General features: G+C 68.4%; 37 protein-coding genes and 1 pseudogene (1 of these 38 running past the window's edge). 25 read left to right on the top strand and 13 right to left on the bottom strand.

What is annotated here, in order from left to right; translation table 11 throughout:
* Positions 1-518, top strand: the 3' end of a protein-coding gene (locus ABW16_RS10530) for an MMPL/RND family transporter (RefSeq protein WP_047319129.1). Its footprint begins 2,392 nt before the window's first position; 518 of the gene's 2,910 nt are visible here — the last part of the coding sequence; its start codon lies beyond the left edge, outside the window; its stop codon occupies positions 516-518.
* Positions 519-524: 6 nt separating this feature from the next.
* On the opposite strand, the gene ABW16_RS10525 is transcribed toward ABW16_RS10530, so the two are convergent.
* Complete coding sequence (locus tag ABW16_RS10525; RefSeq protein ID WP_047319128.1) at positions 525-1,085, bottom strand: TetR/AcrR family transcriptional regulator; 561 nt, start codon at positions 1,083-1,085, stop codon at positions 525-527.
* Positions 1,086-1,152: 67 nt separating this feature from the next.
* Positions 1,153-1,626, bottom strand: coding sequence for a DUF2834 domain-containing protein (locus tag ABW16_RS10520; RefSeq protein ID WP_047319127.1), 474 nt, complete (start codon positions 1,624-1,626; stop codon positions 1,153-1,155).
* Between the two features lie 89 nt (positions 1,627-1,715).
* Here ABW16_RS10520 and ABW16_RS10515 point away from each other — a divergent pair, with 89 nt between their 5' ends.
* Together ABW16_RS10515 and ABW16_RS10510 are read left to right on the top strand one after the other, a co-directional pair.
* Positions 1,716-2,300 carry a TetR/AcrR family transcriptional regulator gene (locus ABW16_RS10515; RefSeq protein WP_047319126.1) on the top strand — a complete coding sequence of 195 codons (585 nt, stop codon included), beginning with the start codon at positions 1,716-1,718 and terminating at the stop codon, positions 2,298-2,300.
* Between the two features lie 67 nt (positions 2,301-2,367).
* The gene (locus ABW16_RS10510) at positions 2,368-3,924 is read left to right on the top strand and encodes a phytoene desaturase family protein (protein WP_047319125.1); all 1,557 of its coding nucleotides are present in this window, start codon (positions 2,368-2,370) and stop codon (positions 3,922-3,924) included.
* An 18-nt stretch (positions 3,925-3,942) separates the two neighbouring features.
* Here ABW16_RS10510 and ABW16_RS10505 read toward each other — a convergent pair whose 3' ends face one another.
* Together ABW16_RS10505 and ABW16_RS10500 are read right to left on the bottom strand one after the other, a co-directional pair.
* Positions 3,943-4,281, bottom strand: a complete 339-nt coding sequence (locus ABW16_RS10505; protein ID WP_047319124.1) for a hypothetical protein — start codon at positions 4,279-4,281, stop codon at positions 3,943-3,945.
* Entirely contained in the window at positions 4,278-5,837 is a 1,560-nt protein-coding gene (locus ABW16_RS10500; RefSeq protein WP_047319123.1) for an MBL fold metallo-hydrolase, read from the bottom strand. The genes ABW16_RS10505 and ABW16_RS10500 overlap by 4 nt, the downstream gene beginning before the upstream one ends.
* 83 nt (positions 5,838-5,920) lie before the next feature.
* On the opposite strand from ABW16_RS10500, the gene ABW16_RS10495 reads away from it, so the two are divergent.
* Genes ABW16_RS10495 through ABW16_RS10480 form a run of 4 tightly spaced genes read left to right on the top strand, consistent with a single transcriptional unit; the run spans position 5,921 to position 9,130 of the window.
* Positions 5,921-6,712, top strand: coding sequence for a lysophospholipid acyltransferase family protein (locus tag ABW16_RS10495; protein WP_047319122.1), 792 nt, complete (start codon positions 5,921-5,923; stop codon positions 6,710-6,712).
* Between the two features lie 7 nt (positions 6,713-6,719).
* Positions 6,720-7,493, top strand: a complete 774-nt coding sequence (locus ABW16_RS10490; RefSeq protein ID WP_047319121.1) for a lysophospholipid acyltransferase family protein — start codon at positions 6,720-6,722, stop codon at positions 7,491-7,493.
* A gap of 6 nt (positions 7,494-7,499) precedes the next feature.
* Positions 7,500-8,300, top strand: a complete 801-nt coding sequence (locus ABW16_RS10485) for a lysophospholipid acyltransferase family protein (RefSeq protein WP_047319120.1) — start codon at positions 7,500-7,502, stop codon at positions 8,298-8,300.
* The gene (locus ABW16_RS10480) at positions 8,300-9,130 is read left to right on the top strand and encodes a Cof-type HAD-IIB family hydrolase (protein ID WP_047319119.1); all 831 of its coding nucleotides are present in this window, start codon (positions 8,300-8,302) and stop codon (positions 9,128-9,130) included. Before ABW16_RS10485 ends, ABW16_RS10480 begins: the two co-directional genes overlap by 1 nt.
* A gap of 9 nt (positions 9,131-9,139) precedes the next feature.
* On the opposite strand, the gene ABW16_RS10475 is transcribed toward ABW16_RS10480, so the two are convergent.
* Together ABW16_RS10475 and ABW16_RS26765 are read right to left on the bottom strand one after the other, a co-directional pair.
* A complete protein-coding gene (locus tag ABW16_RS10475; RefSeq protein ID WP_047319118.1) occupies positions 9,140-10,897 on the bottom strand; it encodes an N-acetylmuramoyl-L-alanine amidase in 1,758 nt (585 codons plus the stop codon).
* A gap of 167 nt (positions 10,898-11,064) precedes the next feature.
* On the bottom strand, positions 11,065-11,955 hold the full coding sequence (locus ABW16_RS26765) for an exported repetitive protein Erp (RefSeq protein WP_047319117.1): 891 nt from the start codon (positions 11,953-11,955) through the stop codon (positions 11,065-11,067).
* Between the two features lie 290 nt (positions 11,956-12,245).
* Here ABW16_RS26765 and glf point away from each other — a divergent pair, with 290 nt between their 5' ends.
* From glf to ABW16_RS10405, 13 genes are all read left to right on the top strand, one after another.
* Entirely contained in the window at positions 12,246-13,448 is a 1,203-nt protein-coding gene (gene glf, locus ABW16_RS10465; protein WP_200900646.1) for a UDP-galactopyranose mutase, read from the top strand.
* Positions 13,445-15,340, top strand: a complete 1,896-nt coding sequence (locus ABW16_RS10460) for a glycosyltransferase (protein ID WP_047319115.1) — start codon at positions 13,445-13,447, stop codon at positions 15,338-15,340. Before glf ends, ABW16_RS10460 begins: the two co-directional genes overlap by 4 nt.
* Positions 15,337-15,903, top strand: coding sequence for a phosphatase PAP2 family protein (locus ABW16_RS10455; protein ID WP_082134051.1), 567 nt, complete (start codon positions 15,337-15,339; stop codon positions 15,901-15,903). Before ABW16_RS10460 ends, ABW16_RS10455 begins: the two co-directional genes overlap by 4 nt.
* On the top strand, positions 15,900-16,823 hold the full coding sequence (locus tag ABW16_RS10450) for a decaprenyl-phosphate phosphoribosyltransferase (protein WP_047319114.1): 924 nt from the start codon (positions 15,900-15,902) through the stop codon (positions 16,821-16,823). Before ABW16_RS10455 ends, ABW16_RS10450 begins: the two co-directional genes overlap by 4 nt.
* Positions 16,801-18,819 carry a flagellar motor control protein ZomB gene (gene zomB, locus ABW16_RS10445; protein ID WP_047319113.1) on the top strand — a complete coding sequence of 673 codons (2,019 nt, stop codon included), beginning with the start codon at positions 16,801-16,803 and terminating at the stop codon, positions 18,817-18,819. The genes ABW16_RS10450 and zomB overlap by 23 nt, the downstream gene beginning before the upstream one ends.
* A gap of 295 nt (positions 18,820-19,114) precedes the next feature.
* Positions 19,115-20,098: an esterase family protein gene (locus ABW16_RS10440; RefSeq protein WP_109519556.1), complete on the top strand. Its 984-nt coding sequence runs from the start codon at positions 19,115-19,117 to the stop codon at positions 20,096-20,098.
* A gap of 169 nt (positions 20,099-20,267) precedes the next feature.
* A complete protein-coding gene (locus ABW16_RS10435) occupies positions 20,268-21,161 on the top strand; it encodes an alpha/beta hydrolase-fold protein (protein WP_047319111.1) in 894 nt (297 codons plus the stop codon).
* Positions 21,162-21,264: 103 nt separating this feature from the next.
* Complete coding sequence (gene culp6 / locus ABW16_RS10430; RefSeq protein ID WP_082134050.1) at positions 21,265-22,335, top strand: carboxylesterase Culp6; 1,071 nt, start codon at positions 21,265-21,267, stop codon at positions 22,333-22,335.
* 361 nt (positions 22,336-22,696) lie between these two features.
* Positions 22,697-24,607 (top strand): long-chain-fatty-acid--AMP ligase FadD32, encoded by a 1,911-nt coding sequence (fadD32, locus tag ABW16_RS10425; protein ID WP_047319110.1) that lies wholly within the window; start codon positions 22,697-22,699, stop codon positions 24,605-24,607.
* A 6-nt stretch (positions 24,608-24,613) separates the two neighbouring features.
* Positions 24,614-29,938, top strand: coding sequence for a polyketide synthase Pks13 (gene pks13 / locus ABW16_RS10420; protein WP_047319109.1), 5,325 nt, complete (start codon positions 24,614-24,616; stop codon positions 29,936-29,938).
* Positions 29,935-31,512 carry an acyl-CoA carboxylase subunit beta gene (locus ABW16_RS10415; RefSeq protein WP_047319108.1) on the top strand — a complete coding sequence of 526 codons (1,578 nt, stop codon included), beginning with the start codon at positions 29,935-29,937 and terminating at the stop codon, positions 31,510-31,512. The genes pks13 and ABW16_RS10415 overlap by 4 nt, the downstream gene beginning before the upstream one ends.
* A gap of 212 nt (positions 31,513-31,724) precedes the next feature.
* On the top strand, positions 31,725-33,011 hold the full coding sequence (locus ABW16_RS10410; protein ID WP_082134048.1) for a PE-PPE domain-containing protein: 1,287 nt from the start codon (positions 31,725-31,727) through the stop codon (positions 33,009-33,011).
* A 263-nt stretch (positions 33,012-33,274) separates the two neighbouring features.
* Positions 33,275-34,792, top strand: coding sequence for an MFS transporter (locus ABW16_RS10405; RefSeq protein WP_082134047.1), 1,518 nt, complete (start codon positions 33,275-33,277; stop codon positions 34,790-34,792).
* On the opposite strand, the gene ABW16_RS10400 is transcribed toward ABW16_RS10405, so the two are convergent.
* From ABW16_RS10400 to ABW16_RS10370, 7 genes are all read right to left on the bottom strand, one after another.
* Complete coding sequence (locus ABW16_RS10400; RefSeq protein ID WP_047319107.1) at positions 34,763-37,942, bottom strand: arabinosyltransferase domain-containing protein; 3,180 nt, start codon at positions 37,940-37,942, stop codon at positions 34,763-34,765. The two genes, ABW16_RS10405 and ABW16_RS10400, sit on opposite strands and share 30 nt — an antisense overlap.
* The gene (locus ABW16_RS10395) at positions 37,939-41,193 is read right to left on the bottom strand and encodes an arabinosyltransferase domain-containing protein (RefSeq protein WP_047319106.1); all 3,255 of its coding nucleotides are present in this window, start codon (positions 41,191-41,193) and stop codon (positions 37,939-37,941) included. The genes ABW16_RS10400 and ABW16_RS10395 overlap by 4 nt, the downstream gene beginning before the upstream one ends.
* Before the next feature lie 80 nt (positions 41,194-41,273).
* Entirely contained in the window at positions 41,274-41,597 is a 324-nt protein-coding gene (locus tag ABW16_RS10390) for a hypothetical protein (RefSeq protein WP_047319105.1), read from the bottom strand.
* 135 nt (positions 41,598-41,732) lie between these two features.
* On the bottom strand, positions 41,733-44,942 hold the full coding sequence (locus ABW16_RS10385) for an arabinosyltransferase domain-containing protein (RefSeq protein ID WP_233424744.1): 3,210 nt from the start codon (positions 44,940-44,942) through the stop codon (positions 41,733-41,735).
* Positions 44,939-46,792, bottom strand: coding sequence for a galactan 5-O-arabinofuranosyltransferase (locus ABW16_RS10380; RefSeq protein WP_167344274.1), 1,854 nt, complete (start codon positions 46,790-46,792; stop codon positions 44,939-44,941). Before ABW16_RS10380 ends, ABW16_RS10385 begins: the two co-directional genes overlap by 4 nt.
* Positions 46,793-46,937: 145 nt before the next feature.
* Positions 46,938-47,702, bottom strand: coding sequence for a decaprenylphospho-beta-D-erythro-pentofuranosid-2-ulose 2-reductase (locus tag ABW16_RS10375; protein ID WP_047319103.1), 765 nt, complete (start codon positions 47,700-47,702; stop codon positions 46,938-46,940).
* Positions 47,703-49,085 (bottom strand): FAD-binding oxidoreductase, encoded by a 1,383-nt coding sequence (locus tag ABW16_RS10370; RefSeq protein ID WP_047319102.1) that lies wholly within the window; start codon positions 49,083-49,085, stop codon positions 47,703-47,705.
* Between the two features lie 77 nt (positions 49,086-49,162).
* Here ABW16_RS10370 and ABW16_RS10365 point away from each other — a divergent pair, with 77 nt between their 5' ends.
* The 5 genes and pseudogenes from ABW16_RS10365 to ABW16_RS27985 form a co-directional block, all read left to right on the top strand.
* On the top strand, positions 49,163-49,711 hold the full coding sequence (locus tag ABW16_RS10365) for a hypothetical protein (RefSeq protein ID WP_230987298.1): 549 nt from the start codon (positions 49,163-49,165) through the stop codon (positions 49,709-49,711).
* 49 nt (positions 49,712-49,760) lie between these two features.
* Complete coding sequence (locus tag ABW16_RS10360; protein WP_082134064.1) at positions 49,761-51,641, top strand: fatty acyl-AMP ligase; 1,881 nt, start codon at positions 49,761-49,763, stop codon at positions 51,639-51,641.
* Positions 51,642-52,193: 552 nt separating this feature from the next.
* On the top strand, positions 52,194-54,383 hold the full coding sequence (locus ABW16_RS10355; protein ID WP_047319100.1) for an autotransporter outer membrane beta-barrel domain-containing protein: 2,190 nt from the start codon (positions 52,194-52,196) through the stop codon (positions 54,381-54,383).
* Between the two features lie 35 nt (positions 54,384-54,418).
* Entirely contained in the window at positions 54,419-56,683 is a 2,265-nt protein-coding gene (locus ABW16_RS10350) for a hypothetical protein (RefSeq protein WP_047319099.1), read from the top strand.
* 52 nt (positions 56,684-56,735) lie between these two features.
* Positions 56,736-57,671, top strand: a pseudogene (locus ABW16_RS27985) (PGRS repeat-containing protein); the annotation flags it as partial.

Raw genomic sequence — 57,671 nt, 5'->3', positions numbered from 1 at the left:
TGGGCACCGTGGTGGTGTCGCTCGGCACGGCCTTCGGTATGTCGGTGCTGCTGTGGCAACACATCATCGGCCTGCCGGTGCACTGGATGGTGTTGGCCATGGCGGTGATCATCCTGCTGGCGGTGGGTGCCGACTACAACCTGCTGTTGGTGTCCCGCCTGCGGGAGGAGATCCACGCCGGACTGCACACCGGCATGATCCGGGCCATGGGCGGCAGTGGATCGGTGGTGACGGCAGCGGGGCTGGTGTTCGCCCTCACCATGATGACGATGGCGATCAGCGAACTGCGGGTGGTCGGCCAGGTGGGCACCACCATCGGGTTGGGTCTGCTGCTCGACACGCTGATCATCCGTTCCTTCATGACCCCGTCGATCGCCACCCTGCTCGGCAAGTGGTTCTGGTGGCCTCAGGTGCCGCGCGAGCGGCCGAAACCGGTACCGTGGCCGGCGCCGCTGCCGGAGAATCCGCGCGACGAGTTCGTCGGCTCCGGCGGCGGAGCGCACCGCGGAACTTGGTGAGGACCCTCAGGTCAGCGGTTCCATCACCCTGCGCGCGGTCGCCAGCAGGAGCTCGTGCAGTTCTTCGTCGGAGATGTCTTCGAGCTCCGGATCGGCTGCCGCGGTGAAGGTTCCCGCCATCAGCGCCGTGGTGATGACACGGGCTGTCGCGTCCGGCTCGGGCCCCTGCAGGATCGCCGCCACGTCTTGGCCCGCGGCCATGAAATCTTCGCGGGATCGCACGGCGTGCTCTACGGCACGGTCGTAGAACAGGAACGTGAGCCGGCGGTATCGGACGGCGAGCTCGACGACGCCGCTGACCGTCACGTCCCGCTTGCCCTGCTGGGACGGCATGGCCTGGGCGATCTTGATGACCCGCCCGATGTCGTCGAACATCGGCTCCACCAGCGCAACGACGATGTCGTCCCGGGACCGGAATTGGTAGTAGACGGCCGGCTTACTCACACCCAGCCGGTCGGCGATCATCTGCATGGACGTACCGCCCACGCTGTGCTCCACGAACAGGGCCAACGCCGCCTGCAGCACTCGCTCGCGCGCGGATCCGCGCGGCGCCACCGGCTTGGCCACGACATTCCTCCTGTCGACGCGGCCAGCCTATCGCGGTGCGTTTGGAGGTGGTCCTGCAACGACCCTGCTAGGCCGCGGCCTTAACGTGCCGGTGCTGGCGCTCGATGGTGGCGAAGTAGAAGGCGTAGGCGAACGCGCAGCTGGTGAACAGACTCGACACGAAGTACAGCCACGGGCGCCGCAACCCACGCCGGTAGCCGTCGACGATGGTGAACAGCGGCAGCAGAACGACATTGATGATCGTGTAGTCCTGGCTGGCCGAACCGGCAGCCGGATTGGTGAACATCAGCTGGATGTACTGCGTCCAGCTGCCCGGCCCCCAGATCGGATTGTGGTTGGGGCCGTGCGCGTATTCCTGAACGAAGCGAATGTTGAAGTACCAGCCCAGCACAATCGAGGCGATACCGATCAGGTAGTACACGACCTCCAGGGGTGAGAACGCTCCGCCCCCAGCGGGTTTCGCAAAGACCGCTCGGTTGGATGCCACGATCCACCAGATGGTCGCCAGGCCCAGCACTGCATGCACGATGAGCGAGATCATGCGGCCAGTCTCATCACGCGCCGCAAGTTTTGTCAATAATGACATTTTCGGCGCGCGTGGAGCTGAGGCACTGGGGTACGTTTACCGGCATGCCCCGAGCGCCACAGACCGCGCGCAGCGAACGGACCCGCGAAGCATTGCGCCAGGCCGCGCTGGTCCGATTCCTAGCGCAGGGTGTGGAGGACACCTCCGCCGAGCAGATCGCCGCCGACGCCGGAGTGTCGCTGCGGACCTTCTACCGGCACTTCACCTCTAAGCACGATCTGCTGTTCGCCGATTACGACGCCGGACTGCAGTGGTTCCGCAGTGCCCTGGCCGCCCGTCCACCGGCTGAGCCGATGATCGAGGCCGTCCAGGCGGCGATCTTCGCGTTCCCCTACGACGTCGAGGCAGTGACCCGTATCGCCGCGCTGCGCGCCGAGGAACTCGACCCGGAGCGCATCGTTCGCCACATCCGGCAGGTGGAGGCCGATTTCGCCGATGCGGTGGCCGAGCGGCTGCGGGACACCGCATCGCACGAACCCGCTGACCCGCTGCGAGTCGCCGTGACGGCGCGCTGTATCGCAGCGGCGGTGTTCGCGGCGATGGAGGTCTGGATGCTGGGTGCGGACCGCTCGCTGGCCGAGCTGGCCCGAATGTGCCGTACCGCGCTGGACTCGCTGAGCAACCTTTAGTTACGTCAATATTGACAAAACAATCCACGCGTGCCAGCGTTCCCGGAAAGCGGGAAGGGGCGCGTGGATGACCGATTACGACGCGATTGTCATAGGCGCCGGACACAACGGCCTGGCCGCGGCGCTCATCCTGCAGCGCGCCGGACTACGCACGCTGTGCCTGGAGGCCGGGCGCTACGCCGGGGGGATGGCCTCCACGGTGGAACTGTTCGACGGCTACCGGTTCGAGATCGCCGGCTCGGTGCAGTTCCCGACGTCGGCCGCGGTCAGCGCCGAGCTGGGCCTCGACGGTCTGGAGAGCATCGACCTCGAGGTCATGTCGGTGGCGATGCGTGGTGTCGGTGATGACCCGCTGATCCAGTACACCGACCCGATGAAGCTGTTCACCCACCTCAGCGAGGTGCACGGCGCCGAGGCGGTCAACGGCATGGCCGGGCTGCTGGGCTGGAGTCAGGCCCCCACCCGGGCGTTGGGCCGCTTCGAGGCGGGCCGGCCGCCGAAGTCACTCGACGAGATGTATGCCTGCGCCACAAACGAATTCGAACGGTCAGCTATCGACGACATGCTGTTCGGTTCGGTCACCGACGTGCTGGACCGCTACCTGCCCGACCGGGAGAAGCACGCGGCGTTGCGTGGCTCCTTCACCGTGCTGGCCGTCAACACCCTCTACCGCGGACCGTCCACCCCCGGCAGCGCCGCGGCGCTGGCCTACGGCCTGGGGGTGCCCGACGAGAACACCGTGCTGATGAAGAAGCTGCGCGGTGGAATCGGCGCGCTCACCGGGCATCTGCGCGATACGTTCACCGGGCTCGGTGGCGAGTTGCGGCTGCGCACCACGGTGAGCGAGATCGTGGTGGCCGACGGCCGGGTCTCGGGGGTGCGTACGGAATCCGGCGACACCGTGAGCGCACCGGTGGTGGTGTCGGCCATCGCCCCCGACGTCACCGTCACCGGACTGCTCGACCCGGCTTCGGTCCCAGACGACGTGCGCGCCCGCTACGCCCGCACCGACCATCGCGGCAGCTATCTACAGATGCATTTCGCGCTGGAGGAGGCGCCGGAGTTCGCCGCGCCGTACGAGGCGCTGAACGACCCCGCCATGCAGGCCTCCGTCGGGATCTTCTGCACGCCCGAGGAGGTTCAGCAGCAGTGGGAGGATGCGCGCCACGGCATCGTTCCGGCCGACCCGACCGTGGTGCTGCAGATCCCGTCGCTGCACGATCCCGAGCTGGCCCCACCCGGCAAGCACGCCGCGTCGGCATTCGCACTGTGGTTCCCCATCGAGGGCGACGGCAACTACGGCGAGATGAAGGTCGAGATGGGGCAGCGGGTGATCGACAAGATCACCAGGCTGGCACCGAATTTCGAGCGCAGCATCACCCGGCACACCACCTTCACCCCGCGTCATATGGGCACTATGTTCGGTGCGCCCGGCGGCGACTACTGCCACGGCCTGCTCAACCCGGATCGGATCGGCCCCAACCGGCCCGGGCCGCGGGGCTTCCTCGGCCAGCCGTTACCGGTGGCAGGGCTGTATCTGGGCAGCGCGGGTTGTCACGGCGGACCCGGGATCACGTTCATCCCGGGCTACAACGCCGCCCATCAAGTCTTGGCCGACCGCTGAGCGCACACCGGGCGGCAATTACCGCTGGGCTGCCAACAGCTCGTCGAGCAGCACCCGGAACGTGTCCGGGTCCGCCGGGGTGAACGCCGGATGCGGCCACGGGTCGCCGTGCAGCTCCAGGGTGATCAGGGTGGAGCGCATCGGCCGGCTGATATCCAGCGGCAGCCAGCGCCGCAGATCCGAGCTGCCCCAGATCCGGAATCGGTGTGTCAGCATGCCCAGCGGCTCGGCGCGGTAGCCGCGGACTGCCGACAGCGGGATCACCTTCGCGGTACCGGAGGGGAAATGGTAGCGGCGCAACGTGATCGCCTCGCGATCCAGGACGACCAATCCGTCGTCGTAGGAGTCGTCGGTCACAGCTTCTCGCAGCGCAGTTCGTGGCCTTTGGCGGTCAGGCAGCGACCGGTCTTGAGATCCCATTCCCAGCCGTGCTGGTTGCAGGTCAGCGTGTCGCCCTCGACCACTCCGAACTTGGACAGGTCGGCCTTCATGTGGGGGCAGCGACGCTGAATCTGCCAGTCGGCCAGTGTGATGGTCGCCGAGTCGTCATGGCTCTCGCCGAACCAGCCTTCGGCGTAGATGATCCGGTCCTCGGTGAGGCACTTGAAGAAGGTGTAGAGGTACTCGTTGTAACCGCCGACCCGCCACGCGGTGAACCGGGTGGACAAGAAGATGGTGTTGACCCAGTCCGGTTCTCCGTCGCGCAGCACGGTCCGCACCAGCTCGGGCGGAATGCCGAAGCCGTAACGGAACTTCTCACCGGGAATCGGCTGCCGCACCATGCGTTTGGGGAAGTCCAGCACCACCGTCTCGGTGTGCGCCGGCCCGTCCAACACCAGCTCGACCGGATAGCCGATGCCGTCGCAGATCTCGTTGCTGCGGGCCATGATCGGCTCGAACAGTGCGCGCAGCGGTTCGAGCATCGCCGGCCCGGCCGCCGCCGCCCAGGATGCCTTCTCGGCGGCCAGCACCGGCGCCATCCGATCGGCGTAAGCGGCGATGTAGTCCGCCTTGCCGGTGGTGAAGATGGCCTCGACGTCGGCGTCGTCCAGCGGGTGGGTGAGCGAATCCAGCTGTGCTCCAGTGAAACTCGCGGTGCTTCCGGGAATCATCAGCAACCCGCCGTGGTGGCCGTTGCGGCGTAGCTGGTCCAAGAACACCATCTCGTCGGGGAAGATGTTGGCCGGATCGCCGTGATCGTCGTTGAGGTAACGCAGCTCGGAATCCAGAAAGCACGGCGGACCCGCGGACGGCACCACCCACGGTGCCCCGACGTGGGCGACGTACTGGCGGGCGCGGTCCATCTGCCGCTGGCGTTTCTGGGTGCCGAATGCCTCCTTGGCCCGGGCCGGCATGTCGTAGACCATCGGGTACCAGATCGCCCCGGAGTACTGCAGCAGGTGCACGTCGATCGAATCGAAGGCTTTCAGCACGTCCAGGTCGATCGGACGGGAGTCGTTCATATTGAAAAGGGTCGTCACACCGTCGGAGACCACCAGCCCGGAGTCGCCGATCGGGCCGTCGGCCGGGGCGCGCAGCGCGATGATCATCACGTCCAGATCGCCCTTGGGGCCGGACACGGTGTGCCGCTGCGAATCGGCGGTCTCAAAGAACCGGTGAAAACCCAGCGCCTCGAGCTCACGGCGCAGGTCGGGCACCGGATAATCGGGCAGCAGCACCACCGCGTCCTTGTTGACGTGAGCCGCCAGATGCCGCGGGTCGAAATGGTCGTGGTGCAGGTGCGAGATGTAGAGGTAGTCGCAGTCGCCGAGAGCATCCCAGTTCAGCGACGAATTGTCCGGGAACGGGAACCACGACGCGAAGTAGGCCGGATTCACCCACGGGTCGCACAGGATGCTGCCCGCGGTGGTCTCGATCCGGAAGCCGGCGTGCCCGACACTGGTGACCTGCACGTGTACCTTCTCCCGACGCTGAACGAGCTCCCATCCGAGCTTACCGGCGGCGCGCCCGGCCGCATCGCCTAGGCTTGAGCGCTGTGGAGGCTTGGTACGGCGGTGTCGCTGCCGCTGCGCGAACGCTGTGGCGCTATGAGGGCTTGAAGATCATCGTCACCGGCCGGGAGCACATTCCCGCCACCGGTGGCGCGGTGGTCGCGATCAACCACACCGGCTACTTCGACTTCCTGTTCGCCGGAGTGGCCTCCTACGACGCGAAACCACGGCGCTGGGTGCGCTTCATGGCCAAGAAGGAGACGTTCGACAACCGGTTCACCGGGCCGATCATGCGCGGCTGCAAGCACATCGCGGTGGATCGCAGCCAGGGCGCGGAGTCCTATGCCGCCGCGGTCTCCAACCTGAAGGCCGGGGAACTGGTCGGGGTCTACCCGGAGGCGACCATCAGCCGCAGCTTCGAGCTCAAGGAATTCAAGAGCGGCGCCGCGCGGATGGCGGTCGAGGCCCAGGTGCCGATCATCCCGCACATCGTGTGGGGCGCCCAGCGGCTCTGGACCAAGGACCACCCAAAGCGGCTGGGCCGGACCAAAGTGCCGGTCACGGTGACGATCGGCGAGCCGATACCGCCCACGCTTCCGGTCGAGGAATTGCGTGCCCTGCTGCAGACCCGGATGCAGCACCTGCTCGAGCAGGCGCAGGACTCCTATCCCGACGACCACCCCGCCGGCGCCTTCTGGGTGCCGCGGAGCCTGGGCGGAAGCGCCCCCACCCCCGCCGAGGCGCTTGAGCTCGACGCCGCCGAAGCGGCCCGCAAGGCCGAGGAGCGGGCAGCCCGTCAGAAGCAGCCGCCGAGCCCGACGGGCACCGCGGAGTAGGGCTGGCATGCAGCCGGTTTTCCGAGCGTTGGAGCTCACGGCGCTGAGCGCGGTGAAGATCGCCGGCGCCCGGATCGACTACCTCGGCCTGGAACGCATCCCGACCGACGGTGGTGCGGTGATCGCGATCAATCACACCGGTTACGTGGACTTTCTGCCCGCGGCGCTGGCGGTATACCGGCGGGGCCGCCGGATGCGGTTCATGATCAAAGCCGAAATGCAGCAGGTGCGGGTGGTGAACTTTCTGATCCGCCACACCGGCACCATCCCGGTGGACCGCGGCGACGGGGCCGACGCCTACCGGAACGCGGTGGACGCACTGCGTTCGGGTGAGGTGGTGGGCGTCTACCCGGAGGCCACCATCAGCCGCAGCTTCGAGCTCAAGGAATTCAAGTCCGGGGCGGCCCGGATGGCCCTCGATGCGCAGGTGCCGATTGTCCCGCTGATCGTCTGGGGGGCGCAGCGGCTGTGGACCAAAGACCATCCGAGAGGGAAGCTGATCCGCAGCAAGATTCCGATCACCGTCCTGGCGGGGGAACCGCTGGCCCCGTCCGGTGACGCCGCCGCGCTCAGCGCCCGGTTGCGCGAGCGCATGGCGCCGATGCTGGCTCAGGTGCAGCAGGACTATCCGCATCCCGCCGGCCAATTCTGGGTGCCCCGACGACTCGGCGGCGGCGCACCCACCCCCGACGAGGCTAGGGTTGCCGAAGAGCAGGAGCTGGCGGAACGGATGCGCAAAGGGGCGGGCCGGGGCCGACCGGATGCATCGAGCACGGAGTAGTAAACCATGGCCGAACCCTTCTTCCGGGCGCTGGAGATCGTGGTCCCGCGGCTGGTGAACGCCAACGGGCCGCAGGTGACCATCGACGGCCTGGAGAACATTCCCGAACGTGGCGGGGCGGTGCTCACCCTCAACCACACCAGCTACCTGGACTGGTATCCGGCCTCGCTGGCGGCCTTGCGCCGCCGCCGCCGGCTGCGGTTCATGATCAAGGCCGAAATGACCGAGGTCCCGGTGGTCAACTATGTGATCAAGCACGTCAAGTTGATCCCGGTCGATCGCTCCGCCGGAGCCGGCGCCTACGACGAGGCGGTGCAGCGGTTGCGGCAAGGCGAGTTGGTCGGCCTCAATCCCGAGGCCACCATCAGCCGCAGCTTCGAGCTGCGGGAGTTCAAGACGGGCGCGGCCCGGATGGCCCATGCCGCGGGTGTTCCGCTGATCCCGGTGATCGTCTGGGGAATCCACCGGGTCTGGACGAAGGACCATCCGAAGCATTTGTGGCGCAACAATATTCCGGTGCTGGCGAAGATCGGTCAGCCGATGGCTGCGTCCGCTGACGTGGCGGCGACCACCGCCGAGCTGAGGAACACGATGGCGGCGATGCTCGAAGAGGCGCAACTGGAGTACCCGCACCCGGCGGGGGCGCACTGGGTGCCGCGCCGGCTGGGCGGCGGCGCGCCCACCATGGCCGAAGCCTTGGAGATGCGCGCAGCCGAGTTGGCCGAGCGTGAGCGCAAACGTATGGAGCAGGCGCAGGCACAGGGCGGACGGTTGCGGCGGGCGCTGGCCGGGCGGAGTTCGCGCTGATGCAGCCGCACAGCGGACCTCCCGCGCTGATCGCCAGCGACGTCGACGGCACCCTGCTCGACGACACCGAGAACATCACCGCGCGAACCCGGGCCGCGGTGCACGCGGCCGTGGACTCCGGCGCGCGCTTCGTGCTGGCGACCGGACGTCCGCCGCGGTGGATCGCGCCGGTGGTCGACGCGCTCGGATTCGCCCCGATGGCGGTGTGTGCCAACGGGGCGGTGCTCTACGACCCGGCCACCGACCGAGTGATCTCGGCGCGGACGCTCTCGGCCGACAGTCTGGTCAAGTTGGCCGAGGTCGTCGGCCGCGTCATCCCGGGGGCGGGCCTGGCGGTGGAGCGCATCGGCGAGAGCGCGCACGACGCGGCCACCCCGCAGTTCGTCAGCTCACCGGGCTACGAGCACGCCTGGCTCAACCCGGACAACACCGAGGTGTCCCTCGAAGACCTGCTGTCCCAACCGGCGATCAAGCTGCTGATCCGCAAGACGGGGGCATCCAGCGCCGACATGGCGGCGCAGCTGCAGGCCCACATCGGAACCGCGGCCGAGCTCACCTACTCCACCAACCACGGGCTGATCGAGGTGGTGCCGGCGGGTATCACCAAGGCCAGCGGCATCGAGGAGCTGATCGCGCCGCTGGGGATCGGCATCGAGCAGGTGGTGGCGTTCGGGGATATGCCCAACGACCTGCCGATGCTGGTGCGTGCGGGACACGGCGTGGCGATGGGCAACGCCCACCCCGAGGTGCTGGCGGCGGCCGCCGAGATCACCACACCCAACACCGACGACGGCCTGGCGCGAGTGCTGGAGCGGATTTTTCTGCGTTGATTCTGCGGGCTAACCGACCGCGAACGGATCGATCACCCGCGAGAAGCGCTCGAGCTGCACCGGCGGGCCCTCCGGGGGCGGCGGGGGCAGCTCTTCGGCATTGCCGTCGACGACGCGGATCACCCTCGCGCTGGCCCGGTTGTAGTTCAGGGTGCCGTGCTGGAAGTTCTGGCCCACCCACTCCGGTTCGGCGAGTTCGGCGCTGGTCGGCAGCCCGAGCACGCCACGTTCGTAACCCAGCGACGCCCAGGCGTCGTAGATGGCCCCGGTGATCGGCTGCGCGCCGGTCTCCGGCGACCAGTACACCGCGCCGTGCTCGAAGGTGGCGTACTTGGTGGAACCCTCGCCGATCGCCTCCGGCGACGTGGGCGCGCCGAGCACGCCCTCCATGCCGCCCATTTCCAGCCAGCGGGTGTGGATGGCGCCGCCCTCCATCACCCGGGCGAGGTCTTCCGGCCCGGGCGGTTCGTTGAACCGGGAGGCGATCTCCCGAATCTCGTTGAGCGCGATATATCCCTGTTCGCCGGGGCACTCCGTCGCGTCGAGGTCGCGGTGGCCGATGATCGAGGGCAGCGTCAGCGACGCCCCGCGCGGAAAGTGGGTGAACGAGCCGCCGGCGGAGACCAGCTGCGTGGTACCGCGCGGATCGGTGCGGTCCAGCCCGAGTCGCCAGCCCAACAACCGGCCGACCGTCTCGAGCTGGATCGGCGGGGGAGGCGCGTCGTCGAAGGTGCCGATCATGGACACCCCCCAGGTGTTGCTGTTGAATCCGCCCGCGTGGCTGCCCATGATGCCCCGGGCGAGGCCGCCGGCCCGGCCCTCGAAAACCTGGCCGTACTTGTCCACCAGCGCGTTGTAGCCGATGTCGCACCAGCCCAGGGTGCGGGTGTGGTAGGCGTAAATCGCCCGGATGATCTCCGCGGAGTCTTCGGGGGCGTAGTCGTTGGAGCCCGCGGTGTGGTGCACCACGGCCGCGTGGACCGGGCCGCTCTCGACGGGTTTGCCGCACCGGCCGTAGGCGCCCGCGCCCCAGTGGCTGCGCGGGATGATGTTGGGTGCCTGACCCGGGCCCAGCACGGCCTTCGGCGGTTGCCACTGCGAATCGGCGGGAGCCTTCGGCGGTGTGATCAGCACCGCGGAGATGTTCTGGGCAAAGGGTTGCGCGGCGGTGGCCGGCAGGTAGCCGAGATCTCCCGGGGCGGACTTCTTCGGGGCCGCCTCCGGCTTGGCCGGGCCTTTCGTCGTGGCCGGCCCGTCGGCCCTGGGCTTGCCCTTGGATTTGGCCGGGGTTTTGGGCTGAGCCGGGTTGCCGGGAGCGTTCGGAGCGGTCCTGGTCACCGCGATCTGCACGGCCGTGGTTCGGCCGACGAACACCGGCTCGGTCCCGTCCGGCCCGGGAGCCGGCGCATCGGCCGGCCGGGGAGCCGGGGTCTGCTGCTTGGACTCGTGCGCGGTCGCATACCACGGGCCCCAGGACCCGTCGGCGCGCTTGGCGCGGATCCGTGCCGACGTGCCGCTCAGGTCGGCGCCGGTGAGCGCAACCATGGTGAACGGTTCGTCCTGGCTGATCTCGCGGACGGTGTCGCCCGGTTCCAGATCCGGCAGCGGCTGCTGGTTCAGCTTGGTCGCGGCGGCGTTGGGCGTTGCCTCCGAAATGCCGGCCGACTTGGGGCCCGCCCCGGAGTTCAACGCCCACGGCAGGATCAGCAGGGTCGCGAGAGACGCGGTCAGCTTGATCGTCGGCGGGGGACGACGACGGGTTGGCACGTGCTGATGTTACGTATGTGTCACGTGTTGTTGGTGATGCGACACGCGCCCGCCGGCGTCGGTCGGGACCAGGACATTGTTAACGGCACCGCAGAGTCTTCCGGTGCCCGCCGGTGCGGGCTGACTCTGCGGTGCCGTTGGGCGGAACAGCTCCGCTGTTTGTCCTGTTACGGCAACGGCGGGGCCGGGGCGGCGACCGCCGGTCCGGCGCCCTGCGCGGCCTGCGCGATGGACGGGATCACCACACCCTTGAGCAGGTCGATGGCCTGCCCGGCGCCCAGCTGGTTGGCGGCGCTCATCAGGTCGCTGACCAGCCCACCCTTCTCCTCCGGCATGCCCAGGGATGGGTCGCCGAGGATCGGGTAGGTGCCGTCCAGGCCGGGGTCCAGGCCCACCGGCGAGGTGAGCGGCAGACCGTCAGACCCGAGCAGCCCGGTGTCCGGACTGGTCAAGCCGGGGCTGGTCAATCCCGGGCTGGTGAGGCCGGGACTGGTCAGGCCAGGGCTGGTCAACCCGGGACTGGTCAACCCGGGACTCGTCAGCGACGAGTCGGTCAACGGCGGCGTGGTCAGGCCGGGCGTGGTGAGGCCGGACGTGGTGGACACACCGGGCGTGCCCAGCGGCGGCGTCGACAGCGACGGCGTGGTCAGCGACGGGTCGGTGAGCCCCGGCGTGCCCAGCCCGGGCGAGGTGAGCCCCGGTGTACCCAGCCCGGGCGAGGTGAGGCCCGGCGTGCCCAGGGACGGGTCGGTGAGGCCGGGGGTGCCCAGGCCCGGTGACGTCAGGCCGGGGTACGCCCCGGTCGAGGCGGATCCGCTGCCGAAGCCCGGCACCGGCGGAAGGTTCACCCCGAACTGGGACAGACCCTGCGTGAGGGCGGTGATCAGTTCACCGGGGAGATCAGCCACGGACGAAGCCGCGACGAAGTCGTGGTGCTGCGGGGCGCTGTTGTGGGCGACCAGCTCGGATACTGCGACAACTGCGAACGGACTCGCGACCGCCAGGGCGGCGACTGCGCTCATGGTTGTCGAGAGCCTGCGTCGACGTCGGTTCGGCACGGAAGTCTCCTCAATATGTTTTGCCGTCCGGCCCCGCTTTCTTCGGGGCCATCGTGGCGCTTACTGCACTTGCATCTGACCTACGTGACCGACGGTACGCGTGTGACTTGTGTGAAAAGAGTGACGAGATCGAATCGTGAGGAAACTGCTACCAACCCTTCCTCGGCGCGTGACGACGGCCCCGACGCCCCTGACAATTGCCCAGGTGCCCGGAATCGGCGGGCGATAGTGAACGTGCAAGCGAGGGCGGCGGGGCGCCGACGATGCGGGCGAGCGCTGGTCGGCTACCCTTGGCGCCGATGACCGCTCGTTTTGACCTCTTTGTCGTGGGTTCCGGATTCTTCGGCCTGACCATCGCCGAGCGCGTAGCCACGCAGCTCGGCAAGCGCGTTCTCGTCGTCGAGAAGCGCCCGCACATCGGCGGCAACGCCTACTCCGAGGCGGAACCGCAGACCGGCATCGAGGTCCACAAATACGGCGCGCACCTGTTCCATACCTCTAATAAGAGGGTCTGGGACTACGTGCGACAGTTCACCGAGTTCACCGGCTACCAGCACCGGGTGTTCGCCATGCACGACGGGCAGGCCTACCAGTTCCCGATGGGCCTGGGCCTGGTGTCGCAGTTCTTCGGCCGCTACTTCACCCCCGACGAAGCCCGGGCGCTGATCGCCGAACAGGCTGCCGAGATCGACACCGCCGACGCGCAGAACCTCGAGGAGAAGGCGATCAGCCTGATCGGCCGCCCGCTGTACGAGGCGTTCGTCAAGGACTACACCGCCAAGCAGTGGCAGACCGACCCCAAGGAACTCCCCGCGGCCAACATCACCCGGCTGCCGGTGCGCTACACCTTCGACAACCGCTACTTCAACGACACCTACGAAGGCCTGCCGGTCGACGGCTACACCGCGTGGCTGGAGAACATGGCGGCCGACGAGCGCATCGAGGTGCGGCTCGACACCGACTGGTTCGACGTTCGCGACAAACTCCGGGCGGCCAGCCCCGACGCGCCGGTGGTCTATACCGGGCCGCTGGACCGCTACTTCGACTACGCCGAAGGCAAGCTCGGCTGGCGGACCCTGGACTTCGAGCTCGAAGTGCTGCCCACCGGCGACTTCCAGGGCACGCCGGTGATGAACTACAACGACGGCGACGTGCCCTACACCCGCATCCACGAGTTCCGGCACTTCCACCCGGAGCGGGACTACCCGGCCGACAAGACGGTGATCATGCGGGAGTACTCGCGTTTCGCCGACGACGCCGACGAGCCCTACTACCCGATCAACACCGAGGCGGACCGGGCGGTGCTGACGTCCTACCGGGCGCGCGCGAAGGCCGAGATGGAGTCGGCGAAGGTGATCTTCGGTGGGCGGCTGGGCACCTACCAATATCTGGACATGCACATGGCGATCGCCAGTGCGTTGAACATGTACGACAACATCCTGGCGCCGCACCTGGCCGACGGGGTGGCGCTGGGGGAGGGCAGTAAGGCATGACTGACAGTTCGCGAGCGGTGAGCCGGCTTTCGCGGATCATCTTGCCGCGCCAGGGTGAGCCGCTGGATGTGCGCAAGCTCTACATCGAGGAGTCCGAGACCAACAGCCGGCGGGCGCACCCGCTCACCCGCACCAGCCTGGAGATCGGCGAGGAATCCGAAGTCTCGTTCGCCACGTACTTCAATGCCTTCCCGGCGTCTTACTGGCGTCGCTGGTCGATCCTCGAATCGGTGGTGTTGCGTCTGGAGCTGACCGGATCCGGGCGAGTCGACGTCTACCGCTCCAAGGCGACCGGTGCGCGTATCGCGGTGGACGGCAAGCCTTTCGGGTCTGTCGAGAACAGTGACACCCCGACGGTGGTCGAATTCGAGGTCGGTCTGCAGCCGTTCGAGGACGGTGGCTGGATCTGGTTCGACATCACCACCGACACCGCGGTCACGCTGGCCCACGGCGGTTGGTACGCCCCGATCGAGGCCCCCGGCCGGGCCGACATCGCGGTCGGCATCCCGACCTTCAACCGGCCCGACGACTGTGTCAACGCGCTGCTCGCACTGACCTCCGACCCCGATGCCGACGAAGTCATCAGCGCGGTGATCGTCCCCGACCAGGGCACCCGCAAGGTGCGCGACCACCCCGGCTTCGCCGCCGCGGCAGCCGGACTCGGAGACCGGCTGTCGATGCACGACCAGCCCAACCTCGGCGGGTCCGGGGGCTACAGCCGGGTCATGTATGAGGCGCTGAAGAACACCGGCTGCGAACAGATCCTGTTCATGGACGACGACATCCGCATCGAGCCGGACTCGATCCTGCGGGCGCTGGCACTGAACCGGTTCGCCAAGACGCCCACCCTGGTCGGCGGGCACATGCTCAACCTGCAGGAGCCCTCGCACCTGCACATCATGGGTGAGGTCGTCGACTCGGGCGTCTTCATGTGGACCAACGCCCCGCACACCGAGTACGACCACAACTTCGCCACCGACGCGCTGGCCGAGTCCCCGGATCTGCACCGGCGCATCGACGTCGACTTCAACGGCTGGTGGATGTGCATGATCCCGCGCGCGGTCGCCGAGGAGATCGGTCAGCCGGTGCCGTCGTTCATCAAGTGGGACGACGCCGAGTACGGGCTGCGCGCCGGTGAACACGGCTATCCGACCGTCACGCTGCCGGGGGCGGCGATCTGGCACATGGCCTGGAGCGACAAAGACGACGCGATCGACTGGCAGGCGTACTTCCACCTGCGTAACCGGTTGATGGTGGCAGCCCTGCACTGGAACGGCAACATCTCCGGGCTGATCCGCAGCCACCTCAAGGCCACCCTGAAACACCTTGCCTGCCTGGAATATTCGACCGTCGCCGTGCAGAACAAGGCGCTGGACGACTTCATGGCCGGCCCCGACCACATCTTCTCGATTCTGGAGTCGGCGCTGCCGGACATTCACGCGCTGCGCAAGACCTATCCCGATGCCGTGGTGCTGCCGGCGGCCAGTGAGCTGCCCGCCCCCTCGCAGCGCCGCAAGCCGATGCGGCCCCCGGTGCAGCCGCTGTCCATCGGCTATCGGCTGGCCCGCGGCATTCTGCACAACCTCAAGGCCACCGAGCCGGAGCACCATCGGCGCCCGCAGCTCAACGTCCCCACCCAGGACGCCCGCTGGTTCCTGCTGTGCACCCAGGACGGCGTCACCGTCACCACCGCCGACGGGCGCGGTGTGGTCTACCGGCAGCGCGACCGGGAGAAGATGTTCTCGCTGCTGCGCGAGTCCCTGCGGCGGCAGTATCAGCTGGCGCGCCGGTTCGACGCCCTGCGCCGGACCTACCGCCGGGCACTGCCCACGCTGGCGAGCAAGCAGCAGTGGGAGACGGTGCTGCTTCCCGACGGTGCCACGTCGTCATGACCGAATTCGACCCGGACCCCATGAATCTGGATGACTCGGTACCCCCGCACGGCGAGGACGCTGTGCTGGTCGCGGTGCAGTCGGCACTGACCGGCCGCTCCGGCGTGCTGCCGGTGGCCCGGGCGATGTCGCATTTCGGTGAGCACAGCTTGGGCTGGCTGGCGGTAGCGGCGCTCGGCGCCCTGATCCAGCCGCAGCGCCGCCGGAGCTGGCTGGTGGCCGGCGCCGGAACGCTGGCCGCACACGCCGCGGCGGTCGTCATCAAGCGCATCGTGCGCCGCAAACGCCCGAACCATCCGGCGATCGCGGTCAATGTGGGCACTCCCAGTGCCTTGAGCTTCCCCTCGGCACACGCCACCTCCACCGCGGCGGCGGCCATCCTGCTGGGTCGCGCCGCCGGGCTGCGGCGCGGAGCACTGCCTGCGGCGCTGGTACCGCCGATGGCACTGTCGCGCATGGTGCTCGGGGTGCACTATCCCAGCGACGTGGCCGCCGGCGCGCTGATTGGAGCCGCGGTCGCTGCCGCCGCGATCCGCCTGGACAACTCTGGAGACTCGGGATGAGCGCAGAAACGCACGATCGAACGTCGGAGCTCGGCCCGCCGGCCAACCTGCTCTCCGGGGTGATCAAGGCCATGCGGCCCCGCCAGTGGGTGAAGAACGTCCTGGTGCTGGCCGCCCCGATGGCCGCGCTCGGCGGAGACGTGCAGTACGACTACGCCGATGTCGGCCGTAAGGCGCTGATCGCGTTCGTGGTGTTCTCGCTGGCGGCCTCGTCGATCTACCTGGTCAATGACTCCCGTGACGTCGAGGCTGACCGGGCGCATCCCACCAAGCGATTCCGGCCGATCGCCGCCGGCGTGGTGCCGGTCGGGCTGGCCTACGCCCTGGCGGCGCTGCTCGGCGCGCTCGCGCTGGGCGTCTCCTGGTGGCTGACCCCGAACCTGGCCCTGGTGATCGCCATCTATCTTGCCATGCAGCTGGCGTACTGCTTCGGGCTCAAACACCAAGCGGTGCTGGACATCTGCGTCGTGTCGTCGGCGTATCTGCTGCGGGCGATCGCCGGCGGCGTAGCGGCGAACATCCCGCTGTCGCAGTGGTTCCTGCTGGTGATGGCGTTCGGTTCGCTGTTCATGGTGGCCGGCAAGCGCTACGCCGAGAAACAGCTGGCCGAACAGACCGGTGCCAAAATCCGCAAGTCGCTGGAGAGCTACACCGGCACCTACCTGCGGTTCGTGTGGACGATGTCGGCCACCGCGATGCTGGTCTGCTACAGCCTGTTCGCGTTCGAGCGCGACAACGGCACGGGTTCTTGGTACGCGGTGTCGATCGTCCCGATCGTCGTCGGGATCCTGCGTTACGCGGTCGACGTCGACGGGGGCATGGCGGGCGAAGCCGAGGACATCCTGCGACGTGACCGGGTGCTGCAGCTGATGGCGCTGGCCTGGATCGGAACCATCGGTGCTGCCGTCGCTTTCGGCTAGCTCGGCCCGGGGGAACAGAGCGCCAGACCCTCGGGTCCGGCCGCTGGGCTGGCCCGCGGTCTCCTACAGCCCGTCGGTGCGGCTGAGCTCGTGGGCCGGGGTGGCGGTGGTGCTGTTGATGTTCGGCATCGGCGCGTGGCGGCGGCGCTGGATCTCCGACGACGGACTGATCGTGCTGCGCACCGTGCGCAACCTGCTGGCCGGCAACGGCCCGGTGTTCAACGTCGGCGAACGCGTGGAGGCCAATACCTCCACGGCCTGGACGTACCTGATGTATCTCGGCAGCTGGCTCGGTGGGCCGGTGCGCATGGAGTACGTGGCGCTGGTCTTCGCACTGGTGCTGAGCCTGGCCGGGGTGGCGATGCTGATGCTGGGTGCCGCCCGGCTCTATGCGCCGAGCCTGCAGGGTCGCCGCGCGCTGCTGCTGCCGGCCGGTGCGCTGGTCTACATCGCGCTGCCCCCGGCGCGGGACTTCGCCACCTCCGGCTTGGAGGCCGGTCTGGTGCTGGCCTACCTGGGCCTGCTGTGGTGGATGCTGGTCTGCTGGTCGCAGGCGCTGCGGATGCCCCGATCCCGTGCTCGCGGAGCCCTTTTCACCGCATGCCTGGCGTTCATTGCCGGCTGCAGTGTGCTGGTCCGTCCCGAGTTGGCGCTGATCGGCGGCGGTGCGCTGGTGATGCTGCTGATCGCCGCGCCCCGGGAATGGCGGCCCCGGGTGCTGATCCTGGTGGCGGGCGGCGCGCTGCCGGTGGCGTATCAGATCTTCCGGATGGGCTACTACGGCCTGCTGGTGCCGGGGACCGCGCTGGCCAAAGACGCGGCCGGCGACAAGTGGTCGCAGGGAATGATCTATCTGGCCAACTTCAACGCCCCCTACGCGCTGTGGGTGCCCGGGGTGCTGCTGGTGGCGCTGGGTGCGGCGCTGTGGGTGGGCTCCGCCGTGCGCTACCGGCCGCGCCGTCCGGTACCGCCCGGCGTCGGCCCGTGGGCCCGACTGGTGCAGAGCCCCGGTGCGGTGGTCTGCTTCTTCGTGTTCAGCGGGCTGCTGCAGGCGGCCTACTGGGTGCGCCAGGGCGGCGACTTCATGCACGGGCGGGTGCTGCTGGCGCCGCTGTTCTGCATGCTGGCCCCGGTGGCGGTCATTCCGGTGCTGCTGCCCGACGGCGCGCGTTATCGCCGGGAGGCCGGCTACCCGCTCAGCGGCGCCGTCGGACTGCTGTGGCTGGCGGTGGCCGGCTGGGCGCTGTGGGCGGCCAACTCGCACGGGATGGGCGATGACGCCACCCGTGTCACCTACTCCGGGATCGTCGACGAGCGTCGGTTCTACTCCCAGGCGACCGGCAACGCCCACCCGCTGACCGCCGCGGACTACCTCGGTTATCCGCGGATGCGCGCGGTGTTGACCACGATCGCCGCCACCCCCGACGGGGCGTTGCTGCTGCCGTCGGGCAACTACGACCAGTGGGACGTGGTGCCGGTCATCCTGCCGGTGCCCCCGGGGGTCGGCGTTCCCGCCGAACCCGACCCGGGCGGAACCGGACCGCACACTGTCTTCTTCACCAACATGGGCATGCTGGGCATGAACACCGGCCTGGACGTCCGGGTGCTGGACCAGATCGGGCTGATCAATCCGATCGCGGCGCACACCGAACGGCTGGAGCACGGACGGATCGGCCATGACAAGGATCTGTTCCGGGACTGGGTGGTGGCTGACGGCCCCTGGGTCAAGTGGTACCCGCTGATCCCGGGGTACCTGGACCAGGACTGGATCGCCCAGGCGGAGGCGGCCCTGCGCTGCCCCGACACCGCGGCGGTGCTGGGCTCGGTGCGCGCGCCGATGGGCCCGCGCCGGTTCCTGTCCAACGTGTTGCACTCGCCGGGCTTCACCCGATACCGGATCGAACGGGTCCCGCGCGACGAATTGATCCGCTGCGGACTGGCTGTGCCCGAACCGACCCGCCCGCTCTACACCGGGATGCCGCCGGAGGTTCCCTGACTGTCCGGTACGGGACGAGGGAAAAATTGTGACGGACGTCATTCCCCGACCCGCGCAGCTACCGACCGCGTCCGGTCTCACCGGCTGGAATGCTCTTGTGAGCGCAGCGCGGCAAATGCAGAAAATTCCGGTAACGGGCCGGTTCGCGGACCGGGAGGCAGAACCCCGAGGTTCTCGATTCCCGGCGTTCTGTGGTTGACTACACCGGCACTGTTGCGTTGGTACGCACAGATCGGGTCCGAGTCGGGCCACGCTATGAGCAAAGTACGGCAACGAACGAATGAGGATGCCAAGGATGAAGTTGCTTGACAGGTTGATGGTCGCCGCCGGTGGCGCGGCCCTGCTGGCGGGACTGGTCGGTGTCGTCGGCGGTACCCCGGAGGCGAGCGCGTTCTCCCGGCCCGGTCTGCCGGTCGAGTACCTGCAGGTGCCTTCGGCGGGTATGGGCCGTGACATCAAGGTCCAGTTCCAGAGCGGTGGTTCGGACTCCCCGGGCCTCTACCTGCTCGACGGCATGCGGGCCCAGGACGACTTCAACGGCTGGGACATCAACACCCCGGCGTTCGAGTGGTACCTGAACTCGGGCATCTCGGTGATCATGCCGGTCGGTGGCCAGTCCAGCTTCTACAGCGACTGGTACAAGCCGGCTTGCGGCAAGGTCGGCTGCCAGACCTACAAGTGGGAGACCTTCCTCACCAGCGAGCTGCCGGCCTACCTGGCCTCGGAGTACGGCGTGAGCCAGAGCCGCAACGCCGCGGTCGGTCTGTCGATGGCCGGTTCTTCGGCGATGACGCTGGCGATCTACCACCCCAACCAGTTCACCTACGCGGGCTCGCTGTCGGGTTACCTGAACCCGTCCACCGGCAAGGGCTGGATCGGCCTGTCGATGGGTGACGCCGGCGGCTACAAGAAGAACGACATGTGGGGCGACGACAACGACCCGGCGTGGTTGCGCAACGACCCGACGGTCAACGTCGACAAGCTGGTGGCCAACAACACCCGGCTGTGGGTCTTCTGCGGCAACGGCAAGGCCAACGAGCTGGGCGGCGACAACATCCCGGCCGTGTTCCTCGAGCAGAACTTCATGATCGGTGCGAACAAGAAGTTCCAGGAGCTCTACACCGCGGCCGGTGGCAACAACGCGATCTTCAACTTCCCGGAGTACGGCACGCACAGCTGGGAGTACTGGGGTCAGCAGCTGCAGGCCATGAAGCCGGACCTGCAGGCCCACCTGGGCGCCACGCCGGGTGGCGGCGCGAGCACCAGCTCGGGCGAGTAGTCCCAGAGCAGTAGAGATGTACCGCCGACGGCGGCGACCTTCGGGTCGTCGCCGTCGGCCGTTTCCTGCCCTGCCCGCGAGTGCCGTGTGATTGACTACCTCCCGGAGTCTGGGCGCGCGACCAGCGGGTGGAAACACCGGAGAATCTGTGCCGACGAGCGAGGTGGATATGAGCGGACTGTCGAAGTTGCTGCGGGCGCTGTGCGTGGCCGTGCTGATGCTGGGGTTGTGGGGCGGGGGCACGATCGTCAGCCCAGGCGCGCACGCGGCACAGTTCGAGAACCTGATGGTCCCGTCGCCGTCGATGGGCCGCGACATCCCGGTGGCGTTCCTCAACCAGGGACCGCACGCGGTGTACCTGCTCGACGCGTTCGACGCCCACCCCGAGCTGAGTAACTGGGTGACCGCGGGCAACGCGATGAACACGCTGGCCGGCAAGGGTGTCTCGGTCGTGGCCCCGGCCGGCGGCGCCTACAGCATGTACACCAACTGGGAGCAGGACGGCAGCAAGCAGTGGGACACCTTCCTGTCCAGCGAGCTGCCGGACTGGCTGGCGGCCAATCGAGGGCTGGCGCCGGGCGGTCACGCCGTGGTCGGCGCGGCCCAGGGCGGCTACGGGGCGATGGCGCTGGCCACGTTCCACCCCGACCGGTTCGGCTTCGCCGGCTCGATGTCGGGCTTCCTGGGGCCGGCCAACACCACCGAGAGCGGTGTCATCAGCGCCGGCCTGCAGAACTTCGGCGGCGTGGACCCGTACGGCATGTGGGGGGCACCCCAGCTGGGCCGCTGGAAGTGGCACGACCCCACCGTGCACGCCACCCTGCTGGCGCAGAACAACACCCGGGTGTGGGTCTACAACCCGATGGGCGGCGCCTCCAACCCGGCCGCGATGATCGGCGACCCGTCCGAGGCGACCGGCAGCGGCCGGTACTTCAACATGCAGTACCGCCAGGTGCGCGGCAAGAACGGTCACTTCGACTTCTCCCCCGGCGACAACGGCTGGGGGTCGTGGTCGTCGCAACTGGGCGCGATGGTCGGCGAGATCGTCGGCGCGATTAGGTAACTCTTGCGTTGGCTCTGCGTCCACGGCGGGAAAGTTCGAGTAAGGGCCGCCGTGGACGCAGAGTCAGTGTGTGCCGTCGCCGATCTGTACCGTGAAAGGCGATATGGCCAAGAAGAAGACATCCAGCTCCCCGCGAAAATCCCCCCGGAAGTCGCCCCGCAAGTCGCCGGCCAACCGCCGGCGCGTCCTCGCCTGGATCGCCGCCGGCGCGATGGCCTTGGTGGTGGCGCTGGTGCTCGTGGCGGTGGTGATCTGGATCCGTCATCCGGCCACGCGGCCGATCGCCGAGCAGCCGGGCCAAGGCGTCCCCCCGACCAGCTCGGTGCCGTCGCGGACCAAGAAGCCGCGCCCGGCCTTTCAGGACGCCAGCTGCCCGGACGTGCAACTGGTGTCGGTGCCCGGCACCTGGGAGACGTCGCCCAGCGACGACCCGCTGAACCCCACTCAGTTCCCGATAGCGCTGCTGCTCACCGTCACCCGCCCGATCGCCGAGCAGTTCGACCCGTCCCGCGTGCAGACCTACACCGTGCCCTACACCGCGCAGTTCCATAACCCACTGTCGGCCGACAAGCAGATGAGCTACAACGACAGCCGGGCCGAGGGGACCCGCGCCACCATCAAGGCGCTGACCGAGATGAACGACCGGTGCCCGCTGACCAGTTACGTGCTGGTGGGCTTCTCGCAGGGCGCGGTGATCGCCGGCGACGTCGCCAGCGACATCGGCAACGGGCGCGGCCCGGTCGACGAGGACCTGGTGCTGGGCGTGACCCTGATCGCCGACGGCCGCCGCCAGGTCGGGCCGGGCAGCGGCATCGACGTGCCGCCGACCCCGCCGGGGCAGGGCGCCGAAGTCACCCTGCATGAACTGCCCATCCTGTCCGGGATGGGACTGACCATGACCGGTGCGCGCGACGGCGGTTTCGGCGACCTCGCCCAGCGCACCAACGAGATCTGCGCCCGTGGTGACCTGATCTGCGCCGCGCCGCGAGAGGCGTTCAGCGTCGGCAAATTGCCCGCCACCCTGGAGACGCTGGCCGGCGGCGCCGGTCAGCCAGTGCACGCGATGTACGCCACCACCGACTTCTGGAATCAGGACGGACAGTCCGCCACCCAGTGGACGCTGAACTGGGCGCGCAACCTCGTCGACAACGCGCCGCATCCGCCGCACGGCTGAACCCGCCTCGTGACCCCGGCGGTTCAGCGAGGCTCGACGAAGGAGAGGCGAAGCTGGGACCGCCTCGTGACCCCGGCGGTTCAGCGAGGCTCGACGAAGGAGAGGCGAAGCTGGGACCGCCTCGTGACCCCGAGACCGGCGTCACACGCGGTACCGTTTGATTTGGCATGGGCCGCACCGACCTCTAACATTAAGAGCAATTTAAGAGCGGCGGCTCGTGGCCGCAGGGCAGCAGCGCGTCGTCGGGTTTCGGAAACCCATTACCATCTGGGAGGTCCCGGGCCCGCGCGATGTAACGCACCAGTGTTACCCGACGCGCCCGGCAGCCGATGAGAACGTATGTTCGCGACAGGAGATTTTGATGGCCCCGGCAACACAGGCCGCCTACCACAACCCCTTCATCAAGGACGGCAAGATCCGGTTCCCGGAGAACGCCAACCTGGTGAAGACCGTCGAGCGCTGGGCCGCCTTGCGAGGCGAGAAGCTGGCGTACCGGTTCCTGGACTACTCCACCGAGCGTGACGGCCTGGCCCGCGACATCTCCTGGGCGGACTTCGGGGCCCGCAACCGCGCCGTCGGCGCCCGGCTGCAGCAGGTCACCGAGCCCGGGGACCGGGTGGCGATCCTGTGCCCGCAGAACCTGGACTACCTGGTGTCGTTCTTCGGGATCATGTACTCCGGCCGCATCGCGGTGCCGCTGTTCGACCCGGGCGAGCCGGGCCACGTGGGCCGGCTGCACGCGGTGCTCGACGACTGCACCCCGTCGGCGGTGCTGACCACCAGCGACTCGGCCGAGGGAGTCCGCAAGTTCTTCCGCAGCCGCCCGGCCAACGCCCGGCCGCGCGTCATCGCCGTCGACGCGGTGCCCGCCGAGGTCGGCTCGACCTGGGTGATGCCGGAAGTCGACCGCAACTCGGTGGCCTACCTGCAGTACACCTCCGGTTCCACCCGGACCCCGACCGGCGTGAAGATCACCCACCTGAACCTGCCCACCAACGTCGTGCAGCTGCTGGACGCGCTCAAGGGCCGCGAAGGCGACCGTGGCGTCACCTGGCTGCCGTTCTTCCACGACATGGGCCTGGTCACCATTCTGCTGTCGTGCGTGATGGGCCAGCAGTTCACCTTCATGACGCCGGCGGCGTTCGTGCGCCGGCCCTATCGCTGGATCAAGGAGATGTCGCGCAAGGAGGGGGAGACCGGGGAGTGCTTCTCGGTGGCCCCGAACTTCGCCTTCGAGCACGCCGCGGCCCGCGGCCTGCCCAAGGAGGGCGACCCGCCGCTGGACCTGAGCAACGTCCGGGCGATCCTCAACGGCAGCGAGCCGGTGTCGGCGGCGTCGGTGCGCAAGTTCAACGAGGCCTTCGGCCCGTACGGGTTCCGCGAAGAGGCGATCAAGCCGTCCTACGGGCTGGCCGAAGCCACCCTGTTCGTGTCCACCACCCCGCCCGACGAAGGACCGCGCGTGGTCTACGTCGACCGCGAGGAGCTCAACAACGGCGGCCGGTTCATCGAGGTGCCCGCTGATGCCCCCAACGCGGTCAGCCAGGCCTCGGCCGGCCGGGTGGGCGTGGACCAGTGGGCGGTGATCGTCGACTACGAGACCGGCGCCGAGCTGCCCGACGGCCAGATCGGCGAGATCTGGCTGCAGGGCAACAACATGGGTGTCGGCTACTGGAACCGCGAGAAGGAGACGGCTGACACGTTCCAGAACGTGCTCAAGTCGCGCACCAGCCCGTCCCGCGCCGAGGGCGCCGACGAGAACGGCTTGTGGGTGCGCACCGGCGACTACGGCGCCTACTACAAGGACGACCTCTACATCACCGGCCGGGTCAAGGACCTGGTGATCGTGGACGGCCGCAACCACTACCCGCAGGACTTGGAGTACTCCGCGCAGGAGGCCAGCCGGGCGCTGCGCGCCGGCTACATCGCGGCGTTCTCGGTGCCGGCCAACCAGCTGCCGCAGTCGGCCTTCGACAACCCGCACTCCGGGCTGAAGTACGACCCCGAGGACAGCTCCGAGCAGCTGGTGATCGTGGCCGAGCGCGCCCCGGGCGCCCACAAGCTGGACTACCAGCCGATCGCCGACGACATCCGGGCGGCCATCGCGGTGCGCCACGGCGTGACCGTGCGTGACGTGCTGTTGGTGTCGGCCGGCACGGTGCCGCGTACCTCCAGCGGCAAGATCGGTCGCCGCGCCTGCCGGGCCGCCTACCTGGACGGCAGCCTGCGCGGCGGCACCACCGGCCCGAACGCCTACCCCGACGAGGTTTAACCCCATATGAGTGAGGCTCCGCAATTGAGCGACGGCGACGACGCAATCCTGCGCGGCACCAGCCGCACCGACCTGACCGTCGCCGACATGCGGGCCTGGCTGCGCAACTGGGTGGCCAACGCCACCGCACAGTCGCCGGACAAGATCAACGAGACCGCCCCGCTGATCGAACTCGGCCTGTCTTCGCGTGATGCGGTGGCCATGGCCTCCGACATCGAGGACTTCACCGGGGTGACGCTGTCGGCGACGGTGGCGTTCCGCCACCCGACGATCGAGGCGCTGGCCACCGTGATCGTCGAGGGCGAGCCGGTGCTGGAGGACGACGCGGCCGGCGAGGACTGGTCGCGGGACGCCGACGTCGCCGACATCGCGGTCGTCGGCCTGGCCACCCGCTTCCCGGGTGACATGAACTCACCCGAGGACACCTGGGAAAAGCTGCTGGCGGGATTCGACGCCATCACCGACCTGCCCGAGGGCCGCTGGTCGGAGTTCTTGGAGGAGCCCCGGGTTGCCGAGCGCGTCAAAAAGGCGCGCACCCGCGGTGGCTACCTGTCCGACATCAAAGGCTTCGACGCGGAGTTCTTCGCGCTGTCGAAGATGGAAGCCGACAACGTCGACCCGCAGCAGCGGATGGCGCTCGAGCTGACCTGGGAGGCGCTGGAACACGCCCGCATCCCGGCCTCGAGCCTGCGCGGCGAAGCGGTCGCGGTTTATATGGGCTCGTCGAACGGCGACTACCAGAACCTGGCGCTGTCCGACCCGAGCATCACCCACCCGTATGCCATCACCGGCAACTCGAGCTCGATCATCGCCAACCGGGTGAGCTACTTCTACGACTTCCGCGGCCCGTCGGTGACCGTCGACACCGCATGCTCGTCGTCACTGGTCGCCGCGCACGCCGGTGTGCAGGCACTGCGCAACGGCGAGGCCGACGTGGCGGTGGTGGGCGGCGTCAACGCGCTGATCACCCCGCTGGTGACGGTCGGTTTCGACGAGGTCGGCGGGGTGCTGTCGCCCGATGGCCGGATCAAGTCGTTCTCGTCCGACGCCGACGGCTACTCCCGTGCCGAGGGCGGCGGCGTGCTGGTGCTCAAGCGTGTCGACGACGCGCGCCGCGACGGCGACCAGATCCTCGCGGTGATCGCCGGCTCCGCGGTCAACCACGACGGCCGGTCCAACGGCCTGCTGGCGCCCAACCCGGACGCTCAGGCCGCCGTGCTGCGCAAGGCCTACAAGAACGCCGGTATCGACCCGCGCACCGTCGACTACATCGAGGCGCACGGCACCGGCACCATCCTGGGCGACCCGATCGAGGCCGAGGCGCTGGGCCGGGTGGTCGGCCGGGGCCGCGCCGCCGACAAGCCCGCGCTGCTGGGCGCGGTGAAATCCAACGTGGGACACCTGGAGTCGGCGGCCGGTGCGGCCAGCCTGGCCAAGATCGTGCTCGCCCTACAGCACGACAAGATCCCACCGTCGATCAACTACGCCGGACCGAACCCCTACATCGACTTCGCCGGCACCCACTTGAAGGTCGCCGACACCGCCACCGACTGGCCGCGCTACGGCGGCTATGCGGTTGCCGGGGTGTCCGGCTTCGGATTCGGTGGGGCTAACGCTCACCTGGTGGTGCGCGAGGTGCTGCCGCGCGATGTGATCGAGCGCGAGCCGCAGCCTGAAGAGCCTGTCGCGGCCTCCGAGACCGCCGAGCCCGAGATCGAGCACGAGGCGCCCCGCTTCGACGAGTACGGCGAGTTCATTCAGCCTGAGGGTTCGCATGGCTACGGCGACGAGCCCGAGTACGAGCTGCCCGGCCTGACCGATGAGGCGTTGCGGCTGCGGGATGAGGCACTGGCCGAGCTTGCTGCCGAGGAGCCGGTGAAACCCCTGATCCCGCTGGCGATCTCGGCGTTTCTGACTTCCCGCAAGAAAGCCGCCGCCGCCGAGCTGGCGGACTGGATCGACAGCGAAGAGGGCCGGGCCACCCCGCTGACGTCGATCGGCCGGTCGCTGTCCCGGCGCAATCACGGCCGTTCCCGCGCCGTGGTGCTGGCCCACGACCACGACGAGGCGGTCGCCGGCCTGCGGGCGGTCGCCGAGGGCAAGCAGAAGCCCAACGTCTACTCCGCCGACGGCCCGGTCACCAACGGACCGGTCTGGGTGATGGCCGGCTTCGGCGCCCAGCACCGCAAGATGGGCAAGAACCTCTACCTGCGCGACCCGATCTTCGCCGAGTGGATCGAGAAGGTCGACGCCCACGTCCAGGACGAGCGCGGCTACTCGGTACTGGAGCTGATCCTCGACGACTCGCACGACTACGGCATCGAGACGTCCAACATCGCGATCTTCGCCATCCAGATCGCGCTCGGCGAGGTGCTCAAGCATCACGGAGCGCGTCCGACCGCCGTCATCGGCCAGTCGCTGGGCGAGCCGGCATCGGCCTACTTCTCCGGGGGTCTGTCCCTGGCCGACGCCACCCGGGTGATCTGCTCACGCGCGCACCTGATGGGTGAGGGCGAAGCGATGCTGTTCGGCGAGTACATCCGGTTCATGGCGCTCGTCGAGTACTCCGCCGAGGAACTCAAGACGGTGTTCGCCGACTTCCCCGGCCTGGAGGTGTGTGTCTACGCCGCCCCGAGCCAGACCGTGATCGGCGGCCCGCCCGAGCAGATCGACGAGATCGTGGCGCGCGCCGAATCCGAGGGCCGCTTCGCCCGCAAGCTGCAGACCAAGGGTGCCGGCCACACCTCGCAGATGGACCCGCTGCTGGGCGAATTCTCCGCGGAGCTGCAGGGCATCGAGCCGCACACGCCGAGCATCGGCATCTTCTCGACCGTGCACGAGGGCAGCTACGTCAAGCCCGGGGGCGAGCCGATCCACGATGTGGACTACTGGAAGAAGGGGATGCGGCACAGCGTCTACTTCACCCACGGGGTCCGCAACGCCGTCGACAACGGCTACACCACCTTCCTGGAGCTGGCGCCGAACCCGGTCGCGCTCATGCAGGTGGGGCTGACCACGGCCAGCGCTGGGCTGCACGATGCCCAACTGATCGCCACGTTGGCCCGCAAGACCGACGATGTCGACGCCATGACGATGGCGATGGCCCAGCTCTACGTCTACGGTCACGACCTGGACTTCCGCACGTTGTTCCCGCGTGAGGTCCAAGGGCCGGTCAGCCCGGCGGAGTTCGCCAACATTCCGCCGACGCGCTTCAAGCGCAAGCCGCACTGGCTCGACGCCCGGTTCTCCGGGGACGCCACCGGTGTCATGCCCGGCTCGCACGTCGCGTTGCCGGACGGCCGGCACGTCTTCGAGTACGCCGGTCGCGGTGAGACGGATTTGGCCGCCTTGGTGAAAGCCGCTGCCGCTGCGGTCATTCCGGACTCGACTCTGGTGGCCTCCGAGCAGCGGGCGGTGCCGGGGGAGGGTTCTCGGCTGGTGACGACGCTGACCCGGCACCCGGGCGGCGCTGCTGTTCAGGTGCACTCGCGCATCGGCGAGTCGTTCACGCTGGTCTACGACGCACTGGTGAGTCGCAGTGGGGCCGAAGGGGTTTCGCTGCCGGTCGCGGTCGGCGCCGGCACCGCGGTGGCGTCTTCATCGGTTGCGGCACCCGTTACGCAGCCCGAGGAGCCGGTTGACGACGCCGAGATCCTGCACGACAACCTGACCGCCGGCGCCGGCCTGGCCGCCGGGTTCGCCAAGTGGTCCCCGGAATCCGGGGAGACTGTCGCCGATCGGCTGGGCGCGATCGTCGGTGGCGCCATGGGCTACGAGCCCGAGGACCTGCCGTGGGAAGTGCCGCTGATCGAGCTGGGTCTGGACTCGCTGATGGCGGTGCGGATCAAGAACCGGGTCGAATACGACTTCGACATACCGCCGATCCAGCTGACCGCGGTCCGCGACGCGAACCTCTACAACATCGAAGAGATGCTCCGCTACGCAGTCGAGCACCGCGACGAGGTCGAGGCACTGCACGAGCATCAGCAGACCCAGACGCCCGAGGAGATCGCCGCCGAGCAGGCCGCGATCCTCGCCGCGGCCAAGGCAGCCGAGGCGGCGGACGCCGCACCAGCGGCCGAGCCCGCTGCAGCGCCGCCCCCGTCGGACATCCCGATCCCGCCGCCGCCGACCAACCCGGCAGGGCCCGCGGTTCCGCCCCCGCCGACCGATCCCTCCGGACCGTCCGGCGTGAGTTCCAAGACCGCCGCCGCGGCGGCCGCCAAGGTGCTCACCCAGGAAGCGGTGACCGAGGCGCTGGGCGCCGACGTGCCACCGCGCGACGCCGCCGAGCGGGTCACGTTCGCCACCTGGGCGATCGTCACCGGGAAGTCGCCGGGTGGCATCTTCAACGAGCTGCCCGCTCTCGACGACGACACCGCGACCAAGATGGCCGAGCGGCTGTCGGAGCGGGCCGAGGGCATCATCACCGTCGACGACGTTAAGTCGGCGACCACCATCGAGGCGCTGGCGACCATCGTCCGCGATCAGCTCGAGGACGGTGTGGTGGACGGATTCGTCCGCACTCTGCGCGCCAAACCCGAAGGCTCGAACAAGGTTCCGCTGTTCGTGTTCCACCCGGCCGGTGGCTCGACGGTGGTCTACGAGCCGCTGATGAAGCGGCTGCCCGCCGACACCCCGGTCTACGGCATCGAGCGGGTGGAGGGCTCCATCGAGGAGCGCGCCGCCGAGTACGTGCCCAAGCTGCTGGAACTGCACGACGGGCCGTTCGTGCTGGCCGGGTGGTCGCTGGGCGGGGCGATGGCCTACGCGTGTGCGATCGGGCTGAAGCAGGCCGGGGCCGACGTGCGTTACGTCGGGCTGATCGACGCGGTGATGCCCGGTGAGCCGATCGACCAGAGCAAGGAAGGCATGCGTGCCCGTTGGGACCGCTATGCGCGGTTCGCCGAGCGCACCTTCAACGTCGAGGTTCCCGAGATCCCCTACGAGGAGCTGGAAAAGCTCGACGATGAGGGCCAGGTTCGCTTCGTGATGGACGTCGTGGCCCAGAGCGGGGTGCAGATCCCGGGCGGCATCATCGAGCACCAGCGCACGTCGTACCTGGACAACCGGGCCCTGGACACCGCCGAATACCAGCCCTACGACGGCTATGTGGCGCTGTACATGGCTGACCGCTACCACGATGACGCCATCGTGTTCGAGCCCGCCTACGCCACCCGCAAGCCCGACGGCGGCTGGGGTGAATACGTCAGCGACCTGGAGATCGTGCCGATCGGGGGCGAGCACGTTCAGGTCATCGATGAGCCGTACATTGCCAAGGTAGGCGCCCACATGAGCGAGGCGATCAACCGGATCCAGGGAGAGCAGTGACCACCGAGTTCCCACCCGCCCACCCGCCAAAGACCACTGCGCAATTGCTGTCCGAACTCCGCGAAAAGCTGGAGCTGGCCAAGGAACCCGGCGGTGAGGCGGCCGTCGCCAAGCGGGCGAAGAAGGGCATCCCCAGTGCCCGCGACCGCATTCATGCGCTGCTGGACCCGGGCAGCTTCTTGGAGATCGGTGCGCTGTGCAAGACCCCCGGTGACCCGAACGCGCTCTACGGCGACGGCGTGGTCACCGGTCACGGCCGGATCAACGGCCGACCCGTCGGGGTGTTCAGCCACGACCAGACCGTGTTCCAGGGCTCGGTCGGGGAGATGTTCGGCCGCAAGGTGGCCAAGCTGATGGAGTGGGTGGCCATGGTCGGCTGCCCGATCATCGGCATCAACGACTCGGCGGGCGCGCGGATCCAGGACGCGGTGACATCGCTGGCCTGGTACGCCGAGCTGGGACGGCGCCACGAAATGCTGCGCGGCCTGGTTCCGGAGATCTCGATCATCTTGGGTAAATGTGCTGGGGGAGCGGTGTATTCGCCGATCCAGACGGACCTGTTGGTGGCCGTACGTGATCAGGGCTACATGTTCATCACCGGACCGGACGTGATCAAGGACGTCACCGGCGAGGACGTCAGCTTCGACGAGCTCGGCGGCGCCGACGCGCAGGCGCAGCGCGGCAACATCCACAAGGTGGTCGACGACGAGGCGGCGGCGTTCCAGTACGTGCGTGACTACTTGTCGTTCCTGCCGTCCAACCACTTCGACGACGCGCCGATCGTCAACCCCGGCCTGGAGCCGGAGATCACCCCGCACGACCTGGAGCTGGACTCGATCGTTCCGGACGCCGACAACGTCGCCTACGACATGCACGAGATCCTGCTGCGGATCTTCGACGACGGCGACGTCTTCGAGATCTCCGAACAGCGCGGGAAGGCGATGATCACCGCGTTCGCCCGGGTGGACGGGCATCCGGTCGGGGTGATCGCCAACCAGCCGATGTTCATGTCCGGGGCGGTCGACACCGAGGCATCCGACAAGGCGGCCAGTTTCATCCGATTCTGCGACTCCTACAACCTCCCGTTGGTTTTCGTCGTCGACACCCCCGGCGCCATGCCCGGGGTGTCGGAGGAGAAGAACGGGATCATCAAGCGCGGTGGCCGGTTCTTCAACGCCATCGTCGAGGCCGACGTGCCCAAGGTGACCGTGATCATCCGCAAGGCCTACGGCGGTGGCTACGCGGTGATGGGCTCCAAGCAGCTGTCCGCGGATCTGAACTTCGCCTGGCCGACGGCCCGCATCGCGGTGATCGGCGCCGACGGCGCGGCCCAGCTGCTGGTGAAGCGCTTCCCGGACCCGACCGCGCCCGAGGTGCAGAAGATCAAGCAGGATTTCATCGACGGCTACAACGAGAACATGGCGATCCCTTGGACTGCCGCCGAGCGCGGCTACATCGACGCCGTGATCCAGCCGCACGAGACCCGGTTGTTGCTGCGTAAGTCGCTGCGCCTGCTGCGGGACAAGCAGAACTTCCCGAAGGTGCAGCGTAAGCACGGTCTGCTGCCCATCTAGCCGGCGCTTCCACTTCGCCGCTAAGTCCTGGCTCAGATTGCGGGAACATTAGGTGGCCTGCGTTCTCAGGGTACGTGCCGTTTTTTCCTGGTGAGGGCGCGTTTCCAGGATAGTGAACCTGAATTTGACATAACAGAGTGTGATTGAAATCATCCAGGTTCGGCAACGCCCCACTGATGTGGCGGCCTCGAGAATCTGGCGAGGAATCCTGGATGTTTGATGCAGTCGCGGCACGGTCCACCCACTGCGAGCCCGGCCTGCGAGCTGCACTGGCCGCCACCGCGCTGGTTGTCGGTATCGCCGGTGCTCCCCAGATCGCTTCGCTGACCTCGGCTCCCGGCCATACCGGGGTGCTGCTGTCCGCCGCCGAGGTCGGCTCCCTCGCCGACTCCGGCATCGCGCTGATCATGGGCCCCAGCATGATCCCCACGCCGAGCCAGCAGTTCGCCGACACGGTCAATGAACTGTTCCTGCAGCCGCGCGGCTTCGCCGGTGAACTCGAGGTGCTGACCACACCCGAGGAGGCTTACGTTCTGGACAAGTCCTTGGCCAGGGGGGCGGAGATTCTGGCCGACAGGGTGCAGGCTCTGATCGCAGATGGCCAGGTCGACGCCGATCACCCGGTGACGGTCTTCGGCTACTCGCAGAGCGCTGCTCTCACGACTTTGGCAATGCAGCAGCTCGACGACGCCGGCGTGCCGAGTTCTGCGGTGCACTTCGTGTTGATCGGCAATTCGGCCAACCCCAACGGCGGGATGCTGGTCGGCTTCGAAAACATGCCCCAGATCGTCGAGGCCATGGGGCAGAGCGAGGTCACCCTCGGCAACCCGACGCCCCACGATCTGTACCCCACCAGCATCTACACCCTGGAGTACGACGGCTACGCGGACTTCCCGCGGTACGTCAGCAACATCTTCGCCGATCTCAACGCCGTTATGGGTATGGCCATCCAGCACATCGCCTACCTCGGCCTGACTCCCGAGCAGATCGAGGGCGCGATTCTGCTGGATTCAGACCCCGACAGCCTGGTCAGCTCTTACATGATCCAGAGCGAGTACCTGCCGCTGCTGTATCCGCTGCTGTTCGTTCCGGTGACTGGAAAGCCGTTGTACGACTTGATGGAACCAAGCATGCGGATCCTGGTGAATCTGGGCTACGGCAGCATCGAGAACGGGTGGAACGAGGGCTCTCCCGACCAGCCGACGATGTTCACGATGGATCAGCCGAACATCGACTGGACCGAGGTCAACGCTGCGCTGGCGGTGGCGGCGCAGACCGGCTGGAGCGCCTTCGTTGCCGACATCTTCGACCCGGCTACCTATGAGGTGGTCGACATGCTCGACAACCCTGCGCTGGCGCCACTGTTGGCAGCAGGGGATGGCGTGGGCCTGGCCGAAGGCGCGGATGCGCAGGACATGCTCAACAGCTTGACGAACCTGATGTGGGAATCGCTGGTCGGTCAGTACCTGGACCCGTCCTACTGGGAAGCTCAGGCCTAGCGGCCCTCGCCGCCGTGCCCGGAACGCCGGCCGGCGGTCTCAGGCGGGTAAGTGTTGCGTAACGCTTCAGCAACACCAGTCACTTCTGTTGCAAACCAATTATCGTTTACCCCAGGCGATCCCATGATGGGCTAGCCGCCGAGGTTCCAATTGTACGGGGCCGGAACGTGTTTCCGGCTGCCCGGATCGCCGTGCGAATCGTCGGAGGCTGACGAGGGGGCCGACGTGTGTACTGGCAGCGTGTGCCCTAGCGGCGAGACGCGATGAGTCTACTGCTGCCGGCGAGGCCGTCGGCGCCGGTCATGCCGAAACCGCGGAGCGCTCCAGATGAACATAAACGCCTGCTGCGCAAGGCAATTACAGCTTCGGCTATCGGTAACGCAACCGAATGGTATGACTACGGCGTTTACGCCGTCGTGGCCACCTATCTGACCGAAGCGTTCTTTCCGGACACGCTGGGCAACCTCGGAACGATGCTCGGGTTCGCGGTCTCTTTCGTGCTGCGGCCGCTGGGCGGCATGATCTGGGGCCCGATCGGGGACCGGTTCGGGCGCAAGTCGGTACTGGTGGCGACGATTCTGCTGATCGCGGTGGCGACGACATTGATCGGCGTCTTGCCCACCTACGCCGCAGCGGGCTGGTGGGCGCCAGGCCTGCTGATCGCCCTGCGGGTGGTGCAGGGCTTCTCCACCGGCGGCGAATATGGCGGCGCCGCAACATTTATGGCCGAAAGCGCACCCGATGACAAACGCGGGACCTACGGCAGCTTCCTGGAGTTCGGCGCCGTCGGCGGCTTCGTTCTCGGCAGTGCCGTGGTGTTGGCGCTGGAGGCGATGCTCAGCCACGAGCAGATGGCGGCCTGGGGCTGGCGTATCCCGTTCCTGTTGGCCCTGCCGCTGGGGGTGCTGGGGCTGATCCTGCGCAGTCGGATGCCGGAGACGCCGGTGTTCGCCGAGTGCGTCGCCTGCGACGCGATCAAGGGATCGGCCTGGGACCGACTGGTCGACCTGCTGACCAACTACACCCGACCGATCGTGGTCACCTTCGCGCTGCTGGTCGCGCTGAACATCATCGACTACACCCTGGTGACCTACCAACCGACCTACTTGCACGCCTCCGCCGGACTTGACGAACGCAGCAGGACGGCGGTGGTGCTGGTCGGGGAGCTGGCCATGATGGCCTGCATACCCTTCGCGGGTGCCTGGTCGGACCGCATCGGCCGCAAGCCGCTGTGGCGCGGGTCGCTGGCCGGGTTCGCTGTGCTGGCGTTGCCGATGTACTGGCTGATGGGGCAGGGCTTCGCCTTCGCGCTGGTGGGATTCACGGTGCTCAGCGTGCTGTTCGCCGCGCCGCTGGCAACGGTGGCGGCGACGTTCCCGGCGATGTTCCCCACCCAGGTGCGTTATGCGGGATTCGCGATCGCCGACAACGCCGCGGTCGCGGTCTTCGGCGGCACCGCACCGGTGCTGGCGGACTCGGTGATCGAGCACACCGGATGGCAGCTTTTCCCGGCGGTGTACCTGGTGGTCGCCGCGGTGATCGGGCTGGTCGCGTTGCGGTTCCTGCCGGAGACCCGCGGGTGCTCACTGCGCGGTACCGGGATCCCCGGAGTGCAGGGCGAACTGGAGCGAGAGCTGGCGGAGGTGATGGCTACGCAGCCGTTGGCCCTGCCCGCGAGCGTGCGCAGAATGCCGGTTTCACCCGGCGTGTCGTGCACAGACGCGCACGCTCGCGGGTTGGGGGGTGCCCCGTCAGGCCTTGATGCGGATCTGGCCCGGTGACCACCAGCCCGAACGCGTGGCGCTGCCCAGGTCCAACTCCGCCGGCGTGGCCGGCGTGATCACGTCGAACTGACGCAACGAGCCCCAGTCCCGGCCCCAGTCGTAGTTCAGGTACGTGGCCATCACGTGCGCCCGCAGCAGCATGTCGGAGATGCCCAGCAACCCGCCGTTGACCCCGTCCTGCCAGGTGTCGGTGTCCTGCTTCTTGGCGTTGTAGTCCGGGGTGATCCGGTACTGAGGCACCTCGGTGACCCCGTTGGCGTGCAGCATCGGGTGCTGGCACGGGAAGGCCAGGCCCACCGCCCAGTCCAGCAGTACCGGCTTATCGGAGCCGATGTACTCCTGGATGGTCTTCACCTCGGGCAGTCGCGGCGGGGTGAACGCGATCCAGTCCCGCGGGTTCAGCGACTTGTCCACGGCCACAATGCGTACCGCGACGGCGTCGGCCGGGATCTGCGAGCGCGGGTAGCGCAGGTTGCGCCACATCCGCGGCCACTCGCCGAACAGGTCGTAGGGCACCAGCCGTCCGGCGGCCACCGGGGCGCCGTCGGGCCCGGGCACGCCGTACTCCAGCTGCACGTCCTGGCCGGTGGTGTAGCCCTTCAGCACGCTGTTGCCGGCGATGGTGCCCGCGGCGGTCACTGCCACCAAGGGGTGGCCGTCATCGGCAGAAGGAAGGGCGTACCAGGCCGACGTCAGCTTGGACTCCTGCTGGCCGTCGGTGCTGTAGCTGCCCGCCAACGGAATCCGGGCCGGGTCCAGTCCGTAGGGCAAAGGGACGGTCGAGCCGTTGACCCCGGCCGTCTTCAACTTCTTCGGGGCGTCCCAGTCATAGTCGGTGCCGGGCTGGGTGATCGGCATCCGCAGTGACTCGGCCACCACCTTCTCCGGTACCCCGCTGGCGGTGAAGCCGACCGGGTCCACCCCGCCCAGTGGTCCGAGCTCGCCGTACTCGCCGGGCAGCGGCGTCAGCGCGCCGTCGTTGGGGTCGGGCTCCACCAGCACGTTGTCGGCCAGCCCGCAGCCGCCCACGAACGCCCGCACGTTGGCCAGGCCGTTGGAGTAGGTCGGGTACTCGCGGACGATCCCGGCCACCATCGAGGCCACGAACACGCACACCATGAAACCGGCCGCCACCGGAACGGGCGCGGCGGTCAACGCCCGGGCCAGCCGGCCCTCGCCGCGGTCACGCGGCGCGAAGTGCAGCCAGGCCGCCCAGCCGGCCGCCACAGCGAACATGGCGAACAGGATTGTGCTGACGGTGATTCCGCCGATGCGCGGCATGTCGGCGTTGAACGGCACGCCATAGCTGGAGACGTACCACCAGCCGTTGGTGGTGGCGAAACACAGCGCGAGTATGAACAACACGGCTGCGGCGAATGCCATTCGGTTTCTCGACCAGTGCACCACTTGTCGCGAAACCAGCACCGTGGTGAGTGCCGCCATCGCTCCGGCCACCGCGGCGAACAGCCCGAAGTGGTGCACCCACTTGGTCGGGGCGAACATCAGCGAGAACATCGTCGCCAGGATTACGCCCATCAGCCGCCACACCGGGCCGCTGGCGACCCCGGCGATCCGCTTGCGCCGCAACATGATGAACATCGCGGTGAACAGGCACAGCGCACAGATCAGGAAGCCGAACCGCCGCGACAGCGAGCCGTCGACGGTGGGCAGGATCAGGTAGTAGTAACGCAGGTTCTCGGTGTACCAGGCCTGGCTGGGACCGATCGCGGTGCGAACCCGGGTGGCTTCCAACACGGTTCGGATGGTCTGGTCGGCGAAGACCACGGTCAGGATCACCGCGCCGGCGGCCAGCAGCGGCGCCACCAGCGGCCAGGTGCCGTGAAGGCGGTGACGGCGCACCAGGATCCGCAGCAGCGGCCGGCCACCGGCCAGCAGCGCGGCCACCGCGATCAACCCGGTCGGCTGAATGCCCAGGGTGAAGGCCGCGCAGATGATCGCCAGCGCCGCCGGGGTCAGTCGGCTGGAGATGATCGCCCGCTCCACCAGCACGTAGGTGATCAGCGCCCCGACCGCGATGATCCCCTCGGGCCGCAGGCCGTTGTTGAACGGCATCCAGGCCGCCAGCAGCACCATTCCGGCCGCCCACAGGGCGGGTTTGCTGGCCGCCACCGCCGGGCCGAACCGGGGCAGCACCTCACGGCTGAGCAGCAGCCAGCACACCAGCCCGGCGACCAGGTCCGGCAGCCGGATCCAGATGCTGGCGTCGGACACGTGCGTCATCAGTGCCAGCAGGTTGTAGTACCAGCCGAACGGGTCTTCCGGGCTGCCGAACCAGCGGAAGTAGTTGCTCATATAGCCGGCGTGGTCGGCGACCCGGGCCATCCCCAGGATGTAGCCGTCGTCGGAGGAGTTCGCCCCGATCACGTACCAGAGCAGGAACCCGAACACCACCGCCACGTCGGCCAGCGAGAAGAACCGCCAGCGGCTTGGGATCAGCCGGTGCATCCGGTGGCCGTCGAGGCGGTCCAGGCGCCACAGCGCCAGCACCGCGATCGCGGTGGCGAGGATGGCCGCGTAGATCGCGGCCCGCTTGAGCATCGTCGGCTTGGTGGAGAACCGGGTGTCGATGTCGGCGGTCAGCGAAAGACCGTCGGGCGCCGGGCCGGCCAGGTCGGTGAACACCCCGACGATCTGCGGGCGCAGGTTCGGGTCCGGCCAGCCGTAGCGCTGGGTGATCCCGCCGATGGTGGCGAAGGTTCCGGCGTGCGACGAGGTGACCTCGATGTCGGTGCAGCCGGGGCCTTCCACCTTGGCCCGCGGTGCGGTGGCCAGCACCACGTTGCGGTCGGTGACGTCCACCCGTTTCTCGGTGACAGTGATGAACAGCCCGTTGAGGGCGGCGTCCTTGCCCTTGGCCGGCGCGGTCGCCAGCAGCGTGCCGCCCTCGGCGGGCAGTGCGCGCACCAAGGCGCACGGCGCCTTCACCGACATCGAGATCGGGGTCTGGGAGATCAGTGGCGCCGTCACACTGCCCAGCTCACCGTGCTGCGGCCAGTTCAGCGTGGCGGTGGTCTGCACCACCGGCAGCAGCGGGGTGGCCACCGACAGCAGGAAGCCCACCAGGCCGGCGACGACGGCCACCCACCGGGTCAGTTTGAGGTCACGGTCGGTCACAGGCGGCGTCATGGCAGTGCTCGAATCGGTCCGGGCCGGCTCCAGCCGGTAACAGTGACGGTGCCCTCGTCGATGACGGCGTCGGGCGCGGCCTTCGCGGGGATCAGTCGGTGATAGGCCTCCACCGCGCCCCAGTCGCGATACCAGTCATTGCGCAGGTAGGTCGGGACGGTGGTGGTCCACAGCATGGCCTGGGTGATCATGAACGGTCCACCGTCCTCGGCCGACTGCCACAGGTTCGACGACGCCGCGGTCTGCTTGTGGTCGGGCATGATCCGGTACTCCGGCAGCTCGGCGATGCCCAGGTGCTCGGTGAACGGCCGCTGGCACGGGAAGTTCGCCGCGACGGCGATGTCCATCAGCACCGGGGTCTGCGAGCCCATCAACTCACTGATGGTCTTGACCACCGGCACCCGCGGCGGGGTGAAGGCGATCCACTGCTCGGTGGACAGGTTCGGGTCGTTGGCGACGATGCGCACCACGTCGGTGCCGGGCGGCGCCCAGGCCAACGGGAAACGCAGGTTGCGCCAGGAGTTCTGCGGCCCGATGTCGATCGGCTCCACCTCCCCGCGCGCGGTGAATGTGCCGTCGGGGCTGCTGGTTCCCCACTCCAGCTTCAGCGGCTGGCCGTAGTCGAGCTTGCCGTCCTCGCCGTGCGACCAGATGGCGCCGGCAGCGCTGACCACGACAATCGGTGCCCGGTCCGCCGACTGTTCCGGCAGTCGGTACCAGACCGAGGTGGCGTGTGCGGCCACCTGCTCTTTGTAGGAGCCGAGCACCGGGGTGACGGCCGGGTCCAGACCGTAGGGCAGGGCCACCCGGGAGCCGTTCACCCCGTCGGGGGCGTCGTCGGGGATCTTGCCGCCGGCGGTGCCCGCCGCGTCGCTCTGGTTGGCGCTGGGCTTGTTGGGGGAGGCATCCGCGTTGGGCACACCGGGCTTGGCGATGACGGCCAGCGAGGTGAGGTCGTCATCGACGGAGTTGGGGTCGAAGCCGTACGGGTCGGAACCACCGAGGGGGCCGAGCTCGGTGTATTTCTGGCCGGGAACCGGTTGCAGCAGACCGGCGTTGACGTCGGGTTCGGTCAGCACGTCGTCGGCCATGGCGCAGCTGGACAGTCCGGAACGGATGGCGTCGATGTTGGCTCGGGCGGTGGTATAGGCCGGGTAGCGGCCGGCAGCGGCCTTGGCCATCGAGCCCACCATCAGCAGCACCATCAAGCTGGCGAGCACCAGCAGCGGCGTCGACGCCAGGATCCGGTTGCGCCGCGTCGGCGTCACCTCGGTGTGCCCGGTGTAGTCCAGCCGGAAGTGCTGCCAGCCGGCCAGCAGACCGGTGGCGATCGAGGCCGCCAGGAACATCGACGTCACCGGCTTGCTGGCGATCACCGGCGGGATGTCGAACCACGGAACCCCGTAGCCGCCGACGTAGAACCAGCCGTTGACGCCCGAGGTCGCCACGGCCACCAGGAACAGCAGCGCGGTGACATACAGGGTCATGTTGCGTCGGCTGTGCAGCCCGACCCGGGCGAACGTGAACGCGGTGAGCGCCGCCAGCGCCCCGGCCAGTCCGGCGAACCCGCCGAACTGCACCGCCCACTTGGTCGGGGTGAACGTCAACAGCAGCAGGCCCACCGCGGTCGAGCCGATCAGCCGCCAGGCCGGGCCGCTGGCCACCCCGTTGATCCGGCCGCGCCGCAGCAGCACCACCAGCATGGCGAACATGCAGAACAACAGCACCAGCACGGCGAACCGGCGGGTCAGCGAGGCGTCGACGTTCTCCTCGACGGTCAGGAAGTAATACCGCAGGAACTCCTGGTACCAGGCGATGGTCGGACCGACCACGTACTTGATCCGGGCCGATTCGGCGACCGCGGCCAGGGTCGCCGACCGGCACACCACCACGGCGATCACCGAGGCGGCCGCGGCCAGCACCGCCAGCGGTGCGACCAGACCGTCGGCGGCCCGGCGTTTGCGGATCACCGCCTCGATGGCCCGGGAGCCGGTCAGCAGTGGAGCCAGCGCGATGAGCCCGTGGGGAGCCAGCGTGACGGTGAAGACCGCGACCAGGACCGCGCACGCGGTGGGCACCAGCCGGCGGGTGGCGATGGTGCGTTCCACCAGCACCCAGACCACCAGGGTGCCCAGCGCGATCAGTGGCTCGGGGCGCAGGCCGTTGTTGAACGGCAGCCAGGCCGCCGCGAACATGGCCGCGGCGGTGAACACCGCCACCCGGTTGCCGGACAGCCGGCCCAGCCGGGGCAGGATGCGGCGGCTGATGATCAGCCAGCAGGCCATGCCGGCCAGCGTGGCGGGCAGCCGCATCCACACCCCGGCGGTGCTGACCGTGCTCAACTGGCCCAGCAGCGCCGGGTACCAGTCGAACGGGGCCTCGGTAGTGCCGAAGAACCGGTAGTAGTTGGCCACATAGCCGGCATGCGCGACGTTGCGGGCCATCGTGAGGTTGTAGCCGTCGTCGCTGGAGATGGCGCCGATGACGTGCCACAGCGCCAGGGTGCCGATGACGCCGACGTCGGCGAGTCGGGTCACCGCATGGACCTTGGATCTGGCTTGCCGACGTCGCGGTCCGTCCAGTACCGCCAGCGCGACGATCGAGGCCAGCACCGCCAGCACCCCGAGCGCCATCACGGCGCTCTTGAGAGCGGTGGGTGCGGTGATGAACCGGGTGTCGACGTCGATGCGGGCGTTCAGGCCCGGCTGGGGGCCGATCTCCAGTTCGGTGAAGATCCCGCCGATCTGCGGCTTGTTCTCCGGGGGGAGGGTGCCGGCCGCGCCGGGGATGCCGACGAAATCCGCGCCGACCCCGCCGGCCCCGGCCCACAGGTGCAGTTCGCTGCAGTCGGCGAGCTTGCTCCGGGGGGTGGCCGCGGCCACGTGGTCGCGGTATGCGGCGAACACGCTCGCCTTGTTGGCCCGCACGAACAGGCCGTGCGCGGTGGCGTCCACTCCGCCGGCCGGCACGGTCGACAGCACCAGGCCGCCCTTGTCGCCCACGGTCGCGATTGCCGAGCAGGGGATGGTGATGTCCAGGCTGCGGGGCGCACCGGACACCAGCGGAGCGGTGACGTCGGTGACGTGGCCGTCGGCGTCGACGCCCTGCGGCCAGGCGATGGTGGCGGTGGTCTGTCTGACCGGGAGCAGCGGGGTGATGCCGCACAGCAGCACGCCGGTGACGCCGGCCACCACCGCGATCAGCCGTGCGATCCGATAACGCTGCTTGGGCTGGTCGTAGGTGGAGGACACGAGCCCTGATGTTAGGCGACCGCGTCGGCGCCGCGGCGGACCATACGACAGAGTTGCCCGGCTTTGAGCGACAACCCACGTTATGTCGGGTTGCGGCGGGGGTCATGTGCGTCATGCGCCGCCTCGGCCCGCAGCGCCATCACCCGCTGGTGAATTCGGTGCTCGGTGCTGCGTGGCATCGAGGCGGGCCCGTAGCGGCCCCGGCCGCGTCGGAACACCCGGCCGCGTCCGCGTTCCCAGCGCAGGGCGTCCGAGATCGCCTTCGACGGCCGGCCCGCGACAGCGAAGCCCCGGGAGTCCAGCTCCGCGGCCAGTTCGCCGATGCTGCACGTTCCGTGATGCTGCAGGTAGTGGGTCAGTACGTAACGCAGCTCGATCCCGCGCAGCGGCTTCCGGTTCGTCATGTGGCGAACCCTGGCACCGCGGTCCGACACGGTGGCCGTTGTCGCGCAAAGGCGGGCAACTCCCACACACCTCGGGTCCGGTGACGGATGGGGCGAGTGAGGCGCGTGACGGAAGAGTGAGACCGGTGACGCAGATCAGTGCCGCAGCGGTGCCGGGCTCCACAGCCCGGAGCGCACAGCGGTCCCCAGATCCAGATGCGCAGGCGTGGCCGCGGGATAGTACGGCGTCAACTGCTGCAGGGCGCCCCAGTCCCGGAACCAGTCGTGGTTCAGATAACTGGGCACCGTTGTCGCGCGCACCAGCAGCTCCGTGATGCCCAACGGTCCGCCACCGTTGTTGTCCATCACCGGGGAGTTCGCCTCGGCGCCGAACCGGTCCGGCAGGATCCGCCACTTCGGCACCTCGGTCACCCCGTTCTGGTGACCGAACGGGCGCTGGCAGGGGAACGCCAGGCCGACCAGCCAGTCCAGCAGCACCGGGTCCGACGAGCCCACCACTTCCTGCAGGGTGCGCAGCTGCGGGACGCGCGGCGGCGTCACCGCGATCCAGTGTTGCGGGGCCAGGTCGTCGTCGCGTACCACCAGCCGGATGCGGGTGGCCTCGGCCGGGATCGCCGACATCGGTGCGCGCAGGTTGCGCCATGCCGGGACCGCGCCGATGTCACCGAATTCCACGGTGCCGCCCGCGCCGGACTCGGTGGCCCACTGTGCGGTGACCTCGCCGCGGTCGAAGCGGCCCGCGGCCGTCACCACCAGCAGCGGCCCGGCGTTGGCCCGGTCGGCGGGCAGCCGATACCAGGCCGAACGCAGCAGCGCGGGCACCTGAATGCCTGGGCGCCAGCTACCCAGCACCGGGACCCGGGCCGGGTCCAGCTTGTAGGGCAGCCGGGCCCGCGAGCCGTTGATCCCCTCGCCGGACGTGACGCCGCCCTCGGTGCCGGCCTCGCCGCCGGCGACCTGTGCGTCGTCGTCGGCCAACCGGCCCAACCCGGGCGGACCGATCAGCTGGTCGGCGGTGACGTCGGCGGGGATCCCGTTGGGCGCGAACCCGACCGAGAACGTCGCGCCCAAGGCGTCGGCAACCGGGGTGTCGACCGGCTCGAGCAGTCCGGCGTTGGGGTCCTGCTCGACGAGTACGTCGTCGGCCAGTCCACATGTCTTGCCAGTCAGCGCGCCCAGGTTGGAGCGGCCCACCGTCCAGGCCGGGTATTGGCCGAGCATCGACGCGGTCAGCGACACCACCTCGAACACGATCAGCACCCAGGACGCGATGGCCAGCGGGTAGCCGGACAGTGCCGTCCAGCGCGGTGTCCGCTCGGCGCCGTTGGCGAAGTGGAACCAGGCCGCCACCAGCGCCGCCAAGACCGTCAGCGCCACGCCCATGGTGGCGAACGCCAGATGCCACTTGGGGAAGGCGTTCGACCACGGCACCCCGAAGTTGGAGACATACCACCAGCCGTTGACGCTGGCGAACGACAGCGCGGTGATGAACAGCACCACCGCGGTGAACAGCGTCCGGTTGCGCCTTGAGTGCATGGCCGCGGCGCTCACCGCGACGGCGGCCAGCGCACCCAGTGACCCGGCCAGGCCGGCGAACACACCGAAGTGGTGCGTCCACTTGGTGGGCGTGAACATCATCGCGATGAACGAGATGATGGTGATCCCGATGATGCGCCGGCTCGGTCCGGCCGCGGTGCCGGGAATCCGGCCCTTGCGCAACGCCATCGCCACCGACACCGCCAGCGCGACGCCCAGTGCCAGCACCGGGAACCGGCGCGCCACCGAGCCGTCGGGGGTGGCCAGGAAAAGCCGCTCGTAGCGGACGTGCTCCTCGAACCAGGCCAGGCTGGGCCCGACCGCGGACTTCAGCGTGCTGGCCTCGATCTCACCGGCCAGGGTCTGGTCCCGGAAGATCACGATCGTGGTGATGCTGACCGCCGCCGCGATCGGCGCCAGCAGCGGCGCCAGCCCGAACTGCTTGGAGCGCCGGTGCAGGATGGTGCGCAGCGGGCCGATCGCCACCAGTAGCGCACCGATCGACGCGATCCCGGTCGGACCGGAGAACAACGTCATCGCGCCGATGATGCAGGCGATCGCCAGCGGCAGCAGCCGGCTGGTGGCCACCGCCCGCTCCACCGAGCACCAGGTCGCCAGGATGCCGAGCGCGATGATCGGCTCGGGGCGCAGACCGTTGTTCAGTGGCAGCCAGAACGCCAGGAACATGCCGGCCGCGGTCCAGGCGGCGGCCCGGCTGTGTTTGACGGCGTGGCCCAGCCGGGGGATCACCTCGCGGCTGATCAGCCACCAGCAGGCCAGCGCCATGCCGAGGGTGGGCAGTCGCATCCAGATGCTGGTGGTGGAGACGTGCGCCCACACCGCCAGCAGGTCGTAGTACCAGCCGAACGGAGCCTCCGGGGTACCGAACCAGCGGTAGAAGTTGGCCATGTAGCCGGCATGTTCGGAGATCCGGGCCATGGTCAGGATGTAGCCGTCGTCGGAGGTGTTGGCGCCGACGAAATGCCACCAGATCAGGACGAACGTGACCAGCGCGTCCAGCGGCGAAGCCGACCACCAGCGGGCCGGCAGGAAGCGCCGGTGCCGGGTGCCGTCGGCGGTGTCCAGGATGTGCAGGGCGATCAGCGCGGCGATCGTCAGCGCCACCCCGAGGATCATCGCGGCCAGCTTGAGCGGGGTGGGCGCGCTGGAGAAGCGGGTGTCGACGGTGGCGGTGAAATCCAGTCCGGCGGGCGCCGGGCCGGCCAGGTCGGTGTAGACACCGACGATCTGCGGCCGGAAGTCATAGCCGCTGCGGGTCCCGGTCAACGGCGAGCCGGGCTTTTCGGCGTTGGGCCCGTATTTGAGGCCGACGAACTCGGCGGTGACCCGGTCGGCGTGCGCGGTGAAGGTCAGCTTCTGGCAGGCCGGGCTCAACACCTGGGTCAGCGGCGCCACCACCACCGGCACGTTGCGCACCACCAGAACCAGGTCGTCGTTGACGAGTTCGATGAGTAACCCGCGGTCGACGGCCTTGGGCGCCTGCTTGGGCACCGTGGACAGCAGCACCGACCTGGCCGGGGTGAGCCCGGCCGCGGCCTGACACGGCACGCTGATGTCGAGATCGGTGGCGACGTAGCCGATCAGCGGTGCCTGCACACTGGCCCACGTACCGTTCTGCGGCCAGTTGAGTTCGGCGGTGGTCTGTTTGACCGGCAACAACGGGGTCAGGATCGCCAGCAGGGTGCCCAGCACACCGGCGACGACGGCGACAGCCCGAGCGATCCGGTAGTCGGCGCGCGTATCGGTCACGGACCAGATGCTATCGGTGTCCTCGACGGCGTCCGTCAGGTGCGGATGGCAAGCACAAACGGGCCGATCTTCTGCACGTGGAACGCCGGCCCGGCGAACAGGGCCGCGTCGAGCTCCACGGTGTAGCGCCGCACGTTGGGATGGTTGGGGTAGACGTCCTTGGCCAGCCGCAACGTGTAGGTGTCACCGGCGCCGGACCGCATCAGAAACACCGTCGGCGCCGGCCACGCCAAGTCGTCGAGCGCGCGGGTGAACTGCTCGGAGGTCTCGAGCTTGGACCAGGCCTCGATCGCGGCGGCGCGCGCGGAGAACTGCGCCAGCGGGTTGGCGTAGTGCGGCGTCAGCCCTTGAAAGCCCCAATAAGGGTAGTAGGACAGGAAGCTGTAGTCGGCGGTGAGCACGACGGTCTCGTCGCGCGGCTTGCCGGTGGCTTGCGTGATAGCGGCGTCGACGGCCTCGTAGTACTTCGCCGCGCCCGGTGCGCGCCGGTCGCCGCGGTCGCCGTGGCCGTCGGTGTCGGTGTAGGCGACGGTGATGTCGGGCCGCAGCACCTCGGGAATGTCCTGACTGAACGCGAGCGCCCCGGCCAGTCCCACCGCGGTCGCGGCCGGGTACACGATGGTGTGCCAGCCCTGCGCGGCCCGGCCGAGCGCCTGGGCGCCCTCCACGAAGCCGAACACCCCGGCCGTGGCCAGCAGCACCGTCAGCGTCGGCTGCAGCCGGAAGCTGAGCAGCGTGGTGAGGGCCAGGGTCGACACCATGGACAGGATCGACCACAGGTAGACGCCGACGACGCCGATGGCCAGCGCACCCGCCCGGGTCGACTTGGTGGCCCGGACCACCAACCACAGCGTGCCCAGCAGGCACAGCGCCCCGAGCAGCGTGAACTGCAGCATCGGGAAGCTCAGCTCGGCGCCGTCACCGGGCAGGTAGTGGAAGGCGCTGCGGGTCTCGCCAGCCGGGTGGTACAGCGCCTGGCGCAGGTAGGGCGTCCAGGTGATCGACGCGATGGCCGCGGCGATCAGGCCGATCACTGCCAGCCGAGCCAGCGGGTCGAAACGCCGCCGGATGGCCGCCAGCAGTAGCGCCATCAGGACCACGGTGAATGCCGTGTAGGCGACCAGCAGGGTGTAGAAGGTTGCCGCGAATCCGAGAAACATCCCGGCGCCCACGGTCGCGCCCCAGCCGCCGCCGCGTTGGCCGGCGCGCAGGCCCGACCAGGTCAGGATCAGCACCGGGGGCAGCAGCACGGTGATCATCGCCGCGTAGGGCTCCGGGGAGCTGTAGGCCAGCGTCACCGCAGCGCCGGCGAGGGTGACCAGCAGCGCGTATTCGAAGCGGATCATCTTGTTCCACAGCACCAGCGCGACCGCGACGGCCACGGCGATCGAGGTGATCGCCCACGGCTTGTACATCTCCCAGGCCGGCAGCCCGGTCCAGGCCGCGGCCCGCCCGCCGAGCCAGAACCAGCCCGGCGGGTAGTACGGCGGCAGCCCGAGATAGGTCATGTCGGCAAGGCGCGGGCTGTCGGTCAGCCGGGTCAGGTACTCGGTGCGGAACTGCTGGTCCACCGAGATGCCGAACAGGTAGAGCTTGGTGGCCCCGAGCGGCATCGCCAGCGTCACCACCGAGAACGCGCTGGTGAACACCACGCCGGCCAGCCAGCCCAAGGCACGACGGCCCCGCCGCCAGGCCCACCCGGCGACGGCCAACCCGGCCAGGCAGCCGACCTGCCCGACGGTGGTCAGCGCATGCAGTTGGTTCGACGACGGATACGCGGGCCACTGGACCCGGGCGATCGCCAGCAGCGCGACCACCGCGACGACGCCGGCGATGACGCCGGCCAGGATCATCTGAGCCGCTGTGTTCAGCGCGTTACGCACGGTCATCACCAGCCCCAACTGTCACCCGGCGAGAGATATATGGCGATTGCCCGCCTCTGAGCGACAACCGTTGTCGCGCAAAGGTGGGCAACTCACCGCAACCTTCCCCCGCGTGACGTGTGTGACGCACGAGACCGGCGCGACTCATCGGCTAGATCGGCAACCGGCGGAAGATCGCCCGCGGGACGTGCCGAAGCACCATCATGACGTAGCGGAACGCCCCTGGCGCCCAGACGATCTCTTTGCCCTTGGCGGCTGCGGCCACCGCCAGTTCGGCGACGTCTTCCTTGTCGACGGTCAACGGCGCCTCTTTGACGTGCGCGGAGAACCGGGTGCGCACTTGGCCGGGCCGGATCACCAGCACCCGCACCCCGTCCTCGCGGAGCGCCTCGCCCAGGCCGAGGTAGAAGCCGTCCAGCCCGGCTTTGGTGGAGCCGTAGACGAAGTTGGTGCGGCGCACCCGCTCGCCGGCCACCGAGCTCATCGCGATGATCTGCCCGAAACCCTGGGCGCCCATCTTTCCCGCGAGCAACACGCCCACCGAAACCGCTGCGGTGTAGTTGATCTCGGCGACCTGCACGGCCTTGACCTGGTTGTGCCAGAGCTCCTCGGCGTCGGCGTCCATGCCGAACGCCACGATCGCCACATCTATATCGCCGGCGCTGAACGCGGAGTCGATCATCGCCGGGTGGCTTGCGGTGTCCAGCGCGTCGAAGTCGACGATCCGCACCGACTTGGCGCCGGCCGCCTCCATCGCGGCCACGGCGCCGTCCCGGCCGGGGTCACCGGGCAGGCAGGCCAGCACCACGCTGGCCGAGGCGTTGCGCAGGTAGCGCGCACAGATCGCCAGGCCGATCTCGGAAGTACCGCCCAGCAGCAGAATCGACTGGGGATTTCCGGTCGCGTCAAACACCATCTACAGAAGCTCCAAACGTCGGGCCATATCGGAGGCGAAGATCCCGTCGGGATCCACCTTGCGGCGCACCGCGATCCATTCGTCGATCCGCGGGTACATGGCGTGGAAGTTCTCCGCGGTGGTGCGGGAGTCCTTGGCGGTGTAGAGCCGGCCGCCGAACTCCAGCACGCGGCGGTCGAGGGAGTTGAGCAGCTCGTTGACGCCGGGTTTCATCGGGAAGTCCAGGCACACGTTCCAGCCGGGCATTGGGAAGCTCAGTGGTGCTTCGTTTCCCGGCCCGAACAGCTTGAACACGTTCAGCGCCGAGTAGTGCCCGCTGGCCTGGATGTCGATGATGATGCTCTTGAACTCCTCGACGGCCTCGGTGGGCACCAGGAACTGGTACTGCGCGAAGCCGGCCGGACCGTAGCCGCGGTTCCACTCACCCAGCAGGTCCAGCGGGTGATAGAACTGCGTCAGGTTCTGCACCTTGCCGCGATAGTGGCCGCCGCGACGGTAGTACAGCTCGCCGATGGCGCTCAGGCTCAACTTGTTCATCAACCCGTTGGGGAAGATGTCGGGCACCGTCATCAACTGCGGTGCGTCGAACTTCAGCGGGTTGCGGGCCAGCTTCTTGGGCAGCTCGTCGCGCAGGGCCAGCCGCCCGCGGGTGATGGTGGCGCGGCCCAGCTTCGGCTGCGGGCTGATCGCGTCGAACCACGCACTGGAATAGGTGTAGTCGGCTTCGCTGCCGTCGCTGTGGAAGGCGATGGTCTCATCAAGAGTGGTGGTGTTGTCGCCGTCGTTGATGAAGTACGCCGTCTCGGTCGGCGTCATGGCGATGGTGGCGCGCAGGATGATCCCGGTCAGACCGTTGCCGCCGACGGTGGCCCAGAACAGCTCCGATTCGCTGCCGTCGGGCGTCAGGTGCCGCACCGAACCGTCGGCGGTCAACAACTCCATCGACACCACGTGGTTGCCGAAGCTGCCCTCGCTGTGGTGGTTCTTGCCGTGGATGTCGCAGGCGATCGCCCCACCGATCGTGACCTGGCGCGTCCCGGGCAGCACCGGCACCCACAACCCGAAGGGCAATGCCGCCTTCATCAGCTGGTCCAGGCTCACGCCGCCGTCGACGTCGACCACACCGCGGTCGGAGGAGATCGAGTGGATCCGGTTGCACGCGGTCATATCGACCACCAGACCGCCGCCGTTCTGGGCGTTGTCGCCGTAAGAGCGACCCAGGCCGCGGGCGATCACGCCGCGGTTTCCGTCGTCGGCCGCCCGCGCCACCGCTTTGGCGATGACTTCGACGTCGGGGGTCGACAACACCTGCGCCACGCTCGGCGCGGTGCGGCCCCAGCCGGTGAGCCGGCGCGGCGTGGTCTGCAACTCGGTGCTCAACATCGCACATGAGGGTACCGCCAACGCGCCGGATCCCGATTCAGCGTGACTATTGCGACCTGTCCCGCTACGATCGCGCAATGCCTGAGACTTCTGCTAGCGAATCCTCCTCTGCCAAGCCCAAGACCGCGGGTTTTCCGCAATCTTCCACCTCCGCGTCGGCGTTGTCGGTGCCCACGATCGCCGCGTTGGCGTTGGCCGTGATCGGCATCGTTCTGGCCATCTTCGGTTGGTTCCACCCGTCGACGAGCCAGAAATTCTCCGACGACCAGCGCGCCGAAGCCAAGGGCAAGATCTGCGAGGCGCAGAGCGTCGTGCGTCAGGGCACCCAGTTCAACACCAACCTGCAGAACCCGGTTCCGGGTGACTTGGCCGGTGACCTGGCGGTCGGCACCAACGCGCGGCTTTCGCTGTTCGCCGGCGGCGCCTTCCTGCACCAGAACCTCGAGGCCAACCCGGGCACCCCGGCTGACCTGGCGAAGGCCGTTGGCGACATGGCCGACACACTCGAGGCGCTGAGCATCAACTACCTGGCTGGGCACTCGCCCGAGGACGCCGTCCAGCAGCCGCTGCGCGACCAGCTGCGCGGTCAGATCGACGTCCTGGACAACCTCTGCCAGCAGCAGTAATTCAGCAGCAGTAATTCCGTTCGATCTGTAGGTGCGCTGGGCGATGTCGATGACAGAGCCCAGCGCATTTACGTTGGTGGACCTGCTGCAGCAGCAGGCTGACCGCCATGGCGACAAGGTCGCGTTCCTCTTCTGCCCCGACGGCGACGAGGAACACGACCGGCTGACCTATCGCGAGCTGGATCGTCGGGCCCGGGCAGTCGCCGCCGGCCTGCAGCAGCACGGCGCAGCAGGCCAGCGGGTGTTGATCTTCTGCCGCCCGGGACTGGACAGCATCGTCGGTTTCTTCGGTTGCCTGTATGCCCGCGCCGTCGCGATACCGGTGGACGCGCAGTGGACCTCGGCGCGGATCGCGGCAGTCGTGCCCGATGCGCGCGCCGAGATCGCTTTGGCCACCGCGAAGACCCAAGACGGGATCCGGGCTGCGGCGGACCGCGCCGCCGAGGCCGCGGGCTTGGCGCCGCTGCAGTGGTTCGCCACCGAAGAACTGAGCGGCGATGAGGCCGCCGCCGACCGCTGGGCGCTGCCGCCGGTGACCGCGGCGACCGTCGCGGCAATTCAATACACCTCGGGGACTACGAAGGCACCCAAGGGCGTGGTGCTGACCCACGGCAACTTCCTGCACAACCTGGAGACCGTTCGCCAGACCTGGGACCCCGCGCCGGACAACCCGGTGTTCCACCGCCCGGTGGGTTCGGTGACCTGGCTGCCGCAGTACCACGACCTGGGCCTCATCGGGGGTGTGCTGATGACGCTGTATGTCGGGACGACAACGGTGGTGATGTCGCCGGGTGCCTTCCTGATGCGCCCCATGCGATGGCTGGAAGCGATGTCGCGGCACGGAGCCGTCATCTCCGGGGCACCCAATTTCGCCTATGACTGGTGTGTCAAGCGCAGCACGCCGCAGGAGCGCGCAGCGCTCGACCTGTCCAACTGGCAGGTCGCCCTCAACGGCGGCGAACCGGTGAATCCCGAATCGCTGCGGGCCTTCTCCGAGGCGTTCGCGCCGGCCGGGTTCGCCCCCGAGGTGTTTCTGCCGGTGTACGGCCTGGCGGAGGCGACGCTGGGGGTGTCGGGTGGGTCGGATGCTGGGGCGCAGGGGTCGCCGGTGACCGTGCACGTCGATCGCGGCGCACTCGGCGAGGACCGGGTCGCCGAAGCCGCGCCGGATGATCCGTTCGCGGCCGCGGTGGTGGGATGCGGGCGGCCGCGGGGCGGCCAGCGGGTCATCATCGTCGACCCGGAAACCCGAGTCGAGTGCGACGCCGACGGAGTCGGGGAGATCTGGGTCTCCGGACCCAGTGTGGGACAAGGATATTGGCGGCGCAGTGCGGAGACCGAGCAGACCTTCGCCGCGCACCTGTCCGACACCGGAGAGGGCCCGTTCCTGCGCACCGGGGACCGCGGCTTCCTGCATGACGGTGAACTGTTCGTCACCGGTCGCTGTAAAGACCTGGTCGTGCTGGGCGACGTCGTGCACTATCCCAACGACATCGAGCGCACCGTGCAGGGCTGCGACCCGGCGTTGCTGGCCGGGCGCGGCGCGGTGTTCGCGATCACCGGCGAGCCCGGGGACCCCTTTGCCTGCGAACGACTTGTGGTGGTCCAAGAGGTGCAGCGACACCGGTCGACCGATACCGACACCGACGGTGTGCTGGCCGCGATCCGCGACGCGGTCCGGCGCCACCACCGGACCGAGGTGCACGACGTGCTCCTGGTCAAGCCGATGAGCATTCCCACCACGTCCAGCGGCAAGATCCAGCGGGCCGCGTGCCGGGAGAAATTCAGCGCGGGCGAGTTGTTGGCCGTCGCCCAGTGGAACGCATCGAGCCCGGCCCCCGACCCGGGAACGGCCGCCAAACAGCGGATGGCGCTCGGCCTGGCCCGGTTCGTAGGCGGGCTGGCGCGCCAGCGGCGCGAATCGGACTAGCCACCGACGCGCCGTCGGCGTGTCGCACATCAAGACCGCGCGGGTGTTGCGGTTACGGCGTCCAGCAAACCCGGATCTCGCCGGTGCCGCCCGCGGCGCGGCGGTGGCCGCACCAAGGCGTCGGCGGGCGAGCTAAGACGCTCTCGCGACCCGTCCGCGGCCGCCGGAATGCGCCCGGCGAGGCGGAACGCACGGTAACCAGTCGGTGGACGGTCGTCCACCACGGCCGCCAGTCGCGATATGTGATCCCTAAGTGATTTATCAGCATATGGTGGATCAAAAAGTTGTTAATCGCGTCGCTTAAAAGATGTTAATGGGGGCGACAAAATTGGAATTCTCCGGAAGTTTAGGCGGTACCGCGGGTCTGTACCTGGCCTGACCACGCATGTTGTCACTTTAGTGACTACGTGTGTTGTCGGAATTTTGACTACAAACGTTGTCTTTTGAGGCCTGAAAAAATCGCCTGTGACCCTGAGAAATCCCTATTTGAAATGTGACGATGCTCATGTACTGTCGCGAACGTTTGATCCTCCGAGATGGAAGAAATTTCCGATGCAGCAGTTACTTCGTCCCTACGCCACGACGGGCGTCGCCCTGGTGGGTGCCGGTCTCGTCAGCGTCACTGCTGTGCCCATCCCGCAGGTGAGCCTGCATACCTCGCCGGCGCCGCGACCGGATCTGGCGCCGGTCCAGCAACCGTCCAACCTGCGCTTGGTGGCCAACACCTCCGACGTCCTGGTCACCTGGGATCAGCTGTTCAGCAACACGGCCGCCAACCTCGCCAACCTGGGCCAGCAGGTGGACTCCGGGATGCTGCCGTCCGAGCTCGGGCTGCTGCTGTCGTCGGTCGCACCGTTCGTGACGGTCACCAACGCGTGGAACGAGATCTGGGCCGCGATCGCCATCGACCCGGCCAACACGCTGAGCATCCTGTTCAACGCGCCGGCCACCCTGCTCAACGCCTGGCTCAACGGCACCAACACCATCGACCTGTTCGGCATCACCGTCCCGGCGTTCAACGGCTTGCTGGTCGGTGCCCAGCCCTTCGACCTCAACATCACCCTCGGCCAGGTTCTGGACACCGTCAACCTCGGCGACAAGAGCCTGACCACGATCCTGTCCGGAATCGGGATCGGCGACCTGCCGATCGGGTCGATGGTGACCAGCCTGCTCGACGGGGTGGGTCTGGGTGACCAGACCCCGCTGGACCTGATCAACGCGATCGGTATCGGGCCGCAGTCCGCCGCGCAGCTCGCCACCGGACTGCTCGACGCGATGGGCCTGGGGCAGAAGAACCTGATCGACATCCTGGGCAACATCGGCCTCAGCGACGAGTCGGTGGCCGACCTGGGCACCAAACTGCTCGACGCGATCGGCATCGGCAACCCGACGCTGGGTGACCTGCTGGGCAACGTCGGCCTGGCCGATCAGTCGGTCTCGGGCGCACTGCTGGCGGTGCTCGACGCGGCCGGCATCGGCAACCCGACGGTCACCGGCCTGCTCGACCAGCTCGGCTTCGCCGACCAGCCCGTCTCCGGCCTGGCCACCAGCCTGCTTGACGGGCTCGGCCTGGGGCAGCGGACCCCGGTGGACCTGCTCGACTCGCTGGGCCTGGCCGACCTGACCGTCGGCGACATCCTGCCCAAGGTGCTCGACGCGCTGGACCTGGGTCAGCGGACCCCGCTGGACCTGATCGACGCGATGGGCCTGGGCGACGTCAGCGTGGGGTCGCTGGCCGTCGACTTCCTCGGCGGCGCCGGCCTGGGCGACGCCACCGTCGGCGATCTGGTGAACGCCGCCGGCCTGAGCGGTCTGACCATGCAGAACATCGTCGACGCGATGCACCTGGGCAACGTCTCGCTGGGCACCGTCTTCACCAACCTCGGCTTCGGCGGCCTGACCCTGAACAACCTGATCTGGGCCACCGGCGGCGAGACCGTGGCCGACAAGATCGGCGGCCAGGGCATGATCGGCGGGCTCAACGCCACCACGATCAACAGCATCCTGGCGGACCAGGGCATGAGCGACCAGACCATCGCCCAGCTGCTCGGGCCGATGGCCGACCAGAAGCTCAGCGAGCTGCTGGAAGCCAACCTCTCGATGACCCTGAGCTCGGTGCTCACCGGTATGGGCATGAACACCCAGACGCTGGACGAGCTGGTCGCCAGCTTCGGCCTGGACCACACCAGCCTGGGTCAGCTGCTCACCGACCTGGGGCTGAACGACACCACCCTCGACGAGATGCTCGGCAACCTGCTGGGCACCGGCACCCTGGGTCAGCTGCTCGACGACGCGGGCATCGGCAACCAGCACCTGGGTGACCTGCTCGACGGCATCTTCAGCGGCCAGACCCTGGGCTCGCTGCTCGGCAGCACCGACCTGGGCAACACCCACCTCGACGCGCTGCTGCACAGCCTGCTGGGCGACATGACGCTGGGCTCGGTGCTGGGCGGCCTGGGATTCGCCACCACCGACCTCGACGAGCTGGTCGGCGGCTTCTTGGGCGGACAGACCATCGCCGATCTGCTCAGCGGCTTCGATTTGGCCACCACCGAACTGAACGAGCTGCTCGGCGACCTGTTCGGCGACGGGACATTGAACTCGATGCTCACCAACATGGGCCTGGGCAGCGACACCCTCAACGACCTGCTCGACCAGTTCGGGCTGTCGGACATGGTGCTGATCAACACCCATCTCGGCGATTTCGGCGGATTCTTCGCCTCGCTGTTCGGCGGCGTGTAACCGCCCCCATCCACCGAATCGACTCGGAGAACCTGATGCTGCAGACCCTTCGTCCCTACCTCACACCCGGGATCGCCGTCGTCGGCGCCGGTTTGATCGCCGTCGTTCCGTCGGTGGCACCGCTGCCGGTCACTCCGACGTCCTTTGCTGCGCAGCAGCACTCGGTGACCCTGACCGCCGACCCGGCGAACGACGTCACCGGCCTGCTGACCAGCTGGGGACTGCTGCCGACGATCACCGTCAACGCGGTACCGCTGCCCGCACAGATCAACATTGAGCTGGGTTCGACGCTGCACAACCTGCTGGCGATGATCGGCCCGTTCATCACGCTGAACAACGCGTGGAACGACATCATGGATCAGCTCGCCACCGACCCGGCCAACGCGTTCATGATCCTGCTCAACGCTCCGGGCACGCTGATCAACGCCTTCCTCTTCGGCACGGCCGGCATCGACGTGGCGGGAATGAACATCCCGCTGTTCAACGGGCTGTTCGTCGCACCGCACACCGCGACCATCGACATGCAACTGGGCCAGCTGGTGGACCTGGCCGGTGTCGGAAACACGACTCTGGCCGACGTGCTGGGCCAGTTCGGCATCGGAGACCAGTCGGTGGAGAGTCTGCTGACCGGTCTGCTCGACAGCCTGGGCTTCGGCCACCTGAGCGTCACCGCGCTGCTGTCCGAATTCGGGATCGGCGACCAGCCGATCGCGGACTTGGCGGCCAACCTGCTCGACGTGATGGGCATCGGAAACCCGACGATCTCCGGCCTGGCCGACCAGGTGGGTCTGGGTGACAAGTCGATCGCCGAGGTGCTGACCGGCCTGCTCGGCCAGGCCGGCATCGGCAACCCGACCCTGGCCGGCCTGCTCGACCAGTTCGGCCTCGGCGACCAGTCGGTGGGCGAGCTCGCGACCGGACTGCTGCACGCCGCCGGGATGACCGACACCAGCATCACCGGCCTGCTCGGCCAACTCGGTGTCGGCGACCTGACCCTGGGCGACGCGCTCAAGGACCTCGTGCACACCACGGTGGGCGGCGACGCGACCATCACCGACCTGCTCAGTCAGTTCGGCGGTGCGGACATGACGCTCGGCAGCATCATCAACCCGGCGCTGGACGCCTCCGGTTTCGGCGACCAGAGCCTTGCCGAGCTGATCGACAGCCTGCTGGGCGGCATGTTCGGTGGCGGCGGCGCCGGCAGCATGACCGTCGGCGACCTGGTGATCGAGATCCTGCAGGGCGCCGGTTATGACATGTCGCTCTCCGAGCTGCTGCAGAGCGCCGAGATGTCGAACATGACGCTGGGTGACCTGCTCGAAGGCACCGAGATCGGCGACCAGAAATTCACCGACCTGCTGACCCAGGCCGGGATGGGCGACAAGACGTTGCTCGAACTCGCCGACGGCGCGATCCCCGTCCCGGACATCACCTGCCCCCTGCTGCCGGGGTTGTACAACGTGTCCTGCTACCAAACCCTCAACAGTCTGATGGGGCCCAACAGTCTGCTGGAAACGCTGCAGCGGCTCTACAGTGCCGGTGCCCCGAACCTGGGCGTGGCACCCGGTACTCCGCTGTCCGACATCACCATCGGCCAGCTGCTGGGGGCGACCGGTGTGGGCGGTGAGAAGCTCAGCGAGCTCCTCACCGGCCTGAATCTGAGCACGCCTTTCGACACCGTCATGCACAACCTGGGGCTGGACAGTGTCACCCTCAGCGGCCTGCTCAACAACGGCTTCTCGTGGCTGATGAACACCTCGGTGGTGTCGATGCTGAGCTCCTGGGGCCTGAACAACCTGGACATCGACACGGTGATCGACCGGCTGGGCCTGGACGTCACGATCAACGGGCTGCTGGGCAACCTCGGCCTGAACAACGTCGACATCGGTGGCCTCATCGACCACGTGCTGGGTGGTATGACACTGGGCTCGATCGCAAACGACTTGGGGCTCAATAACATTCACCTGGACGGCTTCTTGGAGAGCCTGCTGGGCGGCGCCAAGGTCGGGGACCTGCTCGATGACCTGAACCTCAACAGCGTCCACCTGGACGAGATCCTGCAGCGCCTGCTCGGCGGCGTCACCGTGAACGACATCGCCAACTCGCTGGGACTGGGCAGCGTCACCGTCGACTCGCTGGTGGCCAGCCTGGGCCTGGCCGGCCTGACGGTCAACGACGTGATCGACGACTTGGGCCTCGGCGGCCTGGACCTCGACAGCCTGCTTTCCAACATGGGCATCTCCGGCACCGATCTGATCTCCGTCAGCATCGGGCAGCTCGGCGGACTGTTCGGCTTCTGAGTTCAATCCTTCGGCTTACCAACACTTCACGAAACAAGGGCGGAAAACAGCAATGGGCGGCAGGCACGACGGTGTAGAACGGCGGACGGCGAACCCCACCGGGGCGCGTCGGCGCAAACGCATCGCCGGAGCCGGAAGCGCGGTGGGAGCGTTCCTGGCCTTCGGGATGAGCCCGCTGGCCGCCGCGCCGCCGGCCCACGCCGACGAGCTGGACTGGGTCTCCGACCTGCTCGGCCAGAACCTGACCGACGCCTTCACCACCCTGGGCGACACGGCGTCGTGGCAGACGATCTTCGACGCCGACTCCTGGTCGCCGCTGTTCGCCCAGCTCGACAGCGGCTGGGACGCCGCGCTGGTCCCGATGTCCGCGGCGGCCAGTGACCCGTTCTCCGACCTGTTCAACACCCTGTTCTACGAGCCGATGCACACCAGCATCGAGAACTGGATCAACAGCCCGCTGGGCCTGCAGGTCAACGGTGCGATCAACAGCATGTTCGGGGTCTACCTGATCGGCGACGGCGCCGACGGTACGGCGGACAACCCGAACGGCGGCGACGCCGGCCTGCTGTTGGGGGACGGGGGCGACGGCTTCGGCTACGGCGGCAACGGCGGCAACGCCGGCTGGTTGTTCGGCAACGGTGGCAATGCCGGCAGCGCCGGTGACACCGGAGCCGGCGATTCCGGGGCCGGCGGTCCTGGGATGGTCACGTTCGCTGCCTTGGCCGGCGACCCGGCTCCGATCAACGGCGCGCCCGGAGTGGGTGGCAACGGCGGCGGCCTTTTCGGCAATGGCGGCAACGGAACCGACGGTACGGCCGGGCAGTTCGGCGGCGCCGGTGGCGCTGGCGGCGCGGGTGGCGCCGGCGGGTTCTTCTTCGGTAACGGCGGTAGCGGCGGCAACGGTGGTGCCGGCGGCGACGGTACCGCTGCCCACCTCGACGGCGGGGCCGGCGGGGCAGGCGGCGCCGCCGTCGAGGTGGGCAGCGGT

The organism is Mycolicibacter heraklionensis (genome assembly GCF_001021505.1).
Taxonomy (GTDB): domain Bacteria; phylum Actinomycetota; class Actinomycetes; order Mycobacteriales; family Mycobacteriaceae; genus Mycobacterium; species Mycobacterium heraklionense.
Note: the sequence above shows the minus strand (reverse complement) of the source record. Positions and strands in the feature narration are given on the sequence as shown.

Excerpts from the sequence above, each read along its gene's own strand:
- ABW16_RS10375 (WP_047319103.1), bottom strand. The coding sequence starts at position 47,702 with ATGGTGTTTGACGCGACCGGAAATCCCCAGTCGATTCTGCTGCTGGGC.
- ABW16_RS10480 (WP_047319119.1), top strand. The coding sequence starts at position 8,300 with ATGCAGCCGCACAGCGGACCTCCCGCGCTGATCGCCAGCGACGTCGAC.
- ABW16_RS10450 (WP_047319114.1), top strand. The coding sequence starts at position 15,900 with ATGAGCGCAGAAACGCACGATCGAACGTCGGAGCTCGGCCCGCCGGCC.
- ABW16_RS10355 (WP_047319100.1), top strand. The coding sequence starts at position 52,194 with ATGCAGCAGTTACTTCGTCCCTACGCCACGACGGGCGTCGCCCTGGTG.
- ABW16_RS10460 (WP_047319115.1), top strand. The coding sequence starts at position 13,445 with ATGACTGACAGTTCGCGAGCGGTGAGCCGGCTTTCGCGGATCATCTTG.
- ABW16_RS10390 (WP_047319105.1), bottom strand. The coding sequence starts at position 41,597 with ATGACGAACCGGAAGCCGCTGCGCGGGATCGAGCTGCGTTACGTACTG.
- ABW16_RS10510 (WP_047319125.1), top strand. The coding sequence starts at position 2,368 with ATGACCGATTACGACGCGATTGTCATAGGCGCCGGACACAACGGCCTG.
- ABW16_RS10520 (WP_047319127.1), bottom strand. The coding sequence starts at position 1,626 with ATGATCTCGCTCATCGTGCATGCAGTGCTGGGCCTGGCGACCATCTGG.
- ABW16_RS10405 (WP_082134047.1), top strand. The coding sequence starts at position 33,275 with ATGAGTCTACTGCTGCCGGCGAGGCCGTCGGCGCCGGTCATGCCGAAA.
- ABW16_RS10400 (WP_047319107.1), bottom strand. The coding sequence starts at position 37,942 with ATGACGCCGCCTGTGACCGACCGTGACCTCAAACTGACCCGGTGGGTG.
- ABW16_RS10410 (WP_082134048.1), top strand. The coding sequence starts at position 31,725 with ATGTTTGATGCAGTCGCGGCACGGTCCACCCACTGCGAGCCCGGCCTG.
- ABW16_RS10380 (WP_167344274.1), bottom strand. The coding sequence starts at position 46,792 with ATGACCGTGCGTAACGCGCTGAACACAGCGGCTCAGATGATCCTGGCC.
- ABW16_RS10440 (WP_109519556.1), top strand. The coding sequence starts at position 19,115 with ATGAAGTTGCTTGACAGGTTGATGGTCGCCGCCGGTGGCGCGGCCCTG.
- ABW16_RS10365 (WP_230987298.1), top strand. The coding sequence starts at position 49,163 with ATGCCTGAGACTTCTGCTAGCGAATCCTCCTCTGCCAAGCCCAAGACC.
- ABW16_RS10350 (WP_047319099.1), top strand. The coding sequence starts at position 54,419 with ATGCTGCAGACCCTTCGTCCCTACCTCACACCCGGGATCGCCGTCGTC.
- ABW16_RS10435 (WP_047319111.1), top strand. The coding sequence starts at position 20,268 with ATGAGCGGACTGTCGAAGTTGCTGCGGGCGCTGTGCGTGGCCGTGCTG.
- ABW16_RS10455 (WP_082134051.1), top strand. The coding sequence starts at position 15,337 with ATGACCGAATTCGACCCGGACCCCATGAATCTGGATGACTCGGTACCC.
- ABW16_RS10490 (WP_047319121.1), top strand. The coding sequence starts at position 6,720 with ATGCAGCCGGTTTTCCGAGCGTTGGAGCTCACGGCGCTGAGCGCGGTG.
- fadD32 (WP_047319110.1), top strand. The coding sequence starts at position 22,697 with ATGGCCCCGGCAACACAGGCCGCCTACCACAACCCCTTCATCAAGGAC.
- pks13 (WP_047319109.1), top strand. The coding sequence starts at position 24,614 with ATGAGTGAGGCTCCGCAATTGAGCGACGGCGACGACGCAATCCTGCGC.
- culp6 (WP_082134050.1), top strand. The coding sequence starts at position 21,265 with ATGGCCAAGAAGAAGACATCCAGCTCCCCGCGAAAATCCCCCCGGAAG.
- ABW16_RS10360 (WP_082134064.1), top strand. The coding sequence starts at position 49,761 with ATGACAGAGCCCAGCGCATTTACGTTGGTGGACCTGCTGCAGCAGCAG.
- ABW16_RS10485 (WP_047319120.1), top strand. The coding sequence starts at position 7,500 with ATGGCCGAACCCTTCTTCCGGGCGCTGGAGATCGTGGTCCCGCGGCTG.
- ABW16_RS10515 (WP_047319126.1), top strand. The coding sequence starts at position 1,716 with ATGCCCCGAGCGCCACAGACCGCGCGCAGCGAACGGACCCGCGAAGCA.
- ABW16_RS10370 (WP_047319102.1), bottom strand. The coding sequence starts at position 49,085 with ATGTTGAGCACCGAGTTGCAGACCACGCCGCGCCGGCTCACCGGCTGG.